This is a genomic window from Pseudomonas sp. UBA6276 (genome assembly GCF_002438365.1).
GTDB lineage: Bacteria > Pseudomonadota > Gammaproteobacteria > Pseudomonadales > Pseudomonadaceae > Aquipseudomonas > Aquipseudomonas coleopterorum.
On sequence record NZ_DJUS01000109.1, the window covers coordinates 1 to 57,671 of the forward strand.

At 60.9% G+C, this 57,671-nt stretch carries 44 protein-coding genes (1 of these 44 running past the window's edge); 17 read left to right on the forward strand and 27 right to left on the reverse strand.

Features of this window, described 5'->3' with window-relative positions:
• The first annotated feature begins 275 nt into the window (after positions 1-275).
• Entirely contained in the window at positions 276-566 is a 291-nt protein-coding gene (locus B2V21_RS12760) for a hypothetical protein (RefSeq protein WP_049859453.1), read from the forward strand.
• A 7-nt stretch (positions 567-573) separates the two neighbouring features.
• On the opposite strand, the gene B2V21_RS12765 is transcribed toward B2V21_RS12760, so the two are convergent.
• Positions 574-924, reverse strand: coding sequence for a hypothetical protein (locus tag B2V21_RS12765; protein ID WP_049859452.1), 351 nt, complete (start codon positions 922-924; stop codon positions 574-576).
• A gap of 134 nt (positions 925-1,058) precedes the next feature.
• On the opposite strand from B2V21_RS12765, the gene B2V21_RS12770 reads away from it, so the two are divergent.
• The 4 genes from B2V21_RS12770 to B2V21_RS12785 all read left to right on the forward strand — a co-directional run bounded on the left by B2V21_RS12770 (position 1,059) and on the right by B2V21_RS12785 (position 4,022).
• Entirely contained in the window at positions 1,059-1,361 is a 303-nt protein-coding gene (locus B2V21_RS12770) for a DUF1883 domain-containing protein (RefSeq protein WP_049859451.1), read from the forward strand.
• A gap of 13 nt (positions 1,362-1,374) precedes the next feature.
• Positions 1,375-1,536, forward strand: a complete 162-nt coding sequence (locus B2V21_RS12775) for a hypothetical protein (RefSeq protein ID WP_177327943.1) — start codon at positions 1,375-1,377, stop codon at positions 1,534-1,536.
• Between the two features lie 349 nt (positions 1,537-1,885).
• Positions 1,886-3,544, forward strand: a complete 1,659-nt coding sequence (locus B2V21_RS12780; RefSeq protein ID WP_286917019.1) for a nitrite/sulfite reductase — start codon at positions 1,886-1,888, stop codon at positions 3,542-3,544.
• Complete coding sequence (locus tag B2V21_RS12785; protein ID WP_049859449.1) at positions 3,528-4,022, forward strand: DUF934 domain-containing protein; 495 nt, start codon at positions 3,528-3,530, stop codon at positions 4,020-4,022. Before B2V21_RS12780 ends, B2V21_RS12785 begins: the two co-directional genes overlap by 17 nt.
• A 63-nt stretch (positions 4,023-4,085) precedes the next feature.
• On the opposite strand, the gene B2V21_RS12790 is transcribed toward B2V21_RS12785, so the two are convergent.
• The 3 genes from B2V21_RS12790 to sohB all read right to left on the reverse strand — a co-directional run bounded on the left by B2V21_RS12790 (position 4,086) and on the right by sohB (position 14,864).
• A complete protein-coding gene (locus B2V21_RS12790; protein WP_286917020.1) occupies positions 4,086-9,323 on the reverse strand; it encodes a dermonecrotic toxin domain-containing protein in 5,238 nt (1,745 codons plus the stop codon).
• A gap of 99 nt (positions 9,324-9,422) precedes the next feature.
• A complete protein-coding gene (locus B2V21_RS12795; protein ID WP_286917021.1) occupies positions 9,423-13,742 on the reverse strand; it encodes an NEL-type E3 ubiquitin ligase domain-containing protein in 4,320 nt (1,439 codons plus the stop codon).
• Between the two features lie 96 nt (positions 13,743-13,838).
• Positions 13,839-14,864: a protease SohB gene (gene sohB / locus B2V21_RS12800; protein WP_049859446.1), complete on the reverse strand. Its 1,026-nt coding sequence runs from the start codon at positions 14,862-14,864 to the stop codon at positions 13,839-13,841.
• Positions 14,865-15,127: 263 nt separating this feature from the next.
• On the opposite strand from sohB, the gene B2V21_RS12805 reads away from it, so the two are divergent.
• The 8 genes from B2V21_RS12805 (at position 15,128) to B2V21_RS12840 (ending at position 26,083) form a co-directional block, all read left to right on the forward strand.
• Positions 15,128-15,445: an SCP2 sterol-binding domain-containing protein gene (locus B2V21_RS12805; RefSeq protein WP_049859445.1), complete on the forward strand. Its 318-nt coding sequence runs from the start codon at positions 15,128-15,130 to the stop codon at positions 15,443-15,445.
• A gap of 165 nt (positions 15,446-15,610) precedes the next feature.
• A complete protein-coding gene (locus B2V21_RS12810) occupies positions 15,611-20,686 on the forward strand; it encodes a dermonecrotic toxin domain-containing protein (RefSeq protein ID WP_286917022.1) in 5,076 nt (1,691 codons plus the stop codon).
• 170 nt (positions 20,687-20,856) lie between these two features.
• Complete coding sequence (efeU, locus tag B2V21_RS12815; RefSeq protein ID WP_286917023.1) at positions 20,857-21,699, forward strand: iron uptake transporter permease EfeU; 843 nt, start codon at positions 20,857-20,859, stop codon at positions 21,697-21,699.
• A 7-nt stretch (positions 21,700-21,706) separates the two neighbouring features.
• Entirely contained in the window at positions 21,707-22,900 is a 1,194-nt protein-coding gene (gene efeO / locus B2V21_RS12820) for an iron uptake system protein EfeO (protein ID WP_286917024.1), read from the forward strand.
• Positions 22,901-23,106: 206 nt separating this feature from the next.
• Positions 23,107-24,420: an iron uptake transporter deferrochelatase/peroxidase subunit gene (gene efeB, locus B2V21_RS12825; protein ID WP_286917025.1), complete on the forward strand. Its 1,314-nt coding sequence runs from the start codon at positions 23,107-23,109 to the stop codon at positions 24,418-24,420.
• Between the two features lie 27 nt (positions 24,421-24,447).
• Positions 24,448-25,275, forward strand: coding sequence for an iron uptake system protein EfeO (gene efeO / locus B2V21_RS12830; RefSeq protein ID WP_286917026.1), 828 nt, complete (start codon positions 24,448-24,450; stop codon positions 25,273-25,275).
• An 88-nt stretch (positions 25,276-25,363) separates the two neighbouring features.
• Positions 25,364-25,534, forward strand: coding sequence for a hypothetical protein (locus B2V21_RS12835; protein ID WP_286917027.1), 171 nt, complete (start codon positions 25,364-25,366; stop codon positions 25,532-25,534).
• Positions 25,535-25,594: 60 nt separating this feature from the next.
• Entirely contained in the window at positions 25,595-26,083 is a 489-nt protein-coding gene (locus B2V21_RS12840; RefSeq protein ID WP_286917028.1) for an REP-associated tyrosine transposase, read from the forward strand.
• A gap of 75 nt (positions 26,084-26,158) precedes the next feature.
• On the opposite strand, the gene B2V21_RS12845 is transcribed toward B2V21_RS12840, so the two are convergent.
• The 7 genes from B2V21_RS12845 to B2V21_RS12875 all read right to left on the reverse strand — a co-directional run bounded on the left by B2V21_RS12845 (position 26,159) and on the right by B2V21_RS12875 (position 33,681).
• Positions 26,159-26,950 carry an IclR family transcriptional regulator gene (locus B2V21_RS12845; RefSeq protein ID WP_286917029.1) on the reverse strand — a complete coding sequence of 264 codons (792 nt, stop codon included), beginning with the start codon at positions 26,948-26,950 and terminating at the stop codon, positions 26,159-26,161.
• Positions 26,951-27,008: 58 nt separating this feature from the next.
• Positions 27,009-28,319, reverse strand: a complete 1,311-nt coding sequence (locus tag B2V21_RS12850; protein WP_286917030.1) for an MFS transporter — start codon at positions 28,317-28,319, stop codon at positions 27,009-27,011.
• A gap of 159 nt (positions 28,320-28,478) precedes the next feature.
• The gene (gene dgoD / locus B2V21_RS12855) at positions 28,479-29,627 is read right to left on the reverse strand and encodes a galactonate dehydratase (RefSeq protein ID WP_286917031.1); all 1,149 of its coding nucleotides are present in this window, start codon (positions 29,625-29,627) and stop codon (positions 28,479-28,481) included.
• A 173-nt stretch (positions 29,628-29,800) separates the two neighbouring features.
• Positions 29,801-30,424, reverse strand: a complete 624-nt coding sequence (locus B2V21_RS12860) for a 2-dehydro-3-deoxy-6-phosphogalactonate aldolase (RefSeq protein WP_286917032.1) — start codon at positions 30,422-30,424, stop codon at positions 29,801-29,803.
• Position 30,425: 1 nt separating this feature from the next.
• Entirely contained in the window at positions 30,426-31,424 is a 999-nt protein-coding gene (locus tag B2V21_RS12865) for a 2-dehydro-3-deoxygalactonokinase (RefSeq protein WP_286917033.1), read from the reverse strand.
• Positions 31,425-31,829: 405 nt separating this feature from the next.
• Positions 31,830-33,125 carry an MFS transporter gene (locus B2V21_RS12870; RefSeq protein WP_286917034.1) on the reverse strand — a complete coding sequence of 432 codons (1,296 nt, stop codon included), beginning with the start codon at positions 33,123-33,125 and terminating at the stop codon, positions 31,830-31,832.
• 94 nt (positions 33,126-33,219) lie between these two features.
• Entirely contained in the window at positions 33,220-33,681 is a 462-nt protein-coding gene (locus B2V21_RS12875; RefSeq protein ID WP_056842849.1) for a hypothetical protein, read from the reverse strand.
• A gap of 448 nt (positions 33,682-34,129) precedes the next feature.
• Between B2V21_RS12875 and B2V21_RS12880 the strand changes: the two genes are divergently transcribed.
• Positions 34,130-35,410 carry a glycosyltransferase gene (locus B2V21_RS12880; protein ID WP_286917035.1) on the forward strand — a complete coding sequence of 427 codons (1,281 nt, stop codon included), beginning with the start codon at positions 34,130-34,132 and terminating at the stop codon, positions 35,408-35,410.
• Positions 35,411-35,436: 26 nt separating this feature from the next.
• On the opposite strand, the gene B2V21_RS12885 is transcribed toward B2V21_RS12880, so the two are convergent.
• The 16 genes from B2V21_RS12885 to B2V21_RS12960 all read right to left on the reverse strand — a co-directional run bounded on the left by B2V21_RS12885 (position 35,437) and on the right by B2V21_RS12960 (position 54,377).
• Complete coding sequence (locus B2V21_RS12885) at positions 35,437-35,757, reverse strand: ComEA family DNA-binding protein (RefSeq protein WP_376787054.1); 321 nt, start codon at positions 35,755-35,757, stop codon at positions 35,437-35,439.
• 265 nt (positions 35,758-36,022) lie between these two features.
• Complete coding sequence (locus B2V21_RS12890; protein ID WP_286917036.1) at positions 36,023-36,832, reverse strand: hypothetical protein; 810 nt, start codon at positions 36,830-36,832, stop codon at positions 36,023-36,025.
• 33 nt (positions 36,833-36,865) lie between these two features.
• Positions 36,866-37,540, reverse strand: coding sequence for a hypothetical protein (locus B2V21_RS12895; protein WP_286917075.1), 675 nt, complete (start codon positions 37,538-37,540; stop codon positions 36,866-36,868).
• A gap of 11 nt (positions 37,541-37,551) precedes the next feature.
• Positions 37,552-38,529 (reverse strand): glycosyltransferase, encoded by a 978-nt coding sequence (locus tag B2V21_RS12900; RefSeq protein ID WP_286917037.1) that lies wholly within the window; start codon positions 38,527-38,529, stop codon positions 37,552-37,554.
• A gap of 67 nt (positions 38,530-38,596) precedes the next feature.
• Positions 38,597-40,075, reverse strand: a complete 1,479-nt coding sequence (locus tag B2V21_RS12905) for an ArnT family glycosyltransferase (protein WP_286917076.1) — start codon at positions 40,073-40,075, stop codon at positions 38,597-38,599.
• Positions 40,076-40,080: 5 nt separating this feature from the next.
• Positions 40,081-40,989 (reverse strand): glycosyltransferase family 2 protein, encoded by a 909-nt coding sequence (locus B2V21_RS12910; protein ID WP_049859428.1) that lies wholly within the window; start codon positions 40,987-40,989, stop codon positions 40,081-40,083.
• Between the two features lie 249 nt (positions 40,990-41,238).
• Positions 41,239-43,239 (reverse strand): polysaccharide biosynthesis protein, encoded by a 2,001-nt coding sequence (locus B2V21_RS12915; protein WP_049859427.1) that lies wholly within the window; start codon positions 43,237-43,239, stop codon positions 41,239-41,241.
• A 100-nt stretch (positions 43,240-43,339) separates the two neighbouring features.
• Positions 43,340-44,344: an MraY family glycosyltransferase gene (locus tag B2V21_RS12920; protein ID WP_286917077.1), complete on the reverse strand. Its 1,005-nt coding sequence runs from the start codon at positions 44,342-44,344 to the stop codon at positions 43,340-43,342.
• Positions 44,345-44,346: 2 nt separating this feature from the next.
• The gene (locus B2V21_RS12925; RefSeq protein WP_286917038.1) at positions 44,347-45,318 is read right to left on the reverse strand and encodes a UDP-glucose 4-epimerase family protein; all 972 of its coding nucleotides are present in this window, start codon (positions 45,316-45,318) and stop codon (positions 44,347-44,349) included.
• Positions 45,319-45,342: 24 nt separating this feature from the next.
• Positions 45,343-46,458 (reverse strand): glycosyltransferase family 4 protein, encoded by a 1,116-nt coding sequence (locus B2V21_RS12930; RefSeq protein WP_286917039.1) that lies wholly within the window; start codon positions 46,456-46,458, stop codon positions 45,343-45,345.
• Positions 46,455-47,600, reverse strand: coding sequence for a glycosyltransferase family 4 protein (locus B2V21_RS12935; protein ID WP_286917040.1), 1,146 nt, complete (start codon positions 47,598-47,600; stop codon positions 46,455-46,457). The genes B2V21_RS12930 and B2V21_RS12935 overlap by 4 nt, the downstream gene beginning before the upstream one ends.
• Entirely contained in the window at positions 47,601-48,497 is an 897-nt protein-coding gene (locus tag B2V21_RS12940) for a GDP-mannose 4,6-dehydratase (protein WP_286917041.1), read from the reverse strand. It lies immediately after the preceding gene.
• A complete protein-coding gene (gene gmd / locus B2V21_RS12945) occupies positions 48,497-49,528 on the reverse strand; it encodes a GDP-mannose 4,6-dehydratase (RefSeq protein ID WP_049859423.1) in 1,032 nt (343 codons plus the stop codon). The genes B2V21_RS12940 and gmd overlap by 1 nt, the downstream gene beginning before the upstream one ends.
• Before the next feature lie 277 nt (positions 49,529-49,805).
• On the reverse strand, positions 49,806-51,185 hold the full coding sequence (locus B2V21_RS12950; RefSeq protein WP_376787065.1) for a TolC family outer membrane protein: 1,380 nt from the start codon (positions 51,183-51,185) through the stop codon (positions 49,806-49,808).
• A gap of 35 nt (positions 51,186-51,220) precedes the next feature.
• A complete protein-coding gene (locus tag B2V21_RS12955; RefSeq protein WP_286917043.1) occupies positions 51,221-52,546 on the reverse strand; it encodes an HlyD family type I secretion periplasmic adaptor subunit in 1,326 nt (441 codons plus the stop codon).
• A 13-nt stretch (positions 52,547-52,559) separates the two neighbouring features.
• On the reverse strand, positions 52,560-54,377 hold the full coding sequence (locus B2V21_RS12960; protein ID WP_286917044.1) for a type I secretion system permease/ATPase: 1,818 nt from the start codon (positions 54,375-54,377) through the stop codon (positions 52,560-52,562).
• Between the two features lie 736 nt (positions 54,378-55,113).
• Between B2V21_RS12960 and B2V21_RS12965 the strand changes: the two genes are divergently transcribed.
• The 3 genes from B2V21_RS12965 to B2V21_RS12975 all read left to right on the forward strand — a co-directional run.
• Complete coding sequence (locus B2V21_RS12965; protein ID WP_286917078.1) at positions 55,114-55,932, forward strand: hypothetical protein; 819 nt, start codon at positions 55,114-55,116, stop codon at positions 55,930-55,932.
• Positions 55,933-55,949: 17 nt separating this feature from the next.
• Positions 55,950-57,449 (forward strand): DUF4214 domain-containing protein, encoded by a 1,500-nt coding sequence (locus tag B2V21_RS12970; RefSeq protein WP_286917045.1) that lies wholly within the window; start codon positions 55,950-55,952, stop codon positions 57,447-57,449.
• 150 nt (positions 57,450-57,599) lie between these two features.
• Positions 57,600-57,671 carry the start of a glycosyltransferase family 2 protein gene (locus B2V21_RS12975; protein ID WP_376787064.1) on the forward strand. Its footprint extends 2,244 nt past the window's final position, so 72 of the gene's 2,316 nt are visible here — the first part of the coding sequence; the start codon lies at positions 57,600-57,602; its stop codon lies off the right edge, out of view.

Below are 57,671 nucleotides of genomic sequence, written 5' to 3' on the forward strand. Positions count from 1 at the left end.
GCATTTCTTGATCATGTGAGTCCTTACAAAAGAGCAATGCTGACGAGGTACGGCACAGTCGGTTTCAGGCGTCGACTACTTCACAATGTCTGCCGCTGGCCAATTGATTGGTTGATAGAGAAATCCTGATGCATATAGTTCCACTGCAGGGTAAATATTGCTACATCGGTCGAGCAACGGAATTTTTCCTTGCACAACTACCCTTGCCGCTTGCCAGTGTATAGCATTGGGCCACCGCATAGCGGCCCCCTTGTCTACCTGAAGAATCCCGCCCCATGAACACCCTCCTGCGCACTACCCTGTCTTGCATCGCCGTGCTCGCCGTTTCGGCCTGCGCGAGTACTTCCCCCACCATTTTGAAGAACGGCCAACAGGGCTTGAACATCGACTGTTCGGGTCAGGCCATGTCCTGGGACAAGTGCGACGAGCAGGCAAGACTCGAGTGCCCCGGCGGCTACCAGACGGTAGCGACTCAGGGCGTGCCGCGACGTGCGGACGAGGCTGGGCTGGCGGATGCCGACCTGGGCAACTACCAGACCCGCAGCCTGGTGGTGATCTGCAAGTAGGATCGGCTCAGCCGGAAATGCATTTCTCGGCCGCCTGGCGCACGTCAGCCGGGCGCAGAGGCACATTGGACAGGCGCTCGTGTACCTTGATGCTGCTGCCGCCGGAACGATCGTCGACGATCAGCACGGCGGCCGGATCCTTGGAGAGTTTCTGCGGAACGATGATGCGATAGCCGTCGTGTTTCTGTTCGATCACCGACGGTCCGCGGCTGTCGCTCAACTGGGCGACCACACAGGTGGAATATTCCTTGGGGGTCTTGCCGGAAATCACACTCATGGTCTCGGGGCTTTTCTCGATGTCCGTCACGGTGGCACAACCACCGAGCATTACCACTGCCGTCAACCAGGCCCACTTCATGATGCATCTCCGTCATTAAATACCCTGTGACCGCAAGGTCATGAATTTGCTCCATGCATCGGTAGAATTTATCCGCGCTGCGATGCACATGATATCGTTGCGCTTTTTCGCGCACCTGTAACTGTGGAGAGCCCATGAAATTCGTTCACCAGCGCGAGCACCTCAATGAAGACGATCTGGTTGTCATCGAGTGCTCTCAGCGCTGCAACATCCGCCTGATGAGCGACGCCAACTTCCGCAGCTTCAAGAACGGTGGGCGACATACCTATCATGGCGGCGCGTTCGACACCTTCCCGGCCAAGATCACGGCGCCCAGTACCGGTTTCTGGAACATCACCATCGACACCGCCGGCACCAAGCTGTCGAGCGTCACGCGCAAGAGCACGTTCACCCACAAGATCAAGATCGTGCGCCGCACGGCTTCGAAATTCACCTGATGCAGGGGCACCCATGATCAAGTACGTGATCCGCTACAACCTCGACGGGCAGCGTCGCTGGGACTTCGCGCACCTGGAAACGGGCTCGCTGGAAGAAGCCAAGGCGGCGTTGGTCGCCCTGCATGGCGACGACGCCGCGAACATCAGCGACATCCATATCAGCAAGGCGCTCTGATAGACCTGGATCCGTGGTGTGCCCTCGCGCAGAGGGCTGGCCGCCCGCCCCGCTCCAACAAGGTGAGCGCGAATCCTGTGGGAGCGGGCTCTGCCCGCGAAAAGGTCACTGCAGCTCCGCAGGCACTGCGCGGTGTCCCCTTCGCGGGCAGAGCCCGCTCCCACAGTATGACCGCTCCCACAGGGTGAACACTCCCACGGGCATATGCATTCTGGTTCGGTGCATATACTCAAACGTCACTTTTACGTCTATTTACAAACTGTTATCTTCCGTCGGCTCTGCTAAGAGTGCGCGACCGTGCGCGTGCTTTTTCTGATGATGCGAAAGACAGCCTGAGAACAGGATCACCATGTACGTTTATGACGAGTACGATCAACGGATCATCGAGGACCGCGTCAAGCAGTTCCGGGATCAGACCCGCCGCTACCTGGCTGGCGAACTGAGCGAAGAAGAATTTCGCCCGCTGCGCCTGCAGAACGGCCTGTACATCCAGCGTTTTGCCCCGATGCTGCGCGTCGCCGTGCCCTACGGCCAGCTGACATCGCGCCAGACGCGCATGATGGCCAAGATCGCTCGCGATTACGACAAAGGCTACGCCCACATCAGCACCCGGCAGAACGTGCAGTTCAACTGGCCGGCCGTGGAAGACATTCCGGACATTCTCGCTGAACTGGCCACCGTGCAGATGCACGCGATCCAGACCAGCGGCAACTGCCTGCGCAACGTCACCACCGACCAATTCGCCGGCGTTGCCGCCGACGAGGTGATCGACCCGCGCCCTTGGTGCGAGATCGTTCGTCAGTGGACCACCTTCCACCCCGAATTCGCCTACCTGCCGCGCAAGTTCAAGATTGCCGTCAACGGCGCCAGCACCGACCGCGCAGCGATCGAGGTGCACGACATTGGTCTCGAGCCCGTGCACAACGCCGCCGGCGACCTGGGCTTCCGCGTCCTGGTCGGTGGCGGCCTGGGCCGCACGCCGGTAGTGGGCGCGTTCATCAACGAGTTCCTGCCGTGGCAGGACCTGCTCAGCTACCTGGACGCCATCCTGCGCGTGTACAACCGCTATGGCCGTCGTGACAACAAGTACAAGGCGCGCATCAAGATCCTGGTCAAGGCCCTCACGCCAGAAGTCTTCGCCCAGAAAGTCGACGCCGAGATGGAGCACCTGCGTGGCGGCAGCACGACCCTGACCGAGGCCGAGCTGCACCGTGTGGCCAAGCACTTCGTCGACCCGGACTACAAGGCATTGCCTGATTTTGCGGCTGACCTGGCCCAGCTCGACAGCGAGCACCCCGGCTTCGCCCGCTGGCGTTCGCGCAACACCCTGGCGCACAAGAAGCCCGGCTATGTGGCGGTAACCCTGTCGCTCAAGCCGACCGGCGTGGCCCCTGGCGACCTGACCGACAAGCAACTCGACGCCGTCGCCGATCTGGCCGACAAGTACAGCTTCGGCCAGCTGCGCACCTCTCATGAGCAGAACATCATTCTGGCCGACGTCGAACAGGCCCAGCTGTTCAGCCTGTGGAACGAGCTGCGTGAAGGCGGTTTCGCCACGCCGAACATCGGTCTGCTGACCGATATCATCTGCTGCCCAGGGGGGGATTTCTGCTCCCTGGCCAACGCCAAGTCGATTCCGATCGCCGAATCCATCCAGCGTCGTTTCGACGATCTGGACTACCTGTTCGACATCGGCGAGCTGGATCTCAACATCTCCGGTTGCATGAACGCCTGCGGTCACCATCACGTTGGCCACATCGGCATTCTGGGCGTGGACAAGAAAGGCGAAGAGTTCTACCAGGTGTCCCTGGGTGGCAGCGCCAGCCGCGACGCCAGCCTGGGCAAGATCCTGGGTCCCTCCTTCGCCCAGGAAGCCATGCCCGATGTCATTTCCAAGCTGATCGACGTGTACGTGGAAAAACGCACTGAAGATGAGCGTTTCATCGATACCTACCAGCGGATCGGCATCGACCCCTTCAAGGAGCGCGTCTATGCAGCGAATCATTAAGAACAACGAAGTCGTCGACGAAACCTGGCACCTGCTGCCCAAGGACACCCCGTTCGACGGCATCAGCAACTGCGATGACCTGATCGTACCGCTGGCCCTGTGGCGCGAACACGGTCCGGCGCTCCAGGCCCGCGATGGCGGCCTGGGCGTGTGGCTGGACAGTGACGAGGAAGCCGAAGAGATCGGCGAGGTGGCCAACCAGTTCCAGGTCATTGCCCTGAACTTCCCGGCATTCACCGACGGCCGCAACTACTCGAACGCACGCCTGTTGCGCGATCGTTATGGCTTCAAGGGTGAACTGCGCGCCATCGGTGACGTACTGCGTGACCAACTGTTCTACCTGCACCGTTGCGGCTTCGATGCCTTCGCCTTGCGCGCCGACAAAGATCCGTACGAAGCACTGGAAAGCCTCAAGGATTTCTCCGTGACCTATCAGGCGGCCACCGACGAACCGCTGCCCCTGTTCCGTCGTCGCTGAACGCAAAAAGGCTGGCGGGGCTCTCGCCGCGCCAGCCTTTTGCTCCTTCTTGCCGGATGTCCTTTACTGGACGTTCGCTGCAGTCACCTCTTCAGACAGGGTTCTGATCAACCCTCGGGTTGCCTTGGTACGACCCGTACTGATCGAGGCGTACATCTCCAACGCCGCCTGATCCGTCATCACCACGCGCAGTGGCTCTCCTTGCGGCCCGGTCCACAGGGTTTCCGGGGCCAGATCGCCGAGTGCCTTGAGCACAGCGCCCAGGTTCTCCGGCTCCACACTGAACAGATCCAGCGTCTTCGCCTCTTCGAAATGGATCAGCACGTTCCCCCACAAGGTCTCGACCGCTTCGAAGCGCTGCGGATACACCCGACGCAGGTACAGGCTCCAGAACGGCTGTTCGGCAAGCCAGTCCAACAGCCCGCTGGCGGTTTCATCCGTAAGCACCGCATTACCCACTTGCCGGGTTGTCTCGGTGGAGAGAATTTCGCTGTACAGCATCGATGGCTGCGCACGCAGTGCCAAACGCGCCTGCAGACGGTTACGCAGCAGCAAACGAATCTCGACTTCGTCCGGGGTGCCATCAAGCAGTTGCGCGTCCGTGATCTGATCCATGGCGTGCAGCGCGGGTGTTTCCGGGCTGTTCTGAATCAGGGCGGCACGTCGATTCAAGCGTCCCTGAGTGATGGCCGCGGCATACTCATCCACCAGTGCCGCCCGGTACAGCTGGCGTCCCAAGCCCAACAACGGCTGCAGCATTGCCTCGCCACCGGCCACGGCCGAGGACGCCGCCTGCCAAGCCAGGGTTCGGGTCTCGAAATAATCCAGCACAACGCTCATGCCGTCCCCGCAACTGCCGTCTACCAGCGTCGCATGCTCGAACAGCTGCTCGCGCAAGTCGCCCGTCCCCAGCCCATCGCCCGCTGCCTGGGCATCGGCAACCACCGCGCGCATCACCGACCACATGCGCGCCTTGAACGGTTCGGGGTGGCGTTTGTAGGCGTCGGTGGAGGTCAGTCGGGCCATCACTCGATAGAAGGCAGCTGCTTCCGGGGTGCTTTGGTCCGCCTCGATACTGGCACGCAAACCGGCGGGGCAGTCGGCTAGCCAGGCATTGCTGGCCTGCTCGTGTCCGCTGCTTGTCGTGTTGCGCTCGCCCCATTCGAAACTGACGCGCGCCCGTCGCAAGCGGCGCCGTGAGAGCTCCGAAAGCGGGTTGCGGTCGAGGTTGAAGTGGAACTGCTCACGCAACAGGAAGGAGCGCATCATGCTGACATAGGTGGTTGCACCGATGTCAGGCAGCTCGGTGAGGTTGTTGTCGCTCAGGATGATCCAGCGCAATGGCGTGGCGTGACGATTCATCAGGAAGCTCAGACCCTCTGGCCACTCGGTGATACCGGTGGAACGCAGGATCAGCTTCTCCAGCATGCGCATGCGGGTAACGTCCGGCGCCTGCCCCAGCTCGGTGAAGCTCAGGTTCAGGGACTTGAGGCGTGTCAGCCGCCCGAGTGCCTGACGGCCCTGATCAGTCAACGTCTGGAACGTGTTTTTCAACGACAGCTCTTCCAGTTGATTCATGCGACCCAGGATCGTCATGCCCCGGTCGTCGATGGTGAACGTATTGTTGGCCAGAATCAGAGAACGCAGTTGCTTGAGTCGCGCAAGGCTGGTCATCGCCTGCTCGCCGATGAGTATCGCCTGCGCGTGGCCGTCTACCACGCTCGGCACATAGGCGCGATCCAGATTCAACACCCGCAGGGGGCTGTTGCCATCCTCGGTCAGGTCGGCGAACACATCCGCTGCCGGCTCCAGCACATTGAGCTGCAGGTCCAGGTGTTTCAGTGCCTTGAGCGCTTTGATCTGCGCGGGGATGGCGCGTAGAAAGTTCTGCGCCAGGGACAGTTTTTCAAGCATCGGGAAGCGCGAGAGAAAGAAGGAAGGGTCTTCGTCCAGGCTCATGCGCTCCAGCTTCAGTTCGACGATATGGCTGAAATCCGCGGTGATCAAAGGCAAAGCGCCAATGACCCTGCCGCTGAGGTTGACGCGCAGGGTTTCGCCACGCCACGCCCTGAGCAGGCGCGTCCGTGCCTCGGCGCGTGCGACGGCATACTCGGGCAACGCTTTGCTCCAGAGATCCAGCGAGCTGTCCAGTACCTTGTATTCCTGCTCCAGTCGCTGAATCGCCAGCTCGAAACTCTCACCCGGCCTGCGCAGCACTCGACGCAACTCGGCCATGTCTCGGTAACTGAGGCTGGGGTACAGCGCTCGCAGGCGTCGACGCTGGCCCCACGAGGCATCCCCTCGCCCACTGAGCGGGTAACCCGCCCCGTGTTCGGTGAGCAAGGGCAGCTTGAACCAGGGCTGTAGAACCCTTTGCCCGAGCAATTGACCGGCCCGCGTTCGATCGGCCGCGGCCAGCGCGGCCAAGCGCGTGCGCAGCCCCTGGCTGTCCCAGCGCGAAAGCGACAACGCCGTGAGCTCGGTATCCGGCAGGGCACTGCACAGCGCCCCGAACACATCCTGCTTGCCGGCCAGCGCCTGCTCCCGGGCATCGAACGCCTGGTATTGGCCATCCTGGCTGACCAGATACTTCACCTCGGTGGCCGACTCAGCGCCCACCGAGGCCAGTTCACGGCCCCGGACGTAGCCGGCACGGAGCTCGATCCGAGTGTTTCCCGACCAGCCCGGGAGGTGCGCGAGCAGGCCGAGCGCCAGGCTATCGCGATCCTCGGATGTACGGGACGGGTCGATCAGCCCCTCGCAGGCCTCATTCAGACGCTGTTCGCGCAAGTACAGGCGCGCCTGTTCGGCCAGGCGCACCGACAGCCGTCCGCTGCCCTGTAACTGACTCACCTCCCAGTCCTGCGCCTTTGCCGCCAGGTCATTGGCCGCACGTCCGGACAGGCCCGGGAACAGGCGCTTGACCGGCGCCGCCTCGGTGGTCACCGTGGGCTCCTGCTGGGCGTAGAGCCCGGCGGCAATGTCAGCGCTGGCCGCCTGCACTTCATTGGCCAGGGCTTGCGACAGTGCCGAGGATTGACCTTTCACCGTGTTCTCCACGCTGTCGGCAAACAGACGCTGTTTGCGGGTGGTATCGAGTTGCTCGACGATGCGCTCGCACAGGTTGCCCGCCAGCCAGTCGCGGCGCTGGACCACAATCGGCTCGGCATCGTTCGGGCCGTACTGCACGAAATGGCCATCGTCCGCGACCACACGCACTGCCCAGCTTTCCTGCCAGCCGGGTATGCGCTGCAGCAGCGGCAGGCAGTAGGCGGCGCCCTCCCCTGGAGGCTGTGCCTGGCGAACGTTCGCCACCAGGCGCTCGACATCGCGCCGGGCGCGATAACGCAGCAGCGCGTCCTGCAACAGCGCGGGAGCAGGCTGTCGATTCACATGGATGTCGCGCAACTGTTCGGGAGTAAACCCGCAAGCATCGCTGACCTGCAGCAGTTGCACATCGCTCAACCGATCGGTGATAGCGCCGAACCGACGCAACAGTCGAGCACCTTGCCATTGCAGTGGCTGCTCGTGAATGTGCTGCCAGGCCCCGGCCTCGTTGTGGGTCAGCACCGGACGATAGCTGTCGCGCAGCTTGGGGTGTTCGATCACCCAGTTTCCGCTCGCCTCATCCAGCACTTGCTGGTAGTAGTGCTCATCGATGCGTACGTAGGTGCGCTCATCGAGCTGATATTGGCCTAGCGCGTTGGGCGTAACCTCGGCAGGCAGGTTGATGTCAGCGGCATACGCCGTCAGATCCGGATGCAGCAAACGTCGCGTGCCGGCACTGTCGGTGACCGGGACGAGCGCTTCCATGAACGGCGAGTGGGCCAGGGCGATGCCTGCAGCCGCTCCGCTGGCCAACAGGGCTACGTTCTGCGCCACCGCGCTGAATTGGCTGATCGCTTCCACCGTCTGTCCGTGCTTCCAGTCATCGACCCCCAGGCACAGGTTCTTGACCAGTTCCACCGCACCCACGGCCAACCCCAGTTCACCCGCGCCAGGTATCACGAACGTGGCGACATCGAAGGCGCTCGCCAACAGACCTTCCCACCACGCCAGGCGCTGTTCACGGGCCAATTGATCCTCGTCATCGGTCGGCACCACCGCCAGCCGCGCACTCTCACCCAGCTTGATCAGTTGCTGGCTGTACAGAAGGTGCACAAGCTTGCCCTCGACGGGATACGCGCGCAGGCCGATGTCCGCTGCAGGGTCGGGGACCGGCGGCTTGGCGAACTCGCCCGGCACGATCCAGGGTATCGGCGACAAGGTATTGACCAGCCGATCGGTAAAGGCCGCCTGACTGCGCTGGGCGACGAAGCGCGCGAAGTGGTCACGGTAAGGCACCGCGCGCAATTTCTCGCGCAACGTATCGGCAAAGGCCTGGCGCGAAGCATATTCCTTGAGTGCATGATCCGGCTCGCCGGGCAGGTAAGCCAGGCAAGCCGGCCCGCCCACCTGCTCGATCAGCACCATGCCCAGCAGGCTGTAGCCGGTGGTCAGCGGTGTGTGCAGCAAGCCCAGCTGGCAGAACTGCAAGGCCTTGCCCTCCCAACGCGGGGGCTGCAAGTCCGTCGGCTGCGTGATCTGCTTGAGCGCCTGGTAGGCCGCTTCGCTGATGTCTCCGCGGATACGCGCGGTGACGGCCGCTGCATCCAGATTGTCGGCAATGGCCAGGCTGAAGGTGGTGGCAGTGTCGGCCTGCTCGGCGTCTGCACTGGGTGTCTGCCCGAGCGGGCGAAACACCGACTTGAAGTGCTCCTGGTACTGACGGCCCAGATCCAGCGTGCGCACCAACGCTGCAAAATCATGCACGTCAAGCTTGACACGGGCACTGTCCGGGTAGCGATACAGCAGGCTGCCGTCGTCGTTGAGGGTAAAACCGAACGCGCCTACGGGCAGAATGACCGAACCGGCTTCCAGCCCACCCGGCTTCGCTTCGCTTGGCAGGAAGTTCTGCAATGCCGCTTCAAGCAGGGTCTGGTGCCTGGGGGTCAGCTGGGTGGTCAACCCGTGGCGAGTACGCACCATGCGAATCAATTCGTGCTTGTCGACGTCCAGCCCCAGGGTTGGATAGGCCTTCTGCAACGCCGCCTGCAGCAGCGGCGCGCAGAACGCCGCAGGCGTCTGGAGGCGCGCGCTCAACTGCGCGGCATTCGCACTGGACCGCGCACTGAGCAGGGAACTTGCGAAATAGGCCTCGCGTAATTCCGGTACTGCTGTCGTCAACCACGGCGGCAGTACCGTTTCGATCAATGACTGATAGGACGCGATTTCGCCGGTTACGGCAGGATCAAGGGTCATGGCTGTGCTCCATGGCAATGCCCGCTACGGGGTTGTAGCGGGCGAAGCACCAGTGGAACAAAGCCCAAGGCTGGGTTTGCGGTAGATAGGTGTGCCCGCTCAGCCGCCCATGGCCTGCTCGGTCAGCGCCCGCAACAGGCTCGCTTCAGCGGCGTGTTGCTCGACCTGCAGCGCCACCAGTTGCTCGTCGTACCCTTCAGCGTACGGTGCCGCTTCCAGCGCCTGCTGCCGCGCAACGAATGGCGCCAGGGTCTGTTCCAGGCGATCGGCGAACGTGCGGCGCAGGTAGCCCAACCAGTAGTCCTGCAGCATGTGCCACTCCAGCAAAGCCTCCCTGATCTCAGCCTGATGAACCTGTTGCGCGGCGGCTTCGAGCTGCTGTGCCGTGACCGGTTCGATATTGGCGAACAACATGCCATAGGGCTGATTGGGCAACTCCAGGCGTTGCGCCAGGCCAATTCGGTAGGCCAGCAGCACCTCGACCTCCTCGAACTCGTCCAGCTCGATCTGCCGTTCGCGTACCCGTCGCTGCACCTCAGCCCGCGCCAGCGATTCGACCCGGCTCAGGCGAAACAGGCTGCGCGAGGTGGCGAGCAGCTCAGTGGCCCGTTGCGGACCGTCCAAGGTGGCATCGTTGGCCCTGGCAAACAGCAGCTGTGCCTCAAGATCATTGAACAGCGCGATGACTTGATCGCCGCAGGTATCCGGGCGCTGCGCAAGTGAGAACAACTCGTCGCGCAACGCCGGTGATTGGGCAGCGCCGTCGATCACAGCCCAGGCGCGACTGGCCAGGTTGTCCGGTGCAAGCGTCCGGTCCGCAGTTTCGCCCAAGCGGTCGAGCAATTGGATGAAACGTGTCGATTGAGGGTGGGCGCGAAGCTCACGGAGCCGCTGTAGCCCTTCAGGACTGGCAGTGGCGGCCAATACGTCGAGGTACTTGAAGGACACGCCCACGGCTTGCAGCCGGCGGACACTGAGCTCGCTCAGCCCGGCATAGGAGAGGGTCAATGGGGTCGTCACCTGCGGTTCTTCCCGGAAGAATGCCAGCTCGGCCAGCGACGGCACCTCGGTAATGGCATTGTCGTCGAGCGCGACGCGGCGCAACGTCAGCGGATCGCGCGACATCAGCTCAGTCAGCCCTCGAGGCCACTGGGTCAAACCGCATTCACGCAAGTTGAGCGCACCGATGACCGGCAGTTCCGCCAGGTCCAGGTGCTCGCCCAGAGGATTGCGCGACAGGTCGAGGTAGTCCAGCAATGGCATCGAGCGCAGCGCTTGCATGGCGGTTGGCGTCAGCTGTAAATCATTGTCGCTCAGCCAGAGGTTTTCCAGGTTGGGCAGCCGGGCCAAAGTCGGCAGGTGCTCGGCCATGGCGACAGTGTCGGTGCCGCTGAGCCCCAGGTAGCGCAGAGGCGTCAAACTGCTCAATGTCTGCACGGCGGCAGCAGGCAGACGCATCGGGTTGTTGCGCAGGACCAGCGCCTGAAGTCGGTCGAGCCTGCGCAGGGCGTCGAACATCGTCGGCGAAGCGGTGAGCCGGTTGTTCTCCAGCGCCAAGGACTCCAGATACGGCAAGGCGGCCACGTCGGCTGGAATCTCGGTGAGCAGGTTGCCTTGCAGATCGAGCACGGTGAGGTTGGGAAAATTCAGCAGAAAGCCTGCCGGCAGGCTTGCATGCCCCGCTCCTTCCAGGGTGATGTAGGACACATGGCTGAAATCGGCGGTCAATGTCGGCAAGGTCCCCACACGCAGTTCCGACAAGTCGAGGAAATACTGCGGTGGGCCGCCCGCCATGCCTTCCACTCGTGGAGCGTCACGGTGCCAGGCAGCGCGAAGGCGTTGGGCGGCCAGGCTGCGATCCGCCGGTTCCACGGGCACCGGGTTACCGTCTTCGTCCGCCACGGTGGCCGGCTCGGCGGCCCACTGGTTCAGGACAGCCTCCAGTCTTGCGCCTTCCGCCTCGCGGCGCACTTGCATCAGGTCTGCAGCCATATGAGGCAGATCGGGTGCCTGCGCGGGGCGCCCGCGACCGCTGAGGCGATAGCCGATCCTGCCGTCATCCAGTCGCTCTGGCTCATTGAAAGCGGGCGTCCGACGCTGGCCTATCAGGCGAGCGGCGCGGTCACGATCGGCCACGGCAAGGTGGACAATGCGCTCGGCAGAGGCGGCAGCACGTTCGCTTTCGGGCAGCAGATCTAGCAACCCCTGGCGCAGCTTGACGCTGCCGGGGTTGGCCATGGACGGCAACACTAGCCCGCTGATGGCACGGTTCAAGCGCACTTCACGAATGCCTTCATGGGCCATCAGCGCCAGACGCAGCGGTACTCGCTGCTGCATCAGTTGCTTGCGCTCCTGGGCGTTGGCCTGGCGATACAGTGCTTCGCCCAATTCCCGAGGCAGGCCCGGGAAATCTCGGTGCAGGGCGTGAACGGCGGACTGCTCAGGCCAGTCATGGGGCAGCGGCTTGAGGCCTTGGGCGGCGCGAAAGTCTGCGGCAGCCAGGCGCAAGGTGGCCGGAAGCGGCAGGCCTCGGTCGTGGATCTGGCGGATCTGCGCAGCAGTGATTCCCGTGACGTGGCGAATGCGCTGCAACGTGCCCGCCGAGAAGTCTTCGAACAGCGGGCCCAAGCGCCTCATGGCCTGCTCTACGCCCCAGCGTGCCGGGTCTTCATGGGCCACCCGCCACGCACCTTCGCCATTGTGCTCAAGCGCCAGGCGCAGACCGTTTTGCGGGTCGGGATGCTCCAGGTACCAGCGGCCGGGCTTGGCATCCTCGCTTAGCCGGTACGCAACGCCGTCCAGCTTGATATAGCGGTCAGCGCCATACCGATACTGGCCGGCCCGGTCTGGGTCCAGGTGCGCGGGCAAGGCCTGCGGGTCGGCAAAATCGGTCAGTTTCAGGTTACTCAACCGTGTAGTGCCGTGGCGGTCGATGACCGGCAGCATCCCTTCGACGAAGGGCGAGCGCGCCAAGGTGATTTCGGCGACCGAAGTGGCGGCAATCAGTGCCGCGTTCTCGGCTACATCGAACAGGTGATCCAGCGCTTGCTGGGTCTGTCCGTGCTCCCAATCATCGATGCCCACGAACACCTCGCCGAGCAGTTGAGCGACGCCGACGGCCGCCATCACTGCACCGACGCCGGGCACGAAGAACGCAGATGCGTTGAGCAAGGTGGTGCCCACTTCCAGGTACTTGAGCAACCTCGCCTCGCGGGCGGCCTGGTCGACATCGGCCGTAGGCACGATAAAGGCACGCGCGTTGGCTACAACCAGGCTCAGGGTGTCTTCGTACAGTCGCTCGACCAAACCGCCGGTGCGGGGTTCGAGGCGCAGGCCAATATCGGCGTTGGGGTCATCGACTCGGCCTTTGGGGGTCCACAGGGAAAGCGCTTCGGGCCGTAACGTGTCGTTCAAACGCTCGAAGAAACCGTGACGGTCTGCCTCGCCAATGAACCGCGCGAAATAATCGGCATAACCCGGACGGCGCAGCTTGTCGCGCAAGGCATCGGCGAATGCCTGCAGGCTGGCGTATTGCTTGAGTGGAGACTCGGGATCACCCGGCAGGTAGACCACGCAAGGCGCCTGCGCGCTGGCAGAGGCCTGAACGATGAATGTGCCCGACAGCACCGTACCCCCTCTGAACCAGGTGACCAGGGCACGGAGGCCGGAAACCACGACAGGAGTACCGTTCCAACTGACATTGCTGGCAGACCCATCCAACAGCTGCTGCAGCACCTGTTCACACTGGGCAGTGATGTCACCGCGCAGCACTGACCTCAGAATCTGCACCTGCAGATCGCTGCGAAAGCCGGCTTCCAGCAATTCGCGTGCATCACCGGATTCCGGCTCGAGCGTTTGGAACACCTGCTGCACATGATCTTGGTAGGCCTGGCCCATATCGATTTCTCGACAGGCAAGCGCAAACTGATCAGGTGTGATGGGTAGCACCTGGCTGCGGTCCAGACGCCAGGCGAACTGGGGAGCGACCAGCAACTCCAGGGCACGGGGCGGCAACAACATCGTGTCGCTGTCATAGGCTCCCTTATCGCTTTCCTCAGGCCCGAAGTTGGCCATGGCCACTTCGAGCAGTGTCTGGCGCCGCACTGACGTCACGCGCCGGTCGATACCATAGCTGCGCTCGAATCGGACCCATTGCATGCTGCTCAGGTCGACGTCCAGATTGAAGCGCGAACGCAAGGCCGGGCCCAAACGCTCGGCGGCAAATGCGGCAGGCGCCTTGAGGGTGTTCATCAGACGTTGCACCTTGGCGTCAGCGGCGTGACTCACGGTCAGTGCTTGCTGATACTCGGCGCGGCGTTGGGCACTGGCGCCGGTCAGCCAGGTGGGCAGCAGACGAGCGACAAGATCATGATGAGCAGGCGTAGCGCCTGGGCTCGGGGAAGGGATTTGCGGGGTCACGGCACGGCTCCAGAGAGATTACCCGGCAGCGAAAGACTCCCGGGCAATCAGTGGAGCAAGGTTTACATCAGGCTCTGCACTACATAAGGCTGACCGCTACCAGAAGCGCTGCTGGGTGAGCTTGCCCCATGCCTTGCTCGCCACGTGCTCGAGCGAACTGCTGGCCGCCAGCCCCACACGCTCCTGCAGGCTTTTGCTCTTGGCGTAATGCAGGTGAAAGACTTCGGCCTGCTTGGCGCGCTCGGCCAGGTACTCGTCACTGGTCTTGAGCTCATCCACCAGTTGCTTGTCGAGCGCTGCCACGCCCAGCCAGACTTCCCCGGTGGCGACGTCGTCGATGGACAACTGCGGCCGGTAATGGGCCACGAAGCTCTTGAACAGCTTGTGGGTGACGTCCAGGTCTTCCTGGAATTTCTCCCGGCCCTTCTCGGTGTTCTCGCCGAACACGGTCAAGGTGCGCTTGTATTCGCCGGCCGTCAGCACCTCGAAATCGATGTCATGCTTCTTCAGCAGCTTGTTGACATTGGGCAGTTGCGCGACCACGCCGATGGAGCCGAGGATCGCGAACGGAGCGCTGATGATCTTTTCACCGATGCAGGCCATCATGTAGCCGCCGCTGGCAGCGACTTTGTCGATGCACACCGTGAGCGGCACCCCAGCCTGGCGGATGCGCGCCAGTTGCGAAGACGCCAGGCCATAGCTGTGGACCATGCCCCCGCCGCTCTCCAGGCGCAGCACCACTTCGTCATTGGGCGTCGCGAGGGTCAGCACGGCAGTGATTTCATGACGCAGGTTCTCGGTGGCCGAGGCCTTGATGTCACCATCGAAATCGAGGACGAACACCCGATGCTTGCTATCGGGCTTTTTCTTCTTGGCTTTCTTGTCGGTCTTGGCCTGCTCCTTGCGCAAAGCCTTGAGCTTGTCCTTGTCGAACAGTCCGGCTTCGAGCCGTTCGCGCAGGCCCTTGTAGAAGTCATTGAGCTTGCTGACCTGCAACTGACCGGCCGGTTTGCGCCGGCCTTTGGCACGCAGCGAGGCAATCGCGGCCAGCACCACCAGGATGGCAACGACCAGGGTGACGGTTCGGATCAGAAAACCGGCGTAATCGGCGAGAAACTCCACGGTGACTCCTTACATGCATGACGCCCGCCAAACCAGGGGACGATTGAATGGGCCCAGCATACCGGGGGGCAAAGCCTTGGGCCAGCCGTGAAACGATCGGCATCAAACAAGCCTTTCAAACGCACGTATGATTTTTCGTTGACAGCTGTCGATGCCCCCCCTAACCTCGCAGGACGTTCACTGTCACATCGAGCCTTGGCCCCCCAAGACTGCGCGCTTGCCGCATGCTTCCAACAGGCACACTTCCAAAAAAGGACCGTACCATGACCTCCGTAGCCGACGCCGTACAAGCCATGAAAGCCAAGTTCAATCCAGCCGCCGCTCAGGGCCTGGATCTGGTGTTTGGTTTCAACATCACCGACGAAGACAAGCACTACGCGCTGCACGTGAAGGACGGCACCTGCGAACTGGAGGAAGGTGAAAATCCGGACGCCAACGTCACCCTGGTGATGGACAGCGAAACCCTCAAGGGTATCGTCAGCGGTGAAACCGACGGTATGCAGGCTTTCATGGGCGGCAAGCTGCGCGCCGAAGGCGACATGATGCTGGCCATGAAGCTGAGCGAGCTGTTTCCGGTCTGATCGTTTGCCGTGTCACCAGACGCCTCGGCCCGTGCCGGGGCGTTTTTGTATCCAGCCAAAGCCTCAGGCGACACATATCTACAGCTTTCAAGAATCGCGCAGGTCCTAGCGTAGGCGCTCCGCGAGCTGGCAATGACCGGCTTGCCCCATAAGGAGTCTGCCTCGATGTCCAACACCCTGCCCTGGTTCCATGCTCGCTCACTGGCGCAGCGCATGTCCCGCCACTTGCTGCAAGCCTTGGAAGAGGAACGCTTGAGCGTGATCGAGCACGACTGGCTGCGGCAACTGCCCGAACAGCCCAGTCTGCCCAATGGCATGCGCATCAGCCTGTTGACCAACGCGGCGCCAGGTATTTTCAGCGGTCTGATGATTGCCCATGCCGACATCGCCAAACCGGCGGTGTACTTCTACTCGCCGATGGCCGGGATATTGCCCTTTTTCGATCGCGACGAGCTCGAAGCGGCCTTGCTCGAACCCGGTATCGGATTCGAGCTGGAAGGTTCGTATGCGCGCTGGCTCTCGGTGTCCAGGACGCCCTTTCAACGTTGGATGGAAGCGATCATTCAGGCCAATGTCAGGCGTCTGAAGCCTCTGCTGGCGTGCCTGCGCGGCCTGCCGGCATTACGTACCGTGCTGGACCAGCAGTTGACCGGTGCCCTGCGCACTGCCCTGCCCGCCAGCGATCCTATCGTTCCGGCGTTGCACCGCGTGCAGCGTCGAGTGGGCACGCCCGGCGCCGTCGAAACCACCCAGAATCTGATCGAGGTCGGTCTGGATGTTCTGACCGGCCGCGCCAAGCCGTCCGTGGAGCATGTCTTCACGGGTGTGTATGGCCAGGCTTTGAGCGTCGCCGAAGCGGCCACCTTCACCACCACGATAACGACTACCGTCGCGACACTCCCCCGTGCTTTCGATGACGCGCTGGTCGGTTTTTGGGCGTCCACGCCGCCTGCGGCAGCGTCCAGCTACCGCACGCTGATGAGCCAACATCTGAAGCACAGCTACCTGAACGCGGTGCTCGAGATCCAGGCACATCTGGGCTACAGCCCGGCGCAGCGGACATTGCTGATGGACGCGGCCCAGGCCAAGCCAGGCGCGAACATCGTGCTGCAAGGCCTGAGCTTTGCCGCTGACCCGGCCAAAGCCGACCGCGCAGTGCCGTGGCCAGGCGTACTGGTGATCAGCGACAGAAGCGACACCTCGCTGGGCTATTGCGTGTACAGCTGCGACCAGGGCTTCACTTTGTGTAACGACTTTGCGGCGTTGAATCAGCACTTCGATACCTTGATCGCGCAAGCCTCGACCAGCCCACGAATCATCGCCAGCCAACGTGCGCTATTCAACGCCACCATTGTGCCGAGACCGCAGCTGATCCCCTTCCTCGGCAGCCCTTGGGAGGCCCTTGCCAACGGATTCATCGACCTGCAGCGCCGTCGCGCTCACGACTGTTTCGCTACCCCTGCCCAGCTGCACGCCAACCCACTGGCCGCCCTGGCTCAAGCCACTGCGCTTCTCGATTTGCTCGAGCCGAACCTGGGCTGGCTGGACGAGGCAGGCAAGCACGCCAGCCCAGCCAGCACGACGGGCAAGGAGCCAGGCGACGTGCACGGCCAGACCTGGCTGCGCGAACTGCAATCAATGCAGCATCAACTGGATGGACAACGCAAACGTTCGCTGAGCCTGGTAGAAGGGGTGCAACGGTTGCTGGCACCCGGGCTACTGGCGATCCAGTCGACCCTGGGGGCCGACGAACTGCACCTGCGTATCGCGGGCGCCCCGCAATTGTCGTCGATCAGGCTGGTCGACTACTTTCTGGAGCGCTGCAGCGGGGCTATCGTCCAACCTCTGTCCAGCGTCGACGACGTGCTGGACGCGCGTGGCAATACGCTTCGATGGCCCGACACCCTGCAGATAGAACGGCTGATCGGCGAGCAAAGCCGTCGCCTGCCCCGCGCATTTGCGGGCTTGGCCGCTCGCCATGACCAAGCGCCCCACGCGCACTACCGCGGCACCTACGACCTGCAGGGGCAGCGACGAGCCATCACCGAGCGCTGCCTGCGCATCACACTGGGGTCGGCGCGGCGTGAAGGTCGAATCGACGAGAACATGCTCGGATGGTTGGACATTGCGCTGAATCGACCGACGGCGGCCTTGCGCAACGCATTGGACGTGGAGGTACAAAGCCTTTGCCTGCGCGCGCGTAGCGATCGCAGTGAGGTCGTGCTGAGCAATCTGTTCCTCGTCCATCGGCGTTCGCAACCCGAAGGCCCGGTACTGATGTGGTCAACCCAGGATGGCCTGCGGGCTTTCAGTTCTGCCCAGCAGATGAAAGAGACCGTTGCCACTGTCGTGACCCAGCCCCAAACGTCCCTACATCTGGCAAGCGGTCGCTACTTCAGGGACCGCTCAGGCCCTATTCAAGACAATGCCAAGCTAGGGGGTGCGTCCGACCTGACGACCCACATCCTGCGCGGGGATTTCATCGACGAACTGTGCGCACTTGAATTCAATCGACGCCTGTATTACCTGAAAAGCAATCTGGAGCTTGGCATCGACTGCCACTTCTCCACCCAACTGATGCAGGGCAATACCGATTTCGGACGCAGCGACGACACGTTGGCGGCGGCCCTTGAATGGCTGGGCACGGAAATCGCCAACAACCAACTGGTGGAACTGCTGCCCAACTGGCTCAAGCAGGCATCGAAAGCTCAGATCACTCGCTACACCGAAATCCTGAGGCGTTGTGTGTGGACCACTGACGTTCAAGGCAACTACCTGGCCAACATCCCCTATATCCTGGATTTCTCCCGAGACCGGTTGAAAGAGGCGATGCGCAAGGCGTGGCCCCAGGGACCCTATAACCCTGATCGGGTGCAGATCACGCTGACCGACACCAGCGGAGGGGGCGTGAACGCCGGTGGCGGTATTGCGCTGGGCAACACTGCCAGCGTGACGCGGTCGCTGACGCAATGGGCCGTCGACCAGTTCGGTGGCTCGCTGAGCAGCGCAATGACCATCGCGCTGGACCCACCCAGCCAAACCATCACCCCGCCGAGCACCTATCAGATTCGTACCTTGGTAGACCAGGCCGATATCGGCGGCGCCTATCGTACAATGCTCGCCGAACGGCTCGCACCTACGGCGTCTGACTATGCCGAACGTCGCCGCCTGTTCGCCCGCGGTGTGCCGCCGCAGATGCTGCGCTACGCCGCTGAACGGCAAATGCAGGGCAAGCTGAGCAATGAGGCCGTCAACCTGCTCGAGCAGGTCATGGAAATGCCCGACGGTCTGGCGCGCGAACCGCTTCACCATCACAACATCATCATCGCGCCGTTCGGTCTGGTAGCGGACACCGACGTTGCTGCCGATCGGGCCTGTGCGATGTTCCTCATAGCACCTGACGACAACGCCGCCGGGCCGGTGGTGCTGTACAGCGCCTATGGTGGCGAACAAACGCTACTCGAATTCGCGGACCGCGCCAGCCTGCTGGCTCAGGTGAAGACCGATAACGGTCTGCAGGCGCTGATCATGTCGCGGCTGCCTGAGCAGGCCAAGCCCCGCTACCAACACGGCGGCTTCAAGGAACCCCATATCCCATGGACCACGGAAGTCGGCGATGGCCAGCGGCCAGGTCGTCCGCCTGCGATCACCCTGTCGGACGACGCCTACACTGGGAACGCGCTGTTTCTGATTTTCGAAGACACCATGAAGCTGATCCAGCTGGCAGCCAAGGAGCAGACCCTGTCCGCCGGCGAGGCCACCTGGAACGCATTCTGTCACTTGCTGGAGCTGGGCCTGCAACAGGGCTCGGTGATGTTGCCCAGCGCCGTGGCCTCCCTGGTGGCGCTGTATCAGGGCGTTGTGCTGGTACGTGATTCGGTAGAGGCCGCCAAGGAACAGAAATGGGGTGAAGCGGTAGCCGACCTGGTGGCTGCCCTGGCATCCGTCGTCGGGTCGCGCCAAGCGCTGGATGACCTGGAATGGCGCGACTCGTCCAAGCGTCGGCCCAGTGCTGAAGTGGCGGCCTCTGAGCAAGGCTCATTGGGGACATCCGGGCTGACCGCGCTGAAAAACGCTCAAGCCACCGATGTGGTGCTCTCGCAGCTGCACTTCGATCCGCTGCTCAACCTCTACAAAAGCGTCGACGGTAGCCATCGGTATGCCGTTGTAGGGGGGCGCGTGTTCGAGGTGGCGGACGCCGACGTGGGCTTGAAGATCATCAGCGCGCAAGGCGATGGCCCGACCATCGAGCTGGATGAGCAGCAAAAGTGGCGGGTGGATGCAGAAGTGCTGCGCATGGGCGGGGGTTATTCCATCGCCGAGCACTATGACATCTGGGTCGCCGAGCAAAACCTGGTGGATCTGTTCATGACCCAGGCCGAGGGCGCCCTACAGATGCGCCAGCAATACCCTCGTCGTCATCGACAACTGGTGGACGCCCATGCCCACAGCGTGGATTGCCTGCGCAACACCTTGGCCAACCTGAATCAAGCAGCACCCCATATGCCGCTCGCTGCCGAAACCAACGCCGTGCTCACCGACATCTTCGAGGTCGATGTCACACCCGCCATACTCCATCAGATCCGCAGCAGTTGCCTGCGCCTGCTCAGCGAGTTCACCGCTCCCGGTTTGGACCCGCAGACATCGCCCCGCTATTGGATGGGCATGAACAAGCAAGGGCACGCTGGCACTCACGCGTTCGTCTGGGAAACCGATCCACTGCAGCGCATCTTCCTGACCGAGCAGTTTTACGTGCTTCCGCCGGAAACCGTCATGTACTCCAATCTGCATCGCAGCCAGAACGACATGTTCGTCCATCATCAGGCGTCTTCACTGCTGCATGAAGTCAGCCACCAGGTGCTCAAGACGGTGGACATCGCCTACATGGACAGCTTCAGACCGCTGCTCGAGCAATACGACAACCTGGGTGGGCCTTACAGCCAGGCACAATTGTATGCCCATAGCCTGAACCGCGTACGGCACGAGGCGCTGTCCTTGAGTACGCCGGACAAGACCCTGTTCACCCGTCGCGGTACCAATGGCCGGCGTGACTTCCGCAACTACGATGGGCGGCAGCGCGAAATGATCCTCAAGTTGTCAGGGCAATCGACGCTGGCTGAAGCCAGGGTGGCCTTTCGCGGCAATCCTGAGGTGCGTGCGAAGATCATCCTGGCGAATGCCGATTCGTTGACACTGCTGGTGCTTCGCCTGGGTCAGGAGGTGTTCGGCACCACGGGTTGATGCCTTGGGATCGATGTCCCTGTTGGGGCGGCAACGGCGCAGCGCGCAGTCCCGCCCCTTCCTGAAGATTTGTTCAGCTTCCGCTCGGCGCAAAGATCAAGCGCTCTGTTCAATAATGAGTATCATTATGTTACAAGTTAGCATCCTTATTACTCCTCGAACGGTGCGAAGTGCTGGTTCCATTCTTGATCATGCTGCGCGAAGGGATTGAAGCCGCGCTTATCGTTGGCATCATCGCCAGCTACCTGCAACAGACCGGCCGTGGTCAATGGATGCCAGCGGTCTGGATTGGCGTCTTCCTGGCCGCAGCCGTGGCCCTGTTGGTCGGCGGTGGTCTGGAATTGATGAGCGCGGAATTTCCGCAGAAACAACAGGAATTGTTCGAAGCGCTCATCGGCCTGGTGGCCGTGGTCATCCTCACCTCCATGGTGTTCTGGATGCGCAAGGTCGCCCGTTCCGTGAAGCATTCGTTGCAGGCCGCGCTGGACCAGGCCCTGACCGGCTCTCGCCATCAGGTTGCCGCGCTCATTGCCATGGTGTTCTTTGCGGTCGCCCGTGAAGGCCTGGAAACCGTGTTTTTCCTGCTCGCCGTTTTTCAACAGAGCGAGGGGCCTGGCGCGCCCATTGGCGCCCTGCTCGGCCTGCTGGTCGCCGTGGCGGTCGGCTTCGCCATCTACTCGGGCAGCATGCGCCTGAACCTGTCGCTGTTCTTTCGCTGGACGGGTCTGTTCATCCTGGTGGTAGCGGCCGGGATTCTCGCCAATTCCGTGATGGCCCTGCACGAAGCCGGGGTCTGGAACAGCTTGCAGACCGTGGTATTCGACATCAGCGCCACGCTGCCCATGGACGGTCCGATCGGATCGGTGCTGGCCGGCATGTTCGGCTATCAGGATGCGCCCACCGTCAGCACATTGGGCGCGTACCTGATCTATCTGGTCGTGGCACTGGTGGCGTTCTTCATGCCCCATGCCGCGCCGACGCCGGTTCCCTCCTCCCCTGCCACTCATCAGTAAGGCCTCCATGTCCAATCCAGTCAATGGCGCGCCACCGCGCCTGATGCGTCTGGCGCTCGCCGGATCGGTGGTCGTGATGATCGCCGCCGGCGGCCTGTTCTACTACGCCTCGCAAGTCGCTTCGAACAAACGTCAGGCCAGTGCCCAGAACGAAATCGTGGTGAACATTCATCCGCACAACTGCGAACCTGCTGCACTGACCGTGCCTGCCGGACGCACCAGCTTTCGCATCGTCAACCGTTCCGAGCGCGCCGTGGAATGGGAAATCCTCGACGGCGTGCTGGTGGTCGAGGAGCGCGAGAACATCGCGCCCGGCCTGAGCCAGGTAATCAACGCCAACCTGCAGCCGGGTGACTATCAGATCACCTGCGGCTTGTTGAGCAACCCTCGTGGCACGTTGAAGGTGACGCCGACCGCCGAGTCCGATGCGGCCGCCAAAGCGCGGCCGTCGATGGTGGCCTTCGTCGGACCGCTGTCGGAATACCGGGTGTACCTGGCGACCCAGGGCAGCGGCCTGATCCGCGCCGTGGATGCGTTGAACCAGGCCATTGTTGCCGGTGATCTGGCACAGGCGCGCCATCTGTATGCACCGGCGCGCGCAGCCTATCAACGCATCGCGCCCGCTGCTCAGCGTCTGGCCGAGCTGGACAATGCCATCAACGCCCGCGCGGACTACTACGAGAAGCGGGAGCAGGACCCGGCCTTCGGCGGCTTTCATCGACTGGAATACGGCCTGTTCAAGCAGAACACCTTGGATGGCCTGACGCCGGTGGCGAAGAAACTGGCGACCGATGTCACCGAGTTGAAACGCCAGTTGCTGGCGCAACCGCTACCGCCCGAACAACTGGTGAACATCGTCTCGCGCAACCTGCGTGGGCTGGCGGACATTCGCACCAACGGTGAGGAAGAGCGCTACAGCCATACCGATTTGAATGGCTTCGCCGCCAACCTGGAAGGTGCGCGCAAGGTCATCGATCTGCTGCGTCCGCTGTTGGCCAAGTCGGCCGCCGAGTTGCTGCCGGGCATCGATGCCGCCGCCGACGAGCTGGCCATGCAGTTGGCGAGCCTGCGCAGCGGTGACGGTTACCAGAGCTACGAAACGGTCAGCGCCGAACAGCGCCAGCAGATTGCCGCGCAAGCCAAGGCCCTGGCCGATGCCCTCGACGGCATCGATCCGGCCCTTGGCCTCTCCACCCTGTAGCAGCGGCGCGAGCCGCGTTGGCGGCCTCTGCGGTGTGATGGAGTGGTTGCAGTGAAGCCCGACGCGGCTCGCGCCGCTGCTACAGGGGCTATGGCGAGCCGCGTTGGCGGCCTCCGCGGTGTTATTGGCTGGCCGCAGTAAAGCCCGATGCGGCTCGCGCCGCCGCCACACGTGCGGCGAATGGAAAAGATACGAGGTCAACGATCATGAGCAACACCGACAACCCGAATTCACCGGTCGACGCCCAGCGTCGGCGCGTGCTGCTGGGCCTGGGCGCTGCCGGCGCGGCACTGGCCGGCGCGGGGCTCAGCTGTCCGGCGATGGCGACCCCCGCCGCCAAGGTCACCGAAGCACCGAAAAGTGAAAAGACCCAGGACCGCCATGACTACGAAGGCCAGCACCAGGCCGGGATCGTCACGCCACGACCGGCCGCCGGCATGATGGTCGCGTTCGATGTCCTGGCCAGCGACCGCGCAGACCTGGAGCGCCTGTTCCGCACCCTGGATGAGCGCATCCGCTTTCTGATGACCGGCGGCCCCGTCGCTCAGGTCGACCCCAAGCTGCCTCCTCTGGATTCGGGCATCCTCGGCCCGGTGGTGGTGCCAGATAACCTGACCATCACCGTGTCGGTGGGCGAGTCGCTGTTCGACGAGCGCTTCGGCCTCACCGACGTCAAGCCCAAGCGCCTGTCGCGCATGGTCGGCTTCCCCAACGACGCATTGGAAGCCGATCAGTGCCACGGCGACCTGACCCTGCAGTTCTGTGCCAACACGCCGGACAGCAACATTCACGCCCTGCGCGACATCGTCAAGAACCTGCCCGACCTGCTGTTCGTGCGCTGGAAGCAGGAAGGCACCGTGCCGCCGCAGGCGCCCGCCAAACCGGGCGAACCCGAGCAGAGCGCGCGCAATTTCCTCGGCTTTCGTGACGGCTCGGCCAACCCGGATTCCAACGACAATCGGCTGATGAATGCGCTGGTGTGGGTGCAGCCCGACAGCGACGAACCTGCGTGGGCCGCCCATGGTAGCTATCAGGCGGTGCGCATCATCCGCAACTTCGTCGAACGCTGGGACCGCACTCCCCTGCAAGAGCAGGAAAACATCTTCGGCCGGGTGAAGACCACCGGCGCGCCTATGGATGGCCGACTCGAAAGCGATGTGCCGGACTACGCCAAGGACCCCGAAGGCAAGATCACCAAGCTGGACGCACACATCCGCCTGGCCAACCCGCGCACGGTTGCGTCGCAGCAGAACCTGATCCTGCGCCGTCCGTTCAACTACTCGAACGGAGTGAACAAGAACGGCCAGCTGGACATGGGCCTGCTGTTCATCTGCTACCAGGCAGATCTGGAAAAAGGCTTCATCACCGTGCAGACCCGTCTCAACGGCGAGCCGCTCGAGGAGTACCTCAAGCCCGTCGGCGGCGGCTATTTCTTCACCCTGCCGGGGGTGACCGGCGCCCAGGACTTCATCGGCCGCAGCCTGCTCGACGCGACCAGAACCACCACGACCAACGCTTGACCACTTGAGACCACCGGGGAACCCCTCATGACAAAGACGCCACTCGCTCTGCTGCTGACCCTAGGCCTGTTGAACGCGCCGCTCTCGGCCTTCGCCGCGACCCAGTCGCCCCTGGACCTGGTGGGCCCGGTTTCGGACTACAAGATCTACGTGACCGAAAAGGTCGACCAACTGGCCGAGGAAACCGCCAAGTTCACCGACGCGATCAAGAAGGGCGACCTGGCCACCGCCAAGAAGCTGTACGCACCGACCCGCGTTCACTACGAAGCGATCGAGCCGATCGCCGAGCTGTTCAGCGATCTGGATGCGTCGATCGACTCCCGGGTCGACGATCATGAAGCCGGTGTGAAGGCAGAAGATTTCACCGGGTTCCATCGCCTGGAATACAGCCTGTACTCGGAAAACACCACCAAGGGTCTGGATGCCCTGGCCGATGGCCTGCTCAAGGATGTGAAGGACCTGCAAACCCGCATTGCCGAGCTGACCTTCCCTCCGGAAAAAGTGGTCGGCGGTGCTGCCGCGCTGCTTGAAGAAGTGGCGGCGACCAAGGTGTCGGGCGAGGAAGATCGCTACAGCCACACCGACTTGTATGACTTCCAGGGCAACATCGACGGCGCGAAGAAGATCGTCGACCTGTTCCGCCCGCAGATCGAAAGCCAGGACAAGGCGTTCGCCGCCAAAGTCGACAAGAACTTCGCCACCGTGGACAAGATCCTGGCCAAGTACAAGACCAAGGACGGCGGCTTCGAAACCTACGACAAGGTCAAGGACAACGACCGCAAAGCCCTGATCGGCCCAGTCAACACCCTCGCCGAAGACCTCTCCACCCTGCGCGGCAAACTCGGCCTGAACTGACCGCCCGCTGTTTCCCGCATGTTCTCATGAGGCCCCTCCTGCCAGGGGCCTTTTTGTGGGAACGGCTCTGCCCGCGAAGGTCATACCGGTGCACATCAAAAACACCGTAGGAGCGGTCATCGGCCGCGAAAAGACCAACGCGCTCTTCCTGACCGACCGTGGCGATCCTTTCGCGGCCACGGACCGCTCCTACAAGCCGTATACACTGAACTGCTTGGCCGCCACCTTGATCTCCGTGACCGACATATACCGTCACTAATACGCCCTACCCAACTCATCACTGCACGCTACATTCAAACCTCCCGCCATGGAGGCCGTCATGCCACTCTACAAAAATTGCAGGTTACGCACGGGCCGCTTTTCGCAGCGCGGCGGCATCTATCTCTTGACCGCTGTAGTTAAACATCGCACGCCCGTATTCCGGGATTTTGTATCAGGTCGCTGTGTAGTCAAAGAGATGATGAATGCCCAGCACTGGAACCAGGCCCAATCGCTGGCTTGGGTGGTGATGCCTGATCATCTTCACTGGCTGATGCAACTTGAGGATGCATCGCTGGAAAGCCTGATGCGCCAGGTCAAATCGCGGTCGAGCAAGGCAGTCAACGAACGGAGCGCAAGGACCGGTCAATTATGGCAGGCCGGTGTCCACGACCGAGCACTGCGCAAGGAGGAGGATCTACTTGCCAGTGCCAGGTACATTGTGGCCAACCCGGTACGCGCTGGCTTGGTGAAAAGAGTCGGGGATTATCCGCTTTGGGATGCGGTCTGGTTACACAACCATCAACCACCCAGCTCCCCGCCCCTATGAGCGGTCCGTAACCTGTAGGAGCGGTCCGTGGCCGCGAAGGGAACGCTGCGGTGGGTCAGAAAGAGTGCGTTGCCTTTACGTCCGGGCGCCCAGCTCGGCGCAGACGGCCTGGGCGGCTTTTTGGACGGTAGGGACCAAGGACTGCATCTTTTCCAGCGGCATGTAGGGCACCGTACTGGCGACACTGATTGCAGCCACGATCTGTCCGCTGGCGTCGCGGATTGGGGCGGCGACACAGCGGATCGAGGGTTCGTTGTCTTCCAGATCGAACGCATAGCGACCCGCAACGTACGCTAGCATGCGGGCCTGAAACTGCGACCAGGTCAATTGCGGATGGTCGGGCCATAGCGCCGACTTCGCCGCCACCGCCTCTCCCTGCTCGAACAACCGCTGCCATTCGGCTTCGCTGGCATCGAGCATCAATGCCTTGCCGATACCGGTGCGCGCCAGCGGCATGCGATGCCCGACCCGCGAACGCATCTCCGGGCCATTGCGCCCCGGGGTCTTGTGCAGGTACAGCACCTCATCGCCGTCGCGAATCGCCAGGTGAATGGTGTCGCCGGTCAGGGCCGACAGCTCATCGAGCCAAGGGGTCGCCAGCATCACCAGCGGCACCTCCTCCCGCGCCTGGAAACCCAGCTCGATCAGGCGCGGGCCCAACAGATACCCCACCTGAGGCAACACCCGCAGGTAGCGCTCGTCCACCAGGCAACTGGCCAGTCTGTGGGTGGTGCTGCGGGTGGTGCCGATGCGCCGCGCGATCTCCTTGAGATCGCGGGCGCCGCCAGCCACGGCCTGGATCACCGCCAGACCGCGCAGCAAGGTCTGTGTGCCGGTCGGTACGGCGGGGGGCATGTCGTCCTGCATGGTCAACCTTCGCGTCGAGAAAAAGCAGGCGCATTATGTTCGCCTGCTTGCAAAGCGGTCAAAGCTCGATCCGCTCGACCTTGCCCACCAGCAGGATATAAGACAACGCCCCAACCAACGCCGTGACCGCGATGTAAGTGATCGCTGGCGCGAACGAGTCGCCGGTCGCCAGGAAACCGATGGCGATCGGCGTGGTGATTGCCGACAGGTTGCCGATGAAGTTGAACACCCCACCCGTAAGGCCCAGCAAACGCGCTGGCGCCAAGGTCGAGACCAGGGACCAGGTGATCGAGGCCAACCCGTTGCCGAAAAATGCCAGCGCCAGGCAAGCGATCACCAAGGCTGTGGAATCCACATAGTTGGCGCCGATGATGCAGGTCGAGATCAGCAGTCCACCGATGATCGGCAACTTGCGCGCCAATCCGATGCTCGCGCCGCGACGGATCAGCCAGTCGGAAAAGAACCCGGAACACAACACGCCGACGAAGGCCGCCAGGAACGGCAGCGAGGCGAGCATGCCCGACTTGATGAAGTCCATCCCGCGGTATTTGACCAGATAGGTCGGGAACCAAGTCAGGAAGAACCACAGGGTCGAGTTCAGGCAATACTGCCCCAGGTAGATGCCCCAGAGCTTGCGCTTGCTCAGCACGATACCCAGGTCGGTCCAGCTGAAACCGGTCTTGGCCTGACGTGCCGATTTCTGCATGTCGACCAGGCCGCCGCCGTCGCTGATGAGCTGGATTTCGGCAGCGTTGGCGCCTTTGAAATCACGCGGCTCGCGGTACACGGCGTACCAGATCACCGCCCACACGATACCCACCAGACCGGTACTGACGAACACCATGTGCCAACCGAATTCGTGTTGCAGCCAGGCCAGCACCGGGGTCAGGAAGGCCAGGCCGACAAACTGGCCCGACGTGTAGAAACCGATGGCGGTGGCGCGTTCGCGCTCAGGGAACCAGGTCGTCACCACGCGGCTGTTGATGGGATACGCCGGGGCTTCCAGCGCACCCACCGCCATGCGTAGTACGAACAGGGCGATGAAGCTGCCGGCGAAACCGAGCATGACCGTGGCGATGGACCACAGGGCCAGGGCCACACTGTAGAGAATGCGCGGCGGCACGCGGTCCACCAGCCAGCCACCGGGGATCTGCATGGCCGCGTAGGTCCAGCCGAAGGCCGAGAAGATCAGGCCGACGTGAACCGGATCGATACCCAGATCGCTGGTCAGCGCCGGTGCGGCGATGGACAGGTTGCTGCGGTCCAGGTAGTTGATGACCACGGTGATGAACAGCAGCACCATGATGAAGAAACGCTTGCGGCTGGGCGTCGCCAGCGCCGGAGCGGTGGTTGCGGTTTGCGTGTGCATGGGGTGCCTCTTATTGTAGTTGTAGAGGGTGATGCGGCGCCCTGGCGGACGCTTTCGCAGGCAGACGGCTCACCGCCTGCCCCGCTCTCACAAAGGTGTCGATATCCGTGTGGGAGCGGGCTCTACCCGCGAAGGCCGCGCCGCAATATCAGCGTCTTCTCACCACTCGGCGAAGCTGCCATCGGCGTGGCGCCAGATCGGGTTGCGCCAGCGATGGCCGATTTCGGCCCGCTCCCACACGTACTCCTCGTTGATCTCGATGCCCAGCCCCGGCCCATTAGGGATCTTCACGAACCCGTTGTCGTAGTCGAACACCTCGGGATGGGCAACGTAATCGAGCAGATCGTTGCTTTCGTTGTAGTGAATGCCCAGGCTCTGCTCTTGAATGAACGCGTTGTAGCAAACCGCATCCAGCTGCAGGCAAGCCGCCAGCGCGATCGGACCCAGCGGGCAATGCAGCGCCAATGCCACGTCATAGGCTTCAGCCATGTTGGCGATCTTGCGGGTCTCGGTGATCCCCCCGGCGTGGGACGCATCGGGCTGGATGATGTCGACATAGCCTTCACTGAGGATCCGCTTGAAATCCCAGCGCGAATACAGACGCTCACCCAACGCGATCGGCGTGCTGGTCAGCGGCGCCAGTTCCTTGAGCGCTTCATAGTTCTCGCTCAGTACCGGCTCTTCGATGAACATCAGCTTGAACTGATCCAGTTCCTTCATCAGCACCTTGGCCATGGGCTTGTGCACCCGGCCATGAAAATCGACGCCGATGCCCACGTTCGGCCCGACCGCATCACGCACGGCCGCCACACTGGCCAGGGCGCGATCGACCTTGTCGAAGGTGTCGAGAAACTGCAGCTCTTCGGTGCCGTTCATCTTCACCGCCGTGAAGCCACGCGCGACCGCTTCGCTGGCCGCCCGCGCCGTATCGGCCGGCCGATCCCCGCCGATCCACGAGTACACACGGATCCGATCACGCACCTGACCGCCCAGCAGGTCGCTGACCGAAACACCCAGGGCCTTGCCCTTGATGTCCCACAGCGCCTGATCGATACCGGCCAGCGCACTCATGTGGATTGCACCACCGCGGTAGAAGCCGCCGCGGTACAGCACTGTCCAGATGTCTTCAATGTTGCGTGGGTCCTTGCCGATCAGGTAGTCCGACAATTCGTCGACCGCGGCAGCCACGGTATGCGCGCGGCCTTCCACCACCGGTTCGCCCCAGCCGACCACGCCTTCGTCGGTTTCGACTTTCAGGAAGCACCAGCGCGGCGGAACAATGAATGTAGTGAGTTTGGTGATTTTCATCGGTTGTCTCTCTTGTTCGATGGACGCTCAAGCGCCTGGAAATTTTACCGTTGCCGCCCGTACCAATTGCGTAGGAGCGGTCTTTGGCCGCGAACCGAGCGGCGTGGTGGATCAGTCACTGCGCTGTGCCCTCTTCGCGGCCGATGACCGCTCCTACAGGGGCGCGCAGCGTGTCAACCTTTCAGCGACTGCCACGCCTGCACATACGCCTTGGCGTTATCCGCCACCTGCTGCACCGTCATGCCCGGCTTGAACAGGCCCGAGCCCAGGCCGAAGCCCGCCACGCCCGCGTCGAGAAACGGCTGCATGTTGTCCGGGCTGATCCCGCCTACCGGCACCAGCGCCGTGCCCTTGGGCAGCACCGCCAACAACGCCTTGACCACCGCAGGTGTCAACGACTCGGCCGGGAACAGTTTCAACACATCGGCGCCCGCAGCGAGGGCGGCGAAGGCTTCGGTTGGCGTCACCACGCCCGGCGCCAGATACAGGTCGGCCTCCTTGGCCGCCTTGAGCACCACAGGGTCACTGTGGGGCATGACGATCAACTGCCCGCCTGCGGCTTTCACCTGCTGCACCTGTTCGGCCGACAGCACTGTTCCGGCGCCGATCAGGCAGTCGGCGGGCAGGCTGTTGCGCAACAGCCGAATGCTGTCGAAAGGCTGAGGGGAATTGAGCGGCACCTCGATGATGCGAAACCCGGCGTCATACAGCACTTCACCGATGGCCACCGATTCCTCGGGGCGCAGGCCACGCAAAATGGCGATCAGCCCGTTCTGGGCCATTGCTTGCTTGAGCATGTCAAACCTCTTGGAGCTGTTGAGCGACGAGCCCGGCGGCCAGCGCCAGGCTCCAGAGACCGCGTTCGGTGGCCTGTTCGGCCTGGCTGACGCTGGAAAAACCGCAAAGGGCCAGGGCTTGGCTGTAACGCTGGCACAAGGCCCCATTACCGATCAGGACCACCGCCGGCAGCGCCGTCTGGCCACTGCGCTGGCGCAGCATTTCCGCCAGCGCCCGCAGCTCGTGCCCGATCATCAGGCCGGACAGGTAGTCAGCCTGCTCGCTGCTGGCCAACTGGCCGGTCAAGCCGAGGCTGCGCGCGCTGAACATGGTCGACAGCACGCCGATGCTGCCCTCGGCCGACATCGCCACAGCAACGCCGCGCTCGAAGGCCACGCTGTCGAACGACGCACTGCGCTTTTGCGTGCGGCCGAGAATGGTGTGGGCACTGGCAGCGGCGAACAGCTCGCCGGTCATGAAGGTGTCGAAATGTTCGATGCGCTGCTCGACCACCCTCGCCCACTTCGAGTGGCTGCCGGGGAGACCGACCAGCAGGGTCTGGTCACGCTCGGCCGGGGGCAGCGACTGCAACAGACCGAAGATCTGGGTTTCCTCGCCGCGCATCACGTTGGGCAGCGCCGAGCGTTGCAGGACGCCCGGCACAAGGTGCACATGGATGCCGCGCAAGGTGCGTACCCATTCCATGCCAGCGGCCACGTCGACGGCCTGGGCAGGGCTGGCGCAATAGGGGACTTCACGCCAGCCCTGGGCGCTGCCGACCATGCCGCAGGCGATCACGGCAACGTCGGGGTAGGCGTCGAGCCAGTCGCCACAGGCTTCGTCGAAGGTCAGTTCGAAACCATCGCGGGTGGATTCACCGCAGATGGTTCGGGGGATGGTGGATAGCTGCATGATGCCGCGATCCAGCGAGCGCTGGTCGAGTACATGGCCCTCAGGGCCGAGCAGATAGGCTCGCAGGGAACTGGTCCCCCAATCGAGTGCAACGAGTTGCGGCTGCATCGCTTCACCTTGTTTGTTTTTGGTAGTGAATGGCGGTGTGTGATGGCCGACTATAAATCTATTCGAACAGAAATCTCAATATATAATTATCAATCCCATATATAGGGATGCCCCTGTGGGAGCGGGCTCTGCCCGCGAAGAATTCACCGCGCCCTACCTGCCAGATCCCTGTGGGAGCGGGCTCTGCCCGCGAAGAATTCACTGAGGTGTAACTGGCAGAACGCGGGGCTCCATTCGCGGGCAGAGCCCGCTCCCACAGTTCTGCTTCTTACAGTTCTGTTGCCAAAGTTCTGCTCCCACAGCTTTGCTTCTCACAGATCTGCCTTACCAGTTCTGCTTCAACAGGTCTGCTGCCTTAAATCGGCCATAAAAAAACCGGCCTGGAGAAGGCCGGTTCGTTTGGAGTCAGGCGTACGCCTGCAAGGGGCGGCGTCTGCCGAAGACCCATGCGGTGCCAATGCCAACTGCGCCCATCACCACGCAGTAGCCTACGCACACCCAGGGGCTCCAAGGCATCAGAGCTATCAGCAACAACGGTGTGGTGCTCGCCCACAGTGCATAAGCGATGTTGTAGGTGAACGAGATACCCGACACGCGAACTTTTGCCGGAAACAGGCCGACCATCAGCGACGGCACCACACCCACCACCCCGCACCCCAGGCCTGCCAGCGCATAAGCCATCGCCAGGCTGCCGACGCCGGCGATCAGACTGGCGTACAGCGCAGTAATGCCCAGCGGCAGCAACACGCTGTAAAGAACCAGCGCACGCCAGGCGCCAATGCGATCGACCAGCAGGCCCGCCAGCACGCAGCCGATGTTCAGAAACACGATGCCCAGGCTGCTCAACGCAAAGGTATGCCGGGCATCGAGGCCGAAACGCTGCTGCATCACCGTCGGCGTGATCACCACCAGCACGACCACAGCCGAGGTCAGCACGCACGTCAGCAATACCGCCGGAATCAACGATGCACGATGCTCGCGCAGAACGGTGCGCAAGGAAAACTCGCTAACTTGCTCGCTGCGCGCGCGCATGGCCAGAAATACCGGCGTTTCACTCAGCAAGCGACGCAGCCACACCCCTACCACGCCGAATACGCCGCCGAGCAGGAACGGCAGACGCCAGGCCCAATCGAGAATCTCCTGTGGGGTGTACACCCTCGCCAGCACGGTGGCGGTCAGCGCCCCCAACAGGTAGCCGAAGGTCAATCCGGCCTGAAGAAACCCCAGCGCATAACCGCGTCTGCGCAGCGGCACGTGTTCAGCGACGAACACCCAGGCACTCGGTACCTCCCCTCCTACGGCTGCGCCCTGCAGGATGCGCAAGGCAAGCAGCAGCAGCGGCGCAAAGTAGCCGATCTGAGCATAGGTCGGCATCACCCCGATCAGCAGGCACGGCACCGCCATCATCAGGATGCTCAGGCTGAACACCCGCTTGCGCCCTAGCCGGTCGGCAAAATGCGCCATCAGAATGCCGCCCAACGGACGGGCCAGGTAACCGGTCACGAAAATACCGAAGCTCTGCAGCAAGCGCAGCCATTCCGGCATCTGTGGGGGAAAGAACAACTGACTCAGGGTCAGCGCGAAGAAAACGAAAATAATGAAATCGTAGATTTCCAGCGCGCCACCAAGGGCCGCCAGACCGAGGGTCTTGTGGTCGCTGCGGTTAAGCAGCAGTGGCTGGGCTGAGCTATCGGCAGGCATGGGCAAATCCGCAGGTGACCGACGACGCGTATCCTCGCGCCTGTCAAAGGCGCGCAGGATAACAAAAAGCGTCGGACGTGGCAGGCGCGAACGGCTACAGCGGAGGGGCGCTCAAGGATTTACGCGTGCGAATACCGTCCCCGATTACCCGTACGCGGTGCTCCAACGGGGCCTTGGGCGATTCGACAATGGCCATGAACGTTCGCAGAGCTTCAAGATCAGGCAACTGCCTGACGCTGGTACGCAACGGCTCGCCGCTGGCATCGGTCAGTTCCGTTTCGATCTGCTTCTGGCTTTCATACAGCAACGCATGGCGGACCAACTCGGTGTTCTTGCAGAACCGTGGCAGATCAACACCTGAGCGCACCGCCATGTCGGTGTTGGCAATCAACAGATCGAATGGCTCATAGGCGCTTTGCACCATGGTCAGCAATTCGTCGAGAGAACGCACGGGTACGACCCTGAAATAGCCCAGATTGTTGAGCGTTCGCTCGATCTGCACCGCTTGCTGCCCTAGCTCGTCGGCAATCAGAATGCGCAATGTCTTGTCAGCCATCATCCACTTCCCAGGCACGGGCGCGGGACGGTCCCTTACCCGTCGCGCCAAGCCACTACGGCGAGTGCAACGCAACTCGCGTTTTCCTATGAATATCACCCTCGAGGGGTGGCCCGCCGGCAAGCTTACTCTCCCAATCACCCGTTCGGAATGAAAAACGTCGAGCATTTGACGATAATTTACAAACGACCTTTGAGATCCATTGCAACCCGATGTTTTAAAAGCTTTTTTTATGTATTACGAGACGTATGTCAGGTAATTTTCCGACGATCAGCACAGTTCCAGCGTAAAAATGCAACGTCCACATGGAACGAGCGTCACAGACCCACGCTCATAGCTTAAAATCTTCCCACCGCGAAAGATCACTACATCGGTACCCGGCTCGCCCAGATTGCCGTTGATACAGGAGTTGACGTATTTTGATCACCGGACCCTGTGGGAGTCGGCAATGATTCGCTTTGCCATCATCGCTCCACCCCTACCCAGCCATTTCCAGCCGCTCGAACACTTGGCCATGGAGCTGATCGAACGCGGTCACAGCGTGACGTTCTTTCATCGATCCGACGCCCGAAGCCTTCTGCGTTTCGACCGAATAAAATTCCACGCCGTCGGCCACAAACGCGTTCCCGCGGGGAAGCATTCCGAGAGCCGGGTATTCGCGCCGTACTTCGATACCCTGCTCGGCCGGCGACGCAACTATGCAGACATGGCTCAAGTGACACAGATGCTGTGCGAAGAACTGCCTGCGGCTCTACGCGAAGATCGCATCGATGCCCTGCTCTGCGATCAAATGGAAGCAGCCGGAGGGCTAGTCGCCGAATCCCTTGGCCTGCCGTTCGTTTCCATCGCCTGTTCCCTGCCGGTAAATCGCGAAGACGCCACAGTGCCGTTGGCCGTCTTTCCCTATTCCTACGAGCGTGGTGACGATGCGCTCAAGCGTTATGCCCGGGCCGAACGGCGTCACGACTGGGTGATGAAACCTCTGCGCCAGGTCATTGCGCGCCAGTCCGCGGCGCTTGGCCTGCCAGTCCGCGAAAGCCTGCATCAGTGCCTGTCGCCGCTGGCGCAGATCAGCCAGACGGTGCTGGAGTTCGATTTCCCTCGGCCCAACCTGCCGCCCTGGTTCCACGAAGTCGGTCCGTTGCGCCGAGTCTCGGATGAAATGAATCACCTGCCCTACACCCTGGACAATACCCGGCCGTTCGTCTTTGCAACCCTCGGCCGCCAGCATGGCAATCGGCTCGGTCTGTTCAAACGCATCGCCCAGGCCTGCAAGCTGCTCGATGCGCAGTTGCTGGTGATGCATTGCGGCGGGCTCACCCATCGCCAAAGCGACCAACTGTTGCGGCATGGTGCCACCTGGGTTACGGACTTTGCCGACCAAGCGATGTTGTTGCAGTACGCCGACGTACTGGTGACCCACGGCGACCTCGATATCGTGCTCGAGGCCGTCGTGGCGGAAACCCCCATATTGGCCTTGCCCATCGCAGCCGACCAGCCAGGTGTTGCGGCGCGCGTGGCCTACAGCGGTTCCGGCGTGCATGCCAGCCAGCACAGCAGCAGCCGGGAACTGGCGGAGCATCTGCGTCATTTACTGGAGAGCCAATGGCCGGAGCTTGAAACCCTGGCCGATGCCATCCACGTGATGGGGGGCACCGAGCGAGCGGCGGATATCGTCGAGGCGGTTATCCCCGACAAGTCCAAGCTCTACCTCATCAGCTCTCGTTGAGGGCCTGGTCATAGGTTGGCTCAGGCTCAAAGCGCAAGTTTCTCGCGATTGCGATCAAACAAGGCTTTGCCTATGCCTTTCACTTCCAGCAGCTCATCTACGGAATCGAAAGGCCCGTAAGTTTCGCGGTGCCTCACAATGGCTTCTGCCTTTGTTCGCCCTATCCCTGAGAGTTCACGCTTGAACGTCTCGGCATCGGCAGTATTCAAGTTGACTCTGTTTGGCAGCGAGCGCTGACTGGCAGCAAGCGTCGACGCTTCAGCCCTGGAAACAGGCGCCGCCTGAACCAGCACTGCGCAATGTGCCAACATGACAACTAGCAAACAGGAAAAAAACCTTCTGTGCACTGTGTACGCTCCATGATTCACGTGAGGTAAGCGGCATTCCAAAGCCGCTCGCACACACTAGCCAATGAAGCCAAACATTCCACTCGCGTGCTGTCAGGAAATATGTCGCAGGGCGGGACATCCTGAAGATCCGAGCGCTGCCGCCCACCTTGGCAAGTGTTAGCAGATGTGCGCCGTTACACCAACCGGGTAGCCGCGTTGCAAGTTCAGGCTAGGGTCTGTGTGAAAAGTCTTGAGACAAGTATCAAGGCGTTTCACACAGAGCCTAGGATGAGCGGCGCCGGGCGTCGAACCAGGTGCGCCAGTAAGCAATGGGGTGCAGGTAACGGTTTTCGCGCTTACCCATACCATGCTTGCCAGTGAAATCTTCCTCGGCATAGTCTCCGTTAATGCGGACACGTGATGCAGTGGTCGCCAGCAAGCAGATCTTGGCATCGGCTTGCTGAAGAGCGAACTTGAGTAGACGTTCGGAGTGCAACTTGCGACCCGTGGCCTTGGAAAACTCGAAAATGCGTTCGATTCGGCGACCGTAGGCCCGGTAAACGTCACGCCCGCAAATCGCGAATCGATCATTCAAGCCGCCCCACCATTGCCAGTTGGGGATGTAGGCATTCAAATGGCGCGCGTCAGGCTGATCGAATACATAGCTGGGCAGAGGATCGTGATACTTGAGGTCAGGCCGAACAAAGATGACGAAGTCCGGATCGAACGCTTCTACCCTTGCAGTAACGCTATGCAAGGAGTGCAGTTGCAGCAGCAGGTTGCGGACCGAGGCGTGCTCATCCCCCCAGGTATCGCCCAGTGCCTTGATCCGTTCGAACTCCCACCGCTCCAGCACACCGGTGTCTCGTTCGAGCGCTCCGGTCATGGTCAGGAACGGATCATAATTGGCAGCGATCAGGGCACCATCCTCTCCCGAGCGTCGGTTCGAAACGGTGTCGGTCTGGTACAGATGATAAAAGCACTGCACGTTCGCCCCTTGTGGGATCTGTGCAAGCACCTGCTTCTGGATCGACGGGAAGCATATTGCAGAATTTCTGGGGATGCCAAAGAACGCGACGGCCACTTTCAACACGTGATCTTTCCTGAACGGGTGTGGGTACACTTTTTATCGGCGTTTGAACAAGCGCTGCCACCAGCTTGGCTGGCGCTGCAGAGCCAGGGTTACAACGTCGGCGTTGGCCAGCCAGGCCCGCTCGTAGTCCCAGGCATGCCCGCTCCAGAGCTTGCCGCCATCATTGGAGTAGCCGAGGGTCAGCAGACGGAAGTCCATGCCCTGGTCACGGCGCAGCCAGTCGAACAGTACCAGCGCATTGAACCCCGTCGACGGGCCGACGAATCGTTTGCCGTTGGCGTGGGCACTGGGATAATTCCACAGCGCAGGCAACGGAATGCGTTCGCGAAACAGCGAGACGCCTTTGACGGGTGACATGGGATGGGCAACACCCACCAGTATCGTAAAGCAGCGAGCCTCGGGAGCTTGCCACAACGCCTGCACTCCAGGCCCATAAGGCAGACCGAAGAAATACTGGTCAGGCGCATTGTAGCCATGGATGAAGATATTTGCGCTCAGACTGCTGAGCAGCGGCCACTTCAGGCAGGTATTGAAACTGACCACTGCATCTCGGGGGCCGAGCGACAGTGCGTCGACGTCGGCCTGGCCAATGGCAGGATTATTGGCCACCAGCACCACCCGCTCGGCACTGCGCAGACAGTCGAGCAAACCTTTGTCGAACGCACCGAGGATATCCTGATCCCCCCCAGGCAAAGCGGCCAGGTCCATATCGCCGTGGTTCACTGGCTCGGTACCTTCAGCCCGAAACGCATCTTCACCCACCACTGCGTCAGCGGCCCGGGCGCTTGCCAGCGACGCATCGGCGCCTGGATCGCCGCTGCCAGATCCCGTCCCACCCGCGCGAAGCTGTAGTTGTCGCGGGCGAATGCCTGGCCATTTGCAGCAATCCTCGCCGCCAGCACCGGGTCGCTCTCAAGCAAGGCAATTTTTTCCAATGCCTCGGCCTCTGAACGGTAGAACACCACGTTGTGCATGTCCTCGAACCCCAGCAGACGGTCCTCTTCGCCCTGACTCCAGGCCAACAGTACGCAACCACAGGCCAGCGCTTCGAAGTTCTTGATCATGAACTCGCCCATACCGATATCGGCACTGACGAATACCTTGATGCGGTTGAGTGTCTGCAGGTACTCCTCGCCCGATGCGGTCTTGGCGATCAGCATCCCCGTCTTGCTGGCCAGGGACTCGAGGATGGCGCGGCGTTGCGCATATTCCTTGCTTTTCAGGCTGCCCAGAAAGCCCAGGGGAATGTCACGCGCTCTGCCCAGGTTGTGCAGCATGGCGTCGTCATAGCCCTTGGAAATGAACAGTGCGTCTATACCTTCGGCCTGCATGCGCTGCGCGACCACCGCACCGGAGACCAAAGCCCGGCAAGCAGGCAGGCGGGTGTACAGACGGGAATACATGTGGCGGTATTTGCTGTTGGGCATGTAGTTCTGATAGGCGTCATGCTCCAGGAATATCAGTCCGGGCACACACTTCAGGACTCGCCATTGAGGCGCTAGACGCTTGACGCGGGAGAACACCACCACGCGGTCGAAGTCCTGGTGGTTCACCGACGCAAGAAACGGCCCCAGGTTCATCTGCTGCGCCTTGGTGAGCCGCATGATCACGCAGTCATCACAATGCTGGCGAATGATGTCGTACAGGCGGTCAAGCAGCACACGCTGCTCGTCCATCACCAACAGCAAGACTTTCATACCTCTACCTCAGTACACGAATGCATCGACGCCACCTGCCTGCGCAGTGATCCAAGTGGATGTGACATCAGCGTCCAACCACCGTCACGGTCTTGCCTTTTCGCTGGGGGAAGCTGGCCAGAACCTTCATGTGATGTTCGGCCATCCACGCCTGCAACCAGGGCTCGCTTTCAGCGGCTTCGAAAACGAAGTACTGGTGACGCTCGAGACTGCCAGGAGCGATCGCGGTTTCGCGAGGCAGAGTCGGCTGCGGATACCCGCGCCCGGCGTAGTAGGAGATACGCCCATCTTCATAGAACACCGGCGTCTGCTCTTCGATGTGCTGCGCAACCCATTGGCCAGCGGCGACGAAGTTGGTTTTCTTGCCGCCCAGGGAGATGACGTTCGCCAGCATCATCAGTACGCCCAGCACCAGCATTGCCTTGCCCAGTTTCGGATACGCCTGGGCCAGGCGTGCCAGCGCAACCGCGAGCAGTGGCAGGAGCAGTACATCGAGGAAGCTCAGATAACGGCCGATCATGAACTGCGAATGGATGAAGAACAGCATCATGACGACCAGATAGGCCGCCGCCACGTAGGCAAAAGGACGGAAAGACTTCCAGTACAGCTGCCAAAGGCTCCAGGACCGCGGCCACAGAAACGGCAGGGCAAACGGTCCCATCATGCTGACTGTCTTGATCAGAAGCGAAGCCAGCAGGCCGAAAAAGACGATGCGACCGGCTTCATCGACAGAGTATTTGTTGATCAGTGAACTACCGAACTGATGGGCCAGTGTATTGAAATTGGTCAATATCGATTGCGGGCTGATCAACGCCATCATGAGTTCGATACGACTGGACTGCCAGTCTACATACACCGCCAACACGGCCAGTACCGGAACGAGCAGCACCAGCGGCAGGCAGAAAAACTCCAGGAATTGCCGGCGCCGCCCGCTGATGAACAGATTTGGTAATTGCCACACACCCAATGCAACCAGAAGCGTCAAAGCTTCGAGCCGGAACAGCACGGCGGCAGCGACGGCCAGGTAGATAGCCGAGGCGCGCAACCAGCCACCACAGGTTTCCCAGCGCAGCGTGAGCCACAGCGCCAGCGTACAGAAGAACCAAAAGCCATCCTCGCGGATGATGTCCCAGCGAAACTGGTTGATCGCCGGCATGGCGAGCACGACAAGGCACGCCCACCAGGTCGCCTCTGGCACACGCTGGCGGATACAGTCGACCAGCAGCGTACAGGTGCCGGCCATGAACAGCGCGCAATACAGGTGGGCGCACCACTCCAGCGGCAGGCCGGTCACCGAATGCGTGCCCGCGATCAGCAGCGCAAACCAGGGCCAATTGAACATCTCCAGCGCAATACTTGAACCGTGGAGACTCGCCTGGTAAGCAATGTCCATGTAAAACGCAGCATCACGCGCCAGGATGTCGGTGCCTGCCATCGCTATGAGCGACAACACCAGACTGCCGATGAAGGTCAACCACAAAGGCGAAAGCTTGTTGAATACCGAAGACGGTGAGTTATGTCTCGCCGCTGAAACCGCTGACCACATGCAGGCTAATCCTTGAAGAACAAATTGATGGCCTTGCGCAGGTAGACCCAACGCAACGCCTGCGGGCCACTGAGGTACAGGGCTCGTCGGTAGTAATGGAGCGCTTTGGAGCGTTCCTTCTGGCGCAGTGCTGCGCGAAACAGAGAAAGGTAGCGCTGCGCCTGGTAACGTCGGCGCAGCGGCTGGCATTCTGCCGGTAGCGTTGAAAACACTTCCGTAGTCATTGCCAATGCCAACGACTCTTCATCCCGTCGGTCGTTGCGCAAGCTGTCAGGGTGTTTGTGGATGCGGGCGATCACCTGGTCCGTGATCATGATCTTCTGCGCAGTCACCAACAGATACGCGAACACGGGAATGTCCTCGCCAGAGCGCAGTTGCTCCGCGTAGGGTCGCTTGATCAGGAGTTCGCGGGTGATCAGGATGCTGCTGGGCGCAAATGAAATACGCTTTTGCAGCAGATACCGACAGATCTTGGCCTTGGCACTCATGTCGGGCACCGGGGCGGGAAGCCGAGTGCGTTCGCGGCCGTCCGGATGGACTGACACGTGGGCACCGATGATCACGTCGGTGCCAGGAGTGGCTTTCACCATCGCGCGCAGCACCGCGATTGCACCTGGAATCAGTTCGTCATCGGCATCCACTGGCAGGATGAAACGACCTTTTGCCACGCGGATGCCATGGTTGCGAGCCGCTGCCGCACCGGCGTTCGGTTGGTAGAGATAGTGTATGGATGCAAAACGTGGCAAGTAGCCGTCCACGATCCTGGCGGTGTCATCGGTAGAGCCATCGTCCACGATGATCAGTTCCAGATCATCCGCCCACTGATCGAGAATCGAGTCCAGGACGCGATGTAGGTATCGACCGTAGTTGTAGGTGGGCACGACGACGCTGATCAATGTCGTAGGTGGCGTCATGCGGGAGCCATCGCCTGCAATGGTTTACCCAGATCGTGGCAACCTAGGTCGCATCGGCGCTCGAGCCTTGAGGCGCAGCACATGCCGAAGAGGGTCGAAACCAAGGACATAACCTCTATCAATCTAGGCGCCGCGGTGCAGACGGAGGGCCCTAGGAACTTAAAAAACCGAGTATAACCCAAACCTACCGCTCGTCGCTGATGGCTGCGCAGGAGCGGTTGTCGGCATCGGAAAGGCCGGCGCGGCAGGTCAATCGCTGCCACCACGGTGCTGCTGCAGGTGCAGCCAATCGACGATCTCGCCTTCTGGCGCGTACCCGCTCACCGCTTCCTGCAGGATCTCGCGAACCCGGTCGAAATCGGTGTCGTCGAGTGCGCGCAGCAACGCGGCCAGTTCACCCTTGAGCCCCTCCCACGACAAATGATCCTCATGGGCACTCATGATCATCGGGTGTCGGGTGGCAACCACGTTGTTGCCGATCAGCAGCTCCTCGTACAACTTCTCTCCCGGCCGCAACCCGGTGAACTCGATGCCGATGTCGCCCTGCGGATTCTGTTCGGAACGGATACTCAAGCCCGACAGGTGAATCATCTTCTGTGCCAGGTCGATGATCTTCACCGGCTCGCCCATGTCCAGCACGAACACCTCGCCCCCGCGCCCCATGGAACCGGCCTGGATCACCAATTGCGCGGCTTCTGGAATGGTCATGAAATAGCGAGTGATATTCGGGTGGGTCACCGTCACCGGGCCACCGGACTTGATCTGCTTGTGAAACAGCGGGATTACCGAGCCTGAGGACCCGAGCACGTTGCCGAAACGCACCATGGTGAAGCGCGTCTTGTTGACCCGCGCCACATTGGCCGGGTCGCCGAACAGCACCGGTGCCACTTCGCGGCTGAGCGCCTGCAGGGTCATCTCCGCCAGGCGCTTGGTGCTGCCCATCACATTGGTCGGGCGCACGGCCTTGTCGGTGGAGATCAATACGAAATTGGCCACTCCGGCCTGCAGCGCTGCCTGGGCACAGTTCAGCGTGCCCAGTACGTTGTTGCGCACGCCCTCGGCGATGTTGTGCTCAACCATCGGCACATGCTTGTAGGCGGCCGCGTGGTACACCGTGTCCACCTTCCAGGTGGTCATCACTTCGAGCAGCTTGGCCTGGTCACGCACGGTGCCCAGGGTCGGCAGCATCTGTACGTTCAGCCCTTCGCGAGTCGCACGCTGCTCCAGCTCGCCGCTGATGGTGTAGAGATTGAATTCGCCATGGTCCAGCAGAATCAGCAGCGCCGGCTCCAGGCCCAGAATCTGTCGGCACAGCTCGGAGCCGATCGACCCCCCTGCCCCGGTCACCAACACCGACTTGCCGGCAATGCAGTGCTCCAGCAGGTCATCCTGGGCAGGCACCGAATCGCGCCCTAGCAGGTCCGCGATGTCCACTTCCTGAATGTCGTCGACCTTGACCTCGCCGCTGGCCAGCGCCGTGAAGTTGGGCACGCTGCGCACATGCAGGGGAAAGCCTTCGAGAAAACTGAGAATCTGGCGCCGACGCGAACGCGAGGTCGACGGCAGCGCCAGCAGCAGTTCTTCGGCGCCGGTCATGTCGATCATGCGTTGGATATGCTTGGGCTTGAACACCTGAAGACCGGCGATCACCCGGTCGGAAATGCTGGGGTCATCATCGATGAACGCCACCGGACGCATTACCCGGCCCATGCGCAGCGCGGCGACCAGTTGATTGCCCGCCACACCTGCACCGTACACCGCCACCTTGGTCAAGCGATCGTCACGCCCGGCGAACGGCACGTTGTGCACCGCGTTGAACCAGTCGCCCATGAAGTACTGACGCATCGCCAGGCGCAGGCCGCCGATGATGACCAGGCTGATCCACCAGTAGTTGAAGATGATCGAACGCGGGACCACGGTCTGATGGTTGCTATACCAGTACACCACCAAAGCCAGGATCAACGACGAGAGGCTGACCGCCTTGACGATGGCCACCAATGCATCGTTGCCAAAGTAGCGCATCACCGCTCGATACATCCCGAAACGAATGAACAGCGGTATCGCCACCAGCGGCGCGGCCATGAACAGCCAATCGTGCGCCCGAATCGGGTTGTACATGTCCTCGACGCCCAGGCGCACCAGGAATGCCATCCACAGCGCGACCCAGACCAGCACAATGTCCGTGACCACCTGCAGCATGCGCTTCTGGCGACGTGGCAAACCCAGCAAGCGTGTACGTAACTTATCCATCGACATTCGACCCAATTGGCCCCTGACCCTGACGGTCGGTTGCAGCAACTACGTAACCATAAGTGCGATCAGTGGATTGCACCAGCGCGCGGACGCAATTTCATATGCGTTCCAATTCGCCCGCATGATAACGAAAAGCAAGCCACAACAAAGGGATGTATGCAATGACGGTGCCCAGCACAGAGTTTAGACCGAAAACCGTCACACACAGGGCGATGGGTAACAGCCACCCCAAGGTGATCAACGCCGTTGCAACGGTGACCGGCAGGTGCCTGCCGTAAACCCGTGAAGCGTACTGATAGGCATGGCTTCGGTGGGCCTGGTACACCTTGTCGCCGCGCAGCAGGCGGCGCAGCAGGGTGAATGTCGCATCGACGATGAACACCCCCAGCAGGATGACCCAGGCCCAGAAATAATTCGGCTCGACCCACGCGGCCTGGACCGAAAGGATAGCCAGGACCAGCCCGAGAAACCCGCTGCCCGCATCGCCCATGAAAATCTTCGCCGGCGGCCAGTTCCACAGCAAAAAGCCCGCCACCGCTGCAGCGAGCAAGGCCGGCAGCCACATCAACTGAGGGTGCCCGCCCACGGCATAGATCACGCAGGCCCCGGCGCACACGCAGATGGCCTCGACACTGGCGATGCCGTCGATACCGTCCATGAAGTTGTAGAGGTTGAGCATCCACACCAGATACAAAAGGCCGAACGCCCACCACACCGGCGCAAGGCCATCGACTGCACCGAGCACACCGGGCATGCCGCCCAGCCACATCAAAGCCCACGCGCCGGCACCGAAATGCCCAAGCAGACGCCAACGCGCGGCAATGTGATTATGGTCGTCGAGAAAACCCACCACCGCCACCAGCGCACCACTGCCGAACAGCGCCAGCCAGGAGCGGCTGTCCAGCGTTCCATTCAGGGTCAGCAGCGTTATGGCCGCGAGGAACACCAGCACGATGGCAACCCCGCCGCCGCGCGGTGTCGGCACCGTGTGGGAGCTGCGCGCATTGGGTACGTCCATCAGGCTGCGCGCCAGCGCATAGCGGCGCAATGCGTAGGTCAGCCCGTAGGCCATCACCAGAACGATTACCAACCACAGCAGCATGCTCATCGGCGTCGCGCTTCCACGTAGGGCCGCGCGGTGGCGAGCAATGCATCGGCCATTCGGGTGGAGGGTTCCCAACCCAACAGCTGGCGATTCTTGTCGATGTCCACTTCCAGCGACTCGAACAGACGCTGCGTGACTGCGCCTTGCCCCAGCGCCTGCGCCACGCGGCTCATCCACGGCAGCGGCACATCGAGCAGACGCGGCTTCTTGCCCAGCGCCGTTGCCATGGCTCGCACCAGACCTGCGGTCGACACTGCTTCGCCGTCACTGACCAGGAAGGTTTGATGGGCGGCCGCTGGATGATCCAGGCAAGTGCACACCAAGTCTACAAGGTTATCCAAAGCGACCAGGCTGCGGCGATTGCTGGTTCTGCCGAATGGCAACGGTACGCCTTTGTTGACCAGGCTCATCAGCGCCTGGAAGTTCGCCCGTACGCCTGGCCCGTACACCAGCACCGGACGAATGATCACCACTTCCATGCCCGTAGTCTCAGCCAGCGCACGCAGGCCCACCTCCGCTTCCAGCTTGGACACCCCGTAGGCGTCCTGCGGTGCCGGCTCGTCGTCGGCACGAAACGGCCGGCCCGGCTCGGTGGCTTCGCCATTGACCTTGATCGAGCTGATGAACACGAAGCGCCGAACCCCGGCCTGAGCGGCCTGACGGGCGAGGTTCAAGGTACCTTCTACGTTGACCCGGCGAAACGCCGCCAAGGGGTCGGCCTGGGACTCGCGCATGACATGCACCCGCGCAGCGGCGTGGACGACACTGTCGATGCCGGCCAGGGCGCTGGTCCAATCGGTGTCGGTAGCCAGGGTCGGAACCACGCACCCTTCAACGTCCAGAGGCAGTTGCGTGTAGGCGCGGCGAACTGCCCCCCGCGTGTTGGGGCAGCCCAGCTGCACCAGACGCGCCGCTACGGCGGCGCCGACGAAACCCGACGCGCCAGTGACCAAAACAGGTTTCGAGATCATGAGCCAGTACCTTGGTCGAGTGGGTTAACGCTGCAATACGTCGTGATACAACTGCACATAACTGTCCGCCATTCCTTGTGCGGTAAATAACTGCTGGAAACGCCGGGCCGCGGCGGCGCCCATGGCACTGGCCATGGCCTCGTCGTTCCACAGGGTCTGCATGGCCGCTGCCAGCGCCTGCGGATCGCGGGGTGGAATCACCAGCCCGGTTTCCCCGGCACGATTGATGTAGCTCATGCCGCTGCCGATGTCGCACGAGATCATCGGCTTGCCGTACATCGCGCCTTCAAGCAGCGAAATACCGAACGACTCGGAGCGCAGGTGCGAAGGAAAGACAAAGGCGTGGCACAAGGTGAGCAGCGCCGCCTTGTCTTCATCCGGCAGGCCGCCGAGAAAATGCACGTTGCTCACGTCCAACTGCTGGGCGTAAGCCTTGAGTTCGGTTTCCAGGTGGCCACCGCCGAGAATCACCACCGGCAGCCCAGTGGCTTTGGCTGCGTCCAGCAGGTAGTTCAAACCCTTGTAGTAACGCAGCGCGCCAACGAACAGAAAGAACTTGCCAGGAAAGCGACCACGCCAGTGCGTCAGGCGCTCGGCGCTGGGTTTGGGATAGGTCGCCGGGTCGAGGCCGAAGGGAATGACCGACAGCTTCTCGGGAAAACGCTGCAGTACCGGACTGCTCGCCGCGTAATCAGGCGAAGACACGACAATGCGGTCCATGGCCCCGAGAAAGCGGTTCATCAGCGGCTGGTACAGCTTGAGCAAAGTCTTCTGCTTGATGATATCGGAGTGGTAACTGACCACCGACGGCTTGCCCGTACGGCTGGCAAAATGCACCAGGTCCATGAACGGCCATGGGAAGTGGTAGTGGATCAGGTCCGCCTGGCTGGCCAATGCCTTGAAATCGCCCAGCGCCGACCAGGAAAATCCGGTGGAAGCCACATGCAGATCAAGTTTCGAGCGATGGGCGATGTGGTGCCCTACCCGCTCGTTGCGTGCGGCGCCGCGATCGCTCAGGTACAGGACCTCGGACTGCACACCGCCAGCGGCACAGCCTTCAGCCAGCTGGAAGATGACCTGCTCGACGCCGCCCATGGAATCGGGAAAGTAGGTCTTGAAAAAATGCAGCACCTTGATCATCGGTTTTCCAACGTCTTGCGATAGGCGATCAGCGTTTGTGCGGTGCAGCGGTCCCACGAGAAGCCGTTAGCGTGGGCCAGGCCCCGTTGACGTGCGTCCGCGCGCCATTCAACGTCTTCCAGTGCCTGAACCATATGCTTCGCCAAGGTCTCGATGTCCATCGCTTCGCACATCAGGGCCGCATCACCTGCCACCTCCAGCAGCGAGGAGTTATCTGAGCAGACCACCGGCACGCCCGAGCTCATCGACTCAAGAACCGGCAGGCCGAAACCTTCGTACAGCGACGGAAACACGAACAACCGCGCGCCTGCGAACAGGATCGGCAGGTCCTCGGCGGACACGAATCCTAGATAACGCGCCCAGCCCTGGCGCTGCGCCGACTCGATGCGCGCAAAAATGGCGTCGTTGCGCCAGCCCCGATAGCCGGCAAGAATCAGCGGCCAACGCTGACGCGTGGCCAGCGGCAAGGTTTCATAGGCCGTGAGCAGCGTTTCGATGTTCTTGCGCGGCTCGATGGTGCCGGCAAACAGGCTGTAACCCTCATGGGTCAGGCCATAACGGGCGAGCACTTCGCTGGTTTCGGCGGCGCTGCGTGGATGAAATTCCGGGGAACTGGCCAGCGGTACGGCATCGATCCGCTCGATGGGCCAGTCGAAATACTCGGCCAATTCGCGCCGAGTGAATTCGGAATCAGTGATCAGGCGATCAGCCCGCTTCAAGGTCAGCCGCAGTTCTTTCTGCAGGTAGCGCGCCAGCTGTGGTGCATGACACTGGGACCAGGTGAACGGCGACAAATCGTGAAACGTCGCGATGCGAGGCCCTTTGAACGGCGGCAGATAGTAGTTGGGGCTGTGATACAAGTAGTCGCCATGAGCCTTCAAGGCTCGGGCCTTGAGCAGCGGCATCAGCAGGCGATAGGCCTCGATGGCGAGAAAGTTCTTCTGCACCGCACGCTTGAGGCTGTAGCCACTGCCAGAGGCATCGGCCGCACTGGGCAAGCCTGGCAGGAAACTGCGACCAGCAAAGAACTGCAGGTCAGTGATCTCGGGGCTTTTCTGCAGACGCCGCGCCAATTCATAGGTGTAACGACCGATGCCCGTCAGCGGAAAGCGGACAGGCTCGACGGAAAGGACAACCTTCATTTATTGGGCAGCCAGCATCCATTGCAGAGTGTCGCGTAAGGGCGGGGTCTGCCAGTCGCCGACCAGCGAGCGCAGGCGGGCATTGTCACCGCACAGCGTCTTCACTTCGTTGGCGCGCACGAATGCCGGGTTCACTTCCACGCGGATTTTGTGGCCGGTGATGCTCTCGCACAACTCGATCACTTCGCGCAGGGAATGGGTGACACCCGAGCTGACATTGACGGTCTGCCCCAAAGGCTTGTTTTCCAACAGCCCGCGGTAGGCGGCGACCAGCGCACGAACGTCGCTGAAATCGCGCCATACATCGAGGTTGCCCAACTCGATGACTTCAGCCTTGCGGCGGAAGTGCGAAACGATCTTGGGCAACAGGAAATTGTCCGCCTGCCCCACCCCGGTGTAGTTGAACGGCCGGGTAATGACAATCGGCAAGCGGGTTTGCCACAGGCTGGCCATGTATTCCATGGCCAGCTTGCTGACGGCGTAATCGTTGGCCGGCGCGGGCGCCGTGCCTTCGTCCAGCATGCCTTCGGATGCATTGCCATACACATTGGCGCTACTGGCCAGCAATACACATTCAGGCGCCTTGCCCGAAGCGGCGAGCGCTTCGAGCAAGTTGCGCGTCCCGATCAGGTTGACCTGATAGAACGCATCAGCCACACCATGGCCCACGAACGCCAGCGCGGCGAGGTGGACCACATAGTCAGGCTGCAGCTCTGCCAGCAAGGCGGCGAGCCTGGGCGCATCGTTCAGGTCGGCCTGGTAGTAACCAGGCTCCTCTGACGGCTGACTGCCCAGGCCGATGACTTCATACCCATGGGCCGTCAACTCGGCCGCCATGTAGCGACCGGTGAAACCCTGGATACCAGTGATCAATGCACGCTTGCCGACATTAGCCATCAGAACGAGAACCCTTGCTCATTGCGGCGCAGGTCGGCCTCGACCATCATGCGGCACAGCTCTTCCAGCGACGTTTTCGGCGCCCAGCCCAGTACTTCCTTGGCCTTGGCCGGGTTGCCGATCAGCAGGTCGACTTCGGTCGGGCGGTAGAACTTCGGATTGACCGACACCAGGACCTTGCCGGTCTTGGCGCACAGGCCCTGCTCGGCTTCGGCCTCGCCCTGCCACTTGATCTCGATGTCCGCGGCCTTGAATGCCATGGTGACGAAGTCACGCACGGTTTCGGTACGGTTGGTGGCCAGCACGAAGGTGTCCGGCTCGTCGGCCTGCAGCATGCGCCACATACCTTCGACGTATTCCTTGGCGAAACCCCAGTCGCGCTTGGCGTCCATGTTGCCCAGTTCCAGGGTGTCCTGAAGGCCCAGCTTGATCTTGGCGACGGTGTCGGTGATCTTGCGGGTCACGAACTCACGGCCGCGCAGTGGCGATTCGTGGTTGAACAGGATGCCGCTGGTGGCGAAGATGCCGTACGACTCGCGGTAGTTGATGGTCATCCAGTGGGCGTACAGCTTGGCCACACCGTAAGGGCTGCGCGGGTAGAACGGGGTTTCCTCGATCTGAGGAATGGCCTGCACCTTGCCGAACATCTCGGAGGTCGAGGCCTGGTAGAAGCGCGCTTTCGGGTTGACGATGCGGATGGCTTCCAGCAGGTTCACAGCGCCCAGGCCGGTGATTTCGGCAGTGGTCAGCGGCTGCTCGAAGGAAACACCCACGAAGCTCTGCGCAGCGAGGTTGTACACCTCGGTGGCTTCGGTGGTCTGCAGCAAGCGGATGCTGGCGGACAGATCGGTCAGGTCGTACTCAACCAGGTGCAGGTTGGGGTTGTTCTGGATACCCAGCTCTTCGATACGCCAGAAATTGACGGAGCTGGTGCGGCGGTAGGTGCCGTAAACGGTGTAGCCCTTTTCCAGCAGCAGTTCCGCCAGGTAGGCGCCATCTTGACCAGTGATACCAGTGACAATAGCTTTCATGCGAATTAACCAACTCCATTTAGTGCCGACGAGGCAGCGAAAGAGAAACCGAACCACGCTTGCGGCAGCGCAAAGCACCGGCGCTCGAATATGCAAAGCGCGGAGTATACATATACCCGCCAGCTCAGCCCAGTCTCCCCGCGCCTGGCGCCTGTCACCCGTAGGAGCGGTCATTGGCCGCGAAAAGAACACCGCGTACTCACTGATGTGTCGCGGTGCGCCGTTCGCGGCCAATGACCGCTCCTACGGGGTTGTTACGTCGGCGATACAGCATCGATCAGGATTTGGTTTTCACCTTGGCAACGTCGCCGCCAGGCAGGCCTTGCTCGGGCTCTGGGCTGAGCCAGACGTTGACACTGTCGACACTCTCTTGGTTCAACTGCCCGCTCCAACGATTCAACATGAAAAGGTTGGTAATGAAGTCATATTGGGATTTGAGCAAATCCCTGCGCGCTTTGAACTCATTCTGCACGCTGGTCAAAACGTCCACCGCATTAACCACGCCATAGGCAAAGGCTTTCTGAGCTGCAACGCTGGACTGCTGAGCCGAAGACAAGGCGTTCTTGTTCGCACGGATCTTCTCGACGCTGGCCTGCGCGGTCAGATAGGCCGTGGTCGTCTCCTTGACGACTTGACGCCGGATGCCTTCGAGATCCTGCTCTGCGGCTAGCTGATCATCATAGAGACCGCGCACCCGCGCAGAAGTAGACCCACCGCTATAGATGGGAACCCTTACGCCCAACGTCGCAACATAACTATCACTGCGCGGCGTCAAGGTATTGTCGTAACCCACGTCGCTCTGCTGCGCACTCAGACTTACACTCAGTTGCGGATAGTGCCCACCCTTCCCTTCACGCACGGCGGCATCTGCGGCTTCGGCACCACTTTGGTAGGCCTTGAGCAACGGGTTGGCCTCCATTGCCTGGGACACGAAGTTGGCTAAGGGCGCGACCGGCGCCTGCAATGCCACGTCGTTACGCACCCGACTCAAACGCTCATCAATGCGCCGCCCGACAATCTCCGACAGCGCTTCGCGACTCACCTGCACCTGGTTACGCGCATCCACTTCCTGCGCTGCCAGTGCATCGACCCGCGCCTTGAGATCCAGCTGATCGGTGATCTTGGCCATTTGCCGTTCATACAGCATGTTCACCCGATCAAGGTTCTTCTGCGTCGCCCGGCGTTCGGCTTGCACCAGTTCCAGTTCGTCGTCGGCAGCCAAGGCAATGAAATAGCGCTTGGCCAAGTCAACTGTTGCCTCGGCATGGGCGTCCTCAGCCTGCGCGCCTTTCTGCGCAGTGACGCTCTTGGACTTCTGCCAGCCCTCCCAAGCCGTCTTGTTATAGAGGTATTGGGTCAGGCTCAGGGAATAGCTCTTGTTGTCATAGATTTCCCGCGCGGCGTCGTCCTTGCGCAGGATCCGGTTGACGTTGCTCTGCGCCGACAACTGCGGCAGCAAGCCACCAAGCGCCTCGCGCTGTTGCTCAGAGGCAGCACGGGCCCGAGCATAGGCTGCCAGCACCCGTGGATCTTCCAAGCGCGCCTCGCGATACAGGCCGGCAAGGTCAAGCGCGTAGGTCAACGCTGATACGGGCGGTTTGGGAGGCAAATCCTTGGGCACCACCGGTTCCGCGCCCACTGCTTGCAAAACGAACATGCTCAACATCACACCAGGTAGCAAACGCAGCACGATCATTCCTCGATCATCGACGTGGCGATTAGATTCTGCGCAGGCTTAAGTAGATACTCCAACATAGTGCGGTCACCAGCATTGATGAGCACTTCAGCAGGCATGCCAGGCTGCAATTTACGATCACCGAGTTTCTTCATGCCGTCTTCGGACACCTTAACGCGCACCAGGTAATAGGGATCACCTGAACGCTCGTCCTTCAACGCGTCGGCCGAAATACGGGTTACCTCGCCTTCGATTACTGGAGTAGTAGAGTTGTTGAAAGCGCTAAAACGAATATCTGCTCTCTTGCCAAGCGAAAGCCGATCGATGTCATTCGGTGCGACGTGCGCCTCGACAATCAGCTCTGCGGAAGCAGGTACTATATCCAGCAGTGGAGTAGCAGCACTGACCACACCGCCTACCGTATGCACTTTCATATCCAGCACCATGCCGCTTTCCGGCGCACGAATGACCACGCGGGACAGGCGATCGCTCAAGGCACTCTCTTTCTCCTGCAGATCAAACACCTGAGCCTGCACATCGGAAAGCTCGTTAGCCACGTCCGAGCTGAATTTCTTGTTCAGCTGCACGATCTGCATTTCTGTCTCGCTGATCTGCAGGCGGGTTTTCACAATGGTGGACTGATGATCGGCCACTTCCGTCTTGAGCATGTCCAAACGGCGCTGCTGTTCCAGCAAACGCTGATTGTCGACAAACCCCTGAGACAGCAGGTCCTTGAGCTGAACGATTTCACCGGTATAGGACTTTTCCAGATTCTGCTTGGTCTTGATCATGTCCTGCAGGCCCAGAATCTGCTGCTTCAACTGACTGATGCGCTCGCGCTGGACAGATATCTCGCTCAACCGTGAGTCATGACGCGCACTGAAGACCTGCTGCTCGCCGGCCAATGCCTCTTGTGCACGTTCCGAGTCGGTGCCGGACAAGACCACGGGCGGAATGGCCTGCAACCCGTCGCGCTCGGCGCGCAAACGGGCCTCTTTATAGCGGGCAACGATCAACTGGTTGCGCGTGGACTCATACTCGGCACTTAGTTGGCCTTCATCCAGCACGATCAACGGATCACCCTTATTGACCATGTCGCCATCGCGGGCAAGCAGTTCTTTTACGATACCGCCCTCGAGGTGTTGGACCGTTTTACGGTAGCTCTGAACAGTTACGTTGCCGGTGCCATGCACTGAGTTTCCCAATGGCGCTACTGCAGCCCAGGTACCGAAAATACCGAAAGTCACAAAAACAATCGTCAAGCCAATGCGCCGAATGCCTCGATCGGAGGTGGGCATGTCGTCGAAGTTGTGGTCGAACGTGGTAATAGCCTTGCTGGTCACTGATGAATTCCTTTCAAGCGCCGTTGGGTGCAGAAGCAGCAGGTGCTGGCGCAGCGGGGCCTGCCGGAGGCGCTGGAGGCTTCGGTGCTGCTGGAGCTACGGCGCCGGGAGCGGCGGCCCCGGGCTGCGCAACACGAGCCTGACCTTTGGCCTGCTGAGCGGCAAGCTCGGCGATGACCTTGTCTCGTTCGCCGTAGAGAGAAATCGTCCCGTTCGACATCACCAGGATGCGGTCCAATCGTGAAAGTATGTTGGGGCGGTGGGAAACGATGAACACGGTGGCGCCTGTTTCCTTGATCTTTTGCAGGGCCACGCTCAATGCACGCTCACCAACCTCATCGAGGTTGGAGTTAGGCTCATCCAGCACAATCAGTCGCGGGTTGCCATAGATTGCACGTGCCAAGCCAATTCGTTGACGCTGACCACCTGAGAGGTTGATGCCGTCGCTACCGATCACGGTGTCATAGCCGTCCGGAAGCATCAGCACCATTTCGTGGACGCCTGCAGTCTGTGCTGCTTGCACGACTTTTTCCGCGTCGATTTTTTCAAAGCGCGCGATATTGTCGCTGATCGTCCCTTCAAAAAGCTCGATGTCCTGAGGCAGGTACCCCACATAGGGGCCTAGTTCGTGCTTGTCCCAACTACTGATGTCTGCGCCGTCGAGTCGTACAACGCCGTGCTGTGTAGGCCAAATGCCCATCAATGCACGAACGAGGGTCGATTTGCCCGCAGCGCTAGGGCCGACGATACCGACGATTGAACCGGCGGGCGCAACGAAACTGATGTTGCGGATGACCGGGGCCTTGGCGCCCGGCGGCGCAACGACGAGATTTTCGACCTGGATATGACCTTGTGGCGCTGGTAGCGGCATGCGGTCAGGCTCTGCGCTGAGTTTGTCCAGCACGCCGTTAAGGCGAGTGTACTGAACCCGCGCAGCAATGAAACCTTTCCAGCTGCTGATTATTTGATCGATCGGAGCTAGAGCACGACCTAAAAGAAGCGAGCCCGCCATCATCAGGCCAGGGTTGATCTGATGGGTGATCGCCAAATAGGCACCCAAAGCCAACATTATCGATTGGGACCAATTTCGAAATGTTCTTGAAATGGAGGAGATAGTTCCGCCTTTGTCGCTGGCGTCCGATTGCAGCATCAACACCCTGCGTTGACGTATCGCCCACCGGTTCATCAGCGTCTCGAGCATCCCCATGGATTCGATCACTTCCGCGTTGCGCAATGTCTTGTTGGTTGTGACATTTGAGCTAACGCTTTCCTTGTTGGCGGAAGCGATCGCATTCGCCGTGTACCTATGGTTGGCGAACGCCAATACGATCAGGACTAAGCCCGACCCCACGGTCATCCAACCAAACCAAGGGTGAAACAGAAACATCACAGCTGTATAGATAGGAAACCAAGGGGCATCGAAAAATGCAAACAGGCCGTTTCCAGTGAGGAACTGGCGCAGCGACGTCAGATCGTTTAGCGATTGAGCTGTTGCGTCCATGCCACCACTGCTCAACGCGCGTTTGAAGCTAGCTCGGTACACGTCGCGGCTGAGCAAGACATCGAGCCGATTGCTTATACGAACCATGATTCTGGAGCGGACCCATTCGAGCGCACCCATGGTGATCATGAGCACAGTCAGTATCAGGGTCAGCATCACCAAGGTAGAAGTGCTGCTTGCTGGAACCACCCTACCGGACACTTGGATCATGAAAAAGGTTGGCACCAGCATCAACGCGTTTACGAAGAAGCTGAAGAAGCCTACCGAGAGGAAGCTGGTTTTGCAGGCCTTTAATGCTGCCTGCAGATTATTTTCACGTGGCCGACTCATAGTATCCGTACTGAAAAAATGGCAAAAACGGCGCTCAGTGTACCACTTGCTTTCATCTGATAGGAGTGAGCACCACAACTACCGACGTAGGCAGACGGCTAGCGCCCTAGCGCAAAACCCGTGGAAGCATATGGAAGCACAACAAGAAGAACTATGATTTTTTTCCTAATTTTTTATTCATCTAGGCCTCGCTGGGGACGCCTAGGCATGTCAAGCATTTCGGTGATCCTACCTAAGGCAACGATCACGAAGACCCTCAGGAAATTGGTAGTTAAATGCCAGAGCGCCAAACGAATGATCTAGCGTGAGAATATGGCGAAACGCCTCCACTGCAACGACTGAAATCCGTCGAATTAAATTATTACATTCAAATATGATTCACAACCTATTGTTTTTTAACGTTTTTTTATTTTTTGGCGCAGCGTAGCATTTTTCGTAATGAGGCTGTCTGAATATGACGGCGTATGATGAGCTCGCTCATCAGCCGCTCCTGCGGCTTTTCAGATGAGCGTGTAAGAATTTTTACATTGGGTGATTGACATACCCCCCCCTTACGCTCAATCATTCTTGCACGCAGGGACGCCGCCACTGGCCACGTTATTGTTTTAGGGCTTGTCATGTTTTTTAGATGACACAGTGTGTTTCAGCCAACAGGAAATTGGAATTCATGTCACTGCCTTCGCATGCACTAGATGGCCTGAAAATCAGCTCGCGGGTTACCCTGCTAGAGCCAGGAATGTACATCTTCAGGTATGCCTCGCAGCCTCCGGTGGATAAACCGGTGTGCATCGCCCTACAGCAAGCACCATTGGGCAAGGGATCCATTGATTTCTTCCCGGCTGAAGGCGTCAGCAAGAACATGCTGACCCACTTGGGAGACACCATAGTTGCCCGAGTCAAAAGTGGCGTCGCCACTGTTTTAATCACCGAATACCATATGTTCGATGCCGAGATTGATCCTATCGATTTGCGCATTGATCGTATCGACACCTCCCCTGCAATCATGCGAAATTTTGCAGTTGTGGCCACCCCAGAGCCAAGCCCTGCAATCGAGGCAATCGCTTCGCCCGCGTCCTTGAAACTCATTGCGCATCTACAAGGTGCTGGCGATGTGGAATCGAATAAAGGTTGGGTAGGCGAGCACGACGGCACCAAGCGCTTGGAAGGTTTTAGCGTCATCTGGGAGAACAAGCCTGCTGGCGTGGACTTAGTCTACACATCCACCGTCGCAGGCTCCGGGCCTAGTCCAAACGTCGCAGCTGGCACATTCACCGGCACGCGCGGTAAGGCATCCCCGCTTATTTCAGCAGGTTTCAGCCTCGTCGGGCCCAACCGCTCCCTTTACGAATTGTCAGGTCACATCGTGTTTTCCGGCTCCTCGCCGCAACTCGTCGTGCCCAACCAGATGATGTATGGCCCCACTGGCACCGAGCCATTGGTGGCGCTGCATCTCTCTATAGATCCCGTTACGAAGATGAACGCTCCCCGCTATAAGTCTCCTTGGGAAAACTCTGCACTGAAGCAGAAAATCAGCAGCACAGGCCAGATGGCCTGAAGTAACAGGAATTACACATGCAATACGACAGCCCTATTTCGTCCGAAACGTTCCAGACCTCTCTGACCAGCACCAATTTCTCGTCCGCAACTGCGGCCGCGATCAGTTCGTTGCTCAGCCTGGAAACCACCGAAACTGTCAACCTGGCTAGCTGGGATGGCGTTTCTGCACCTCTGACTCCTACTGGTCAGACTGCCGCTGCAGAAGTCGTTACGGGCACCATCGCTGGTCGTACTGGCGACACCGTTAACTTGGCTATTCCTGATTCGTTGGCTTCAGCCAAGGCGTTCGTACTGGACAGCAATGCTAACCTCAACGTTACATTCAATCCTGTCGTAGCTGCGGCCGCTGCAGCAGATGCATCGACTGTAAACGCCTTCAGCATCGCAGCCGCCGCTGTTGCCGCTGATCCAGCAACTGCCGTCGAATTCCTGGTCAAAACTGGCAACGGCGATGACATCATTACTGTAACCGGCGACCAGAACACCTACATCGACGCCGGCTTCGGCAACGACATCATCACTACTGGTAACGGCAACAATACTGTAGTGGCCGGCTTGGGCAACAACGTCATCACCACCGGCACTGGTAACGACACCATCGTTCTGAGCGGTGTAAACCATTCTGATGTCGTCAACACTGGCGCTGGCTATGACGTGGTTCAGCTGGATGGTTCGTCTGCCAACTACAGCTTCGTTGCAGGCAACAACTTCAACGTTACGCTGAACGGCGCTCAAGGCCTTGGCCAAACTGCTGCAATCACCGACGCTGAATTCCTGAGCTTCACTGATAGCGAAGGCGTTCTGAGCACCGTTGCTTTGGCTCATAACGATGCCGAAGCTGTCGCCCTGCGTCTGTATGAAGGTATCCTCGGCCGTGACGCTGACGTTACTGGTGCTCAGCAGTGGACTACTCAGGTCAATGCTGGCACTTCGGTGAACACCATTGCCGAGAACTTCCTGAACTCTGCCGAGTACACCGACGCCGACAACACCGCATTCATCGACACCCTGTACACCACCCTGCTGGGTCGTGGCATCGGTGAAGACACTGCTGGTGCTCAAAACTGGCTGAGCGTATTGGCCAACGGTGGCTCCCTGGTAGACGTCGTAACCGGCATCGCTACTTCGCAAGAAGCCATCGCTCAGGACAGCAGCAACGGCGAATTCGTCGAAGCTCTGTACCAAGCAGCTCTGGAGCGTACTGCCGACGCTGATGGTCTGTCGTCGTGGGTTAGCCAACTGGTGAACGGTGCAAGCCGTGCCGAAGTTGCCGCTGGCATCCTGGGTTCTTCCGAAGCAGCCGAGAAGTCGACCGACAACTTCCTGAACGACCTCTATGTAAAAGCGCTGGGTCGTACTGAAGAGCAGGCTGCTGCCGACGTTACTGGTAAAGCAGGCTGGGTCGAGGCTCTGGCTAACGGCGCCACCCATGCCGACGTTGCCATCGGCATCATCGGTTCGCAGGAAGCCATTGCTCACATCGACAACGTTGTTGTGCTGCACGGCGCGGTGTAATTCACCCTGCTAAGTCGGAAAATACGCTCGGCTGAAAGGCTGAGCGTATGTTGAAAAAAGGGGCGACTTTAGAGTCGCCCTTCTTTTTATTTTGAATGGCGAATCGATCAGCCCATGTCCAGACCCCTTGATCGTGAGCGAGAAACGCTCATGGACATTTTTCACCGTCACCGTCAGGCCAATGAGCATGACCTCGCCGCTGCAGCGCTGGAACGCGCCATG

What these genes read in the sequence shown, in the direction of transcription:
- B2V21_RS12790 (WP_286917020.1), bottom strand. Translation starts at nt 9,323, where the DNA reads ATGACCCTTGATCCTGCCGTAACCGGCGAAATCGCGTCCTATCAGTCA.
- B2V21_RS12960 (WP_286917044.1), bottom strand. Translation starts at nt 54,377, where the DNA reads ATGAGTCGGCCACGTGAAAATAATCTGCAGGCAGCATTAAAGGCCTGC.
- B2V21_RS12865 (WP_286917033.1), bottom strand. Translation starts at nt 31,424, where the DNA reads ATGCAGCCGCAACTCGTTGCACTCGATTGGGGGACCAGTTCCCTGCGA.
- B2V21_RS12950 (WP_376787065.1), bottom strand. Translation starts at nt 51,185, where the DNA reads ATGTTCGTTTTGCAAGCAGTGGGCGCGGAACCGGTGGTGCCCAAGGAT.
- B2V21_RS12760 (WP_049859453.1), top strand. Translation starts at nt 276, where the DNA reads ATGAACACCCTCCTGCGCACTACCCTGTCTTGCATCGCCGTGCTCGCC.
- B2V21_RS12875 (WP_056842849.1), bottom strand. Translation starts at nt 33,681, where the DNA reads ATGGCTGACAAGACATTGCGCATTCTGATTGCCGACGAGCTAGGGCAG.
- B2V21_RS12850 (WP_286917030.1), bottom strand. Translation starts at nt 28,319, where the DNA reads ATGCACACGCAAACCGCAACCACCGCTCCGGCGCTGGCGACGCCCAGC.
- B2V21_RS12920 (WP_286917077.1), bottom strand. Translation starts at nt 44,344, where the DNA reads ATGCTGCTGTGGTTGGTAATCGTTCTGGTGATGGCCTACGGGCTGACC.
- B2V21_RS12765 (WP_049859452.1), bottom strand. Translation starts at nt 924, where the DNA reads ATGAAGTGGGCCTGGTTGACGGCAGTGGTAATGCTCGGTGGTTGTGCC.
- B2V21_RS12925 (WP_286917038.1), bottom strand. Translation starts at nt 45,318, where the DNA reads ATGATCTCGAAACCTGTTTTGGTCACTGGCGCGTCGGGTTTCGTCGGC.
- B2V21_RS12785 (WP_049859449.1), top strand. Translation starts at nt 3,528, where the DNA reads ATGCAGCGAATCATTAAGAACAACGAAGTCGTCGACGAAACCTGGCAC.
- efeO (WP_286917024.1), top strand. Translation starts at nt 21,707, where the DNA reads ATGTCCAATCCAGTCAATGGCGCGCCACCGCGCCTGATGCGTCTGGCG.
- B2V21_RS12935 (WP_286917040.1), bottom strand. Translation starts at nt 47,600, where the DNA reads ATGAAGGTTGTCCTTTCCGTCGAGCCTGTCCGCTTTCCGCTGACGGGC.
- B2V21_RS12930 (WP_286917039.1), bottom strand. Translation starts at nt 46,458, where the DNA reads ATGATCAAGGTGCTGCATTTTTTCAAGACCTACTTTCCCGATTCCATG.
- B2V21_RS12910 (WP_049859428.1), bottom strand. Translation starts at nt 40,989, where the DNA reads ATGACGCCACCTACGACATTGATCAGCGTCGTCGTGCCCACCTACAAC.
- B2V21_RS12895 (WP_286917075.1), bottom strand. Translation starts at nt 37,540, where the DNA reads ATGGACCTGGCCGCTTTGCCTGGGGGGGATCAGGATATCCTCGGTGCG.
- B2V21_RS12810 (WP_286917022.1), top strand. Translation starts at nt 15,611, where the DNA reads ATGTCCAACACCCTGCCCTGGTTCCATGCTCGCTCACTGGCGCAGCGC.
- B2V21_RS12905 (WP_286917076.1), bottom strand. Translation starts at nt 40,075, where the DNA reads ATGTGGTCAGCGGTTTCAGCGGCGAGACATAACTCACCGTCTTCGGTA.
- B2V21_RS12845 (WP_286917029.1), bottom strand. Translation starts at nt 26,950, where the DNA reads ATGCAGGACGACATGCCCCCCGCCGTACCGACCGGCACACAGACCTTG.
- B2V21_RS12860 (WP_286917032.1), bottom strand. Translation starts at nt 30,424, where the DNA reads ATGCTCAAGCAAGCAATGGCCCAGAACGGGCTGATCGCCATTTTGCGT.
- efeO (WP_286917026.1), top strand. Translation starts at nt 24,448, where the DNA reads ATGACAAAGACGCCACTCGCTCTGCTGCTGACCCTAGGCCTGTTGAAC.
- B2V21_RS12915 (WP_049859427.1), bottom strand. Translation starts at nt 43,239, where the DNA reads ATGGATAAGTTACGTACACGCTTGCTGGGTTTGCCACGTCGCCAGAAG.
- B2V21_RS12770 (WP_049859451.1), top strand. Translation starts at nt 1,059, where the DNA reads ATGAAATTCGTTCACCAGCGCGAGCACCTCAATGAAGACGATCTGGTT.
- B2V21_RS12775 (WP_177327943.1), top strand. Translation starts at nt 1,375, where the DNA reads ATGATCAAGTACGTGATCCGCTACAACCTCGACGGGCAGCGTCGCTGG.
- B2V21_RS12780 (WP_286917019.1), top strand. Translation starts at nt 1,886, where the DNA reads ATGTACGTTTATGACGAGTACGATCAACGGATCATCGAGGACCGCGTC.
- dgoD (WP_286917031.1), bottom strand. Translation starts at nt 29,627, where the DNA reads ATGAAAATCACCAAACTCACTACATTCATTGTTCCGCCGCGCTGGTGC.
- gmd (WP_049859423.1), bottom strand. Translation starts at nt 49,528, where the DNA reads ATGAAAGCTATTGTCACTGGTATCACTGGTCAAGATGGCGCCTACCTG.
- B2V21_RS12870 (WP_286917034.1), bottom strand. Translation starts at nt 33,125, where the DNA reads ATGCCTGCCGATAGCTCAGCCCAGCCACTGCTGCTTAACCGCAGCGAC.
- B2V21_RS12940 (WP_286917041.1), bottom strand. Translation starts at nt 48,497, where the DNA reads ATGGCTAATGTCGGCAAGCGTGCATTGATCACTGGTATCCAGGGTTTC.
- B2V21_RS12965 (WP_286917078.1), top strand. Translation starts at nt 55,114, where the DNA reads ATGTACATCTTCAGGTATGCCTCGCAGCCTCCGGTGGATAAACCGGTG.
- B2V21_RS12970 (WP_286917045.1), top strand. Translation starts at nt 55,950, where the DNA reads ATGCAATACGACAGCCCTATTTCGTCCGAAACGTTCCAGACCTCTCTG.
- B2V21_RS12880 (WP_286917035.1), top strand. Translation starts at nt 34,130, where the DNA reads ATGATTCGCTTTGCCATCATCGCTCCACCCCTACCCAGCCATTTCCAG.
- B2V21_RS12900 (WP_286917037.1), bottom strand. Translation starts at nt 38,529, where the DNA reads ATGAAAGTCTTGCTGTTGGTGATGGACGAGCAGCGTGTGCTGCTTGAC.
- B2V21_RS12840 (WP_286917028.1), top strand. Translation starts at nt 25,595, where the DNA reads ATGCCACTCTACAAAAATTGCAGGTTACGCACGGGCCGCTTTTCGCAG.
- B2V21_RS12805 (WP_049859445.1), top strand. Translation starts at nt 15,128, where the DNA reads ATGACCTCCGTAGCCGACGCCGTACAAGCCATGAAAGCCAAGTTCAAT.
- efeB (WP_286917025.1), top strand. Translation starts at nt 23,107, where the DNA reads ATGAGCAACACCGACAACCCGAATTCACCGGTCGACGCCCAGCGTCGG.